Raw genomic sequence first — 56921 nt, 5'->3', positions numbered from 1 at the left:
CGGCACAGCGTACGCGGACGCGGCGGCGTTCCGCGACCGGGGTGCGCCCGTCGCGGTGGCGACGGATTTCAATCCGAACTGCCACAGCCACAGCATGGGCTTTGCGCTGTCGCTGGCCTGCGTCGAGATGGGACTGACGCCGGCCGAGGCGCTAATCGCTGGGACGAAACACGCCGCGCTCGCGCTGAACAGGACTGATGGACTGGGGACGCTCCGGGAGGGCGCGCCCGGTGACGCCGTCGTCCTTGCTGCGCCGAGTCACGTCCACATTCCCTACCAGTACGGGACCAACGTCGTCGACACCGTTCTGAAAGGCGGCTCGGTCGTCAGCACCCCAACACATGAGTCATACGACCGGGAGGTGCAACCATGACCGACGAAGTCGTCCTCGACGGCGAGTCGCTTACGCCCGCTGACGTGGTCGCCGTCGCCCGGAACGGCGCAACTGTCACCGTTGCCGAGACCGCCCGTGAGCGAATCCGCGAGTCCCGCGAGCGCGTCGAGAGCGTGCTGGACAGCGGCGAGGCGGTGTACGGCGTCACCACCGGCTTCGGCGACCTCGTCGACGAGCGCATCCCACGCGAGGACCTCGGTGCCCTCCAGCGGAACCTCCTGCGGAGCCACGCCGCCGCTGTCGGGCGGGAGTTGACGACCGAGGAGGTCCGGGCGATGATGGTTACGCGGGCGAACACGCTGGCGAAGGGGTATTCCGGCATCCGCGAGTCCGTTGTCGACCTGCTGGTGGCGATGCTCGACGCGGGTGTCCACCCGGTCGTTCCGTCGCGGGGCAGCCTCGGCGCGAGCGGTGACCTCGCCCCGCTCGCCCATATGTCGCTGGTACTCATCGGCGAAGGGGAAGCCGAGGTCGAGGGGGAGCGACTCCCCGGCGACGAGGCGCTCGACGCGGCCGGCCTCGAACCGGTGACGCTCCGGGCCAAGGAGGGGCTGGCGCTCATCAACGGGACGCAACTGACCGTCGGCATCGCCGCGCTACTCCTCAACGACGCCGAACAACTGGTCGCCGCCGCCGACATCGCTGGCGCGCTCACGACAGAGGTGACCCTCTCCTCGACAGTGCCGTCCCACGAAGCCATCACCGCCGTCCGGCCCCACGCTGGCCAGGCCGCCAGCGCGCGAAACGTCCGGCGGCTGACGGCCGACTCCGATGTGGTCGAGTCACACCGCAACTGCGACCGCGTGCAGGACGCCTATGCGATGCGCTGCCTGCCGCAGGTCCACGGCGCGGTCCGTGACGCCGTCGCCCACCTCCGGGAGGCCGTCGAGGTGGAACTCAACAGCGCGACCGACAATCCGCTGGTGTTCCCCCGCGATGACGAGCACGGCGAGTCCTCGAACCAAGCGAGCGGGAGCGACCGACGAGAGGTGGGCCGCGAGGCAGGCGCTGTGAGCGTCGACGACCGGGCCTCCGGCTCCGACAGCGCGGGCGTGCTGTCCGGCGGGAACTTCCACGGCGCGGTACTCGCCATGCGCCTCGACTATCTGACGAACGCGCTCACCGAACTCGCAGCCATCTCGGAGCGCCGGACCGACCGGATGCTCAACCCCAATCTGCAGGAGCCACACCTCCCGCCGTTTCTCACCGAGCGAAGCGGCGTCCGCTCGGGCTACATGATCGCACAGTACACCGCCGCAGCGCTGTTGAACGAATGTCGGTCCTTCGGCCGGCCCTCGATGGACAACACCCCCGTCAGTGGCAATCAGGAGGACCATGTCAGCATGAGCGCGCAGTCGGCCTATCTGGCCCGGAAAACGGCACGAAACGCCGCCGCGATTCTCGGCGTTGAGCTGTGCTGTGGGGCGCAGGCCGCCGACTTCGTCGACGACGGCCTCGAACTGGGTGTCGGGTCCGCCGAGGCCTACGACGCCGTCCGCGCGGTGGTCCCGAAGCTGACGGCTGACCGGCCGGTCCACGAGGACATCGAGGCCGCGGGCGCGCTTGTCGAGTCACCGGCCTTCACCGAGCGGGTTGCTGCGGCGCTCGACGAAGAGCTAGAGTGACCCGGCCTCAAGACCCGAGCCCCAGATCCGCGGTGCTCTCCGCTCCCTGGTAGCGCTCCCGATCGTCCCAGTCCGCGATGCTGGAATGGGTCTCCCAGACGGCGATTTCGAGGTGTTCCTGCGTGATTTCCGAGCCGTCTCGCAGGGCGTGGCGAGCCGCGTCCTCGGCGACGAGTTCGAGGTCGCTGGCCGCGTAGCCAGCCGTCGGCTCGACGATGGTGTCCCAGTCGATGTCGCCGGCGACGGGCCGGTCCTGCAGGTGGATTTCCAGTATCTGCTTTCGAGCCTCGGTATCCGGCGGGGGGACCTCCACGCGCTCATCGAACCGGCCAGAGCGCCGCAGCGCCGCGTCGATGTCCTCGACGAAGTTCGTCGCGGCGACCACAACGATGTCCTCGGCCGCCGCGCCTTCGAGTTCGGTGAGCAGCTGATTGACCAGTTGTTGCTCGCTCGTGTTCATCGAGCCGCGCCGGGAGCCGGCGATACCGTCGATTTCGTCGATGAACAGCACGCAGGGTGCGTTCGCGCGGGCCACCTCGAACACCTCGGCGACGTTGCGGGCCGGCTCGCCCATCCACTTGCTCGTCACGTCCGCGGGGCTGATTTCGACGAAGCTGTGGCCGAGTTCGCCCGCGAGCGCGCCGGCGAGGTGGGTCTTCCCACAGCCGGGCGGGCCATACAGCAACAGCCCGGAGAGCACGTCGATACCGTACTCAGCGTAGGCGTCGGCGTTCTCCAGTGGGTCGAGGACCGTGTCTTCGAGTCGGTCCTTCAGTTCGCCCATCCCGCCCACGTCAGCGAAGTCGCGTCCGGCGTCGGTTTCGACGAGCGAACTGGCCTGCAGGTCGACGCCATCGGGCTGGACGACGCCGTTTTCCGCGACCATTTCGGGGTCGACCCAGTCCGGGATGCTGGTGTCGGTCTCCGTGGCGGCCTGCAGCAGATGGTCCGTCCCGATCGGGGCATCCGCCCGCAACGCCTTTCGGGCGGCGTCCTCGGCGAGAAGTTCGATGTCGCTGGCCGCGAAGCCGGCCGTCTCCTCGACGACGGGGTCGAGGTTGATGTCGGCCGCAGTGGGTCGGCCAGCAAGGTGAATCTCCAGAATCTGCTTGCGAGCTTGGGGGTCCGGCGGGGGGACCTCCACCCGCTCGTCAAACCGACCCGAGCGGCGGATGGCGTCGTCCACGTCCTCGACGAGGTTCGTCGCGCCCAGTACCACAACATCCTCGTCTGCGATGCCTTCGAGTTCGGTGAGCAGCTGGTTCACCAGCTGTTGCTCGCTGCTGTTCATGTTGCTATCGCCGTCGCGTGCGCCAGCGATACCATCGATTTCATCGATAAAGAGGATACAGGGCGCGTTCGCGCGGGCGATCTGGAACAGCTCTTCGACCTTCTGTGCGGGTTCGCCCATGTACTTGCTCGTCACGTCGGCGGGCGTGACCTCGATGAAGGCGTGGTCGACCTCGCCCGCAAGCGCGCCAGCGACGTGGGTCTTCCCACAGCCGGGCGGGCCGTGCAACAGGACACCGTTGACGACGCCGATGCCGTACTCCTCGAAGGCGCTCGGGTCCTGCAACGGCCGGACGACCTTGTGGTTGAGCGTCTCCAGTAGCTCGGACATCCCGCCCACGTCGGCGAAGCTCCGGGACGGGTCCGGGTCGACCAGCCCGTCGGCCTGCATATCGACGCCGTCCGGCTGAACTACGGTCCCGTCATCAGAGGGGCGCTCGCGGTTTATCGAGGGCGCGCCGTCGGTGCTGTCGGAGCCAGAATCGCCGCCCATCCCGGCCGAGCCGGATTCGCCGGACTGGTCGATCCGCTCCCGGATGTTCCGTTCGAGCCGGTCTGGGTTGACCTCGTAGCCGTACTCGGCCAGCCGGCGGGGTTCGGCGCTCAAAAACTCCGCGAGCCAGCCGTGGCGTTTCAGGTCCTCGGTCGGGGCGTCTGGGTCCCGGAACGTGACGAGCTTGACGTCCGTGCTGTCGGGCGAGTGGTACTCGGCGAGCCAGAAGGGGAGATACAGGCGGTCGACATCGGTCACACCGTCGAACCCGTCAGGGTCGAAATCCCCGGGGAGCCCGTAAGACTCGCGCAGTTTCCGGAGGAACACGTTGGCCGTGCCGGAGGCGGCGTCCTGTTGCTGGTCGCGGTACTCCGCGACGCGCTGGGGCAGTAGCGACCGGGCGTCGTCGTCAGTAACCTGAAACTGTAGCAGGACAGAGCGGCCAAGTGCCGGATCGCTGCGGCCGAAATCGTAGTCGCTGGTCGCTCGGCGGACCACCGCGTCGGTGTCGTCGACGTACTGCGAGACGGCCTGGTCGTTGTCCGCCCAGAGCCCGTCGAGAAACGCCGTCTCGGACTTCGTCGTCGTCCCGAGCAGCTTCCCCTTCCCAGTCTCGTACTCGTAGTCGACCTTGAACACCGGATAGAACACCCGGTGGAGGCGTTCCAGCTGTTCAGTGTCGCCGAAGGCCGTCATCGTCCGCTGGTCGAGGGTCTCCCTGACGGTCTCCTCGTCTGGCACCCGACGGTCGGCATAGATGTACGGTGGCAGGCTCATTCGAGGTCGCCCTCCCGAATCGTCCGCTCGGCGGCGGTCAGAGCGTTGTCGGCGTCGAACGCGTCGATGGCGTCTTGCTGGGCATTCGGATCGCCACGGAGGTCCCTCGCGTGCTCGGTGATGTTCGGTATCGCGCGGATGATGTTGTCGATGATAGGCACCGTCGCCACCTCGGCCGAGCGGCTCTGTGGGTTGAGGTCGATGACCAGTTCCGTCTTCCCCATCTCACCCAGCGCCTCGGCGCGGTCGCCGTCCTCCAGCGGGACGAGCACCACGTCAGCCGCGCCGATGCCGTCGGCGTCGACCTTCGCGCGCTCGTGGTCGAGTCCGGGGATTCGCCCGTCGGCGGTCAGCCCCTTCACCTCTGTCGCGCCGTGTTCGCGGAGATACTCGGCGATAGCCTCGATGCGCTCCTCGGTCCGGTTGAACAGGTTCACTTCGAGGTCTGCGCCGGTCACCTCGGCGAGTTCAACGAGTTCGCCGGGCACGAGAGCAGCAGCGTTGCCGTTGACCGAGATGACGGCGTGGTCAGCGGACAGAAGGTGTGCCGCGGCGGCGCGCTCGGCGTCGTCGGCGCTGTCGAGAGTGTGCTCGCCCAGCAGGTAGTCGAAGGCCTCACCGCGGCCCTGGGCGATGAGTCCCTGCCGGGAGGTAATTCCGCGGTCGACGCCCGCTTCGATACGGTGGCGGGTCAAAAGCGACTCGTAGCGGGGGTGGCTCTCAGGGAGATCGACGTCCTCACTCATACGTTCCAGTGATACCTCCCTGTACTAAAGTCGTCCGTCAGGGGCGTGTCCCGGTCAGCGTCACGTATCTCATCGGAACTCGTCGTCGGGCACCACCGACGACTCCGGAAAAGATTATCTGCGGGTCAGCACAACTCCGTGCCATGGATACCCGACAGGCGTTGCTTGTCGACGCGTTCGCCGCGGAGCCGACGGCAGGCACACCGACCGGCGTCGTCCCCGAAGCCAACGGACTGACCGACGACCAGATGCAGGCCGTCGCCAGCGAACTGGGGGCCACCGAGACGGCGTTCGTCCTGCCGGCGGGCGACGCTGACCGCCGGCTTCGCTATTTTTCCCCGACCGAAGAACTGGCACAGGCGGAGACGGCCGCAGTTGCGGCTCATGCGGCACTCTCCGAGCGTGGCGAGATCGGCGACGGCGAGTGGACGGTCGCCACCGCTAGGGGCGACGTCGCTGTCGAGACAAAACAGAACGGGATGGTCTGGGTCGAGCAAGGACGGGCCGACATCACCGAAGTAGATATCCCATACAGCGATGTTGCGGACGCACTCGGACTCGACGCGGCCACGCTCAAAGACGTGGGTGCGGACCTCCCGCTTGTGACGGCCGACGCGGGCGAGTCGTGGCTCATGGTGCCGGTCAACTACTTCGAGCATCTGAGCCATCTCAGCGTTGACGTTGCCGCTATCGCCTCGCTCTGTAACCGCGTGGACGCGGCCGGCGTGTATCCGTTCACGTTCGATACCGTCGGTGCCGACGCGACGCGCCGGTCGACGTTCCACGGCCGCGCCTTCCGGACCGGGAGCCGAACCGAAGAGCCGGTAACTGCGGCGGCGTCGGGGGCCTGCGCGGCGTTCGTCCGTCGCTACGGGGCGCTCGATGACACTATTGAACAGATCATCGCCGAGGGCGGACACTTCCGCGACCGACCTGGGCTGGTGTCAGTCGATACCGACGGGACCGAGGTGTGGGTTGGCGGGCGCGGCGTGACCGCACTGGACGGCACAGTGACCGTCCCCGCTGTCGACGACGACGACATCATCGAGGCGTGACCGCACAACGGCACCGGCGGCGTGACTGCCTGATTCACTCGAAATCGAGTGAAGAGGAGTCTCTCACTGATGGCAACCGGAACATCCTTAATTGTCGTTGAAGATGATACGAATGAGTCCATGCCAACACTGTGGCTCGATGAAATCGGTGCCGACGACCTGGCGCGGGTCGGCGGCAAGGCGGCGTCTCTCGGAGAACTGACCGGAGCGGGTCTGCCCGTTCCGTCGGCGTTCGTCGTTACCGCCGACACGTATCGGTCGTTCATCGAAGCAACTGGAATCGACGAGCCGCTGTTCGAGGCCGTCGATGTCGACAGCGACGACTCGCAGGCGCTGGCCGAGGCGGCCGAACGCGCCCAGGAGTTGATCCTGGAAACGGACACCCCGCCGTCGGTCCGCGAGGACCTGCTGGCCGCCTACGACGAGATGGGCGACGAGGACGTTGCGGTGCGGTCCTCAGCGACCGCCGAGGACCTCCCGGACGCCTCTTTCGCCGGCCAACAGGACACGTACCTGAATGTCTCGCGTACGGACCTCCTACAGCGGGTCAAGGAATGCTGGGCGTCGCTGTTCACACAGCGGGCCATCTACTACCGCAACGAGAACGACTTCGCTCATGACGCGGTGGACATCGCCGTCGTCGTCCAGCAGATGGTCGACGCGGAGAAATCCGGCGTCATGTTCACCAGCCATCCCTCGACCGGTGGGCCGACGGCCATCATCGAGGCTGCGTGGGGACTGGGTGAAGCGGTCGTCTCCGGGGCAGTCTCGCCCGACAACTACATTATCGACCGCGAGACGGAGACCATCGACGAGGTGACCGTCGCCGACAAGAAGGTGATGTGCGTTCGGGGTGAGGACGGAGAGACCATCGAACGCTCCGTCCCGGAAGAGAAGCGCAACGAGCGTGTCCTCTCTGACGAGGAGATTCACCGACTCTTAGAGGTCGGCGAACGCGTTGAGGATCACTACGATACTCCACAGGACGTCGAGTGGGCAGTCTACGAGGGCGAGGTGTACCTGCTGCAGTCCCGCCCGATCACTACTATCGACGACCCCGAAGAGAGCGCCGGGTCGGCCAACGAAGCCGAGAGTCAGCCGCCGGGGGCAAAGTCGGGTGTCGCCGACGGCGGGGCGATGGAGAGCCAGTCCGAGGCGGTTCGGCTCTCCGGAATCGGCTCCGCACCGGGCCGGGTCACCGGCGTCGTCCGCATCGTCGACAAACTCGACAACCTCGACAAGGTCGAGGACGGCGACATCATCGTCGCTGAGATGACCACCCCGGATATGGTGCCGGCGATGAAACGCGCAAACGGCATCATCACCGACGAGGGTGGAATGACCAGTCACGCCGCCATCGTCTCCCGGGAACTCGGCGTCCCGGCTGTTGTCGGTGCCGAGGACGCGACACAGAAGCTCCGGGACGGCGAGACGATAACCCTGGACGGCGACAAGGGCACAGTCGAGAAAGGGGCCAATGTCCCCAAGACGACTGAAGAGGAGGAAGACGCCGGGCCGGTCGAGACACATTCGGCGGTGAAGCCGATGACCGGAACGGAGGTCAAGGTCAACGTCTCTATTCCGGAGGCCGCCGAGCGGGCCGCCGCGACGGGGGCCGACGGCGTCGGCTTGCTGCGCATCGAGCACATGATTCTCTCGACGGACAAGACGCCCTCGCGTTACGTCGAGGACCACGGCGAGCGCGCGTACGTCGACGAAATCGTCGAGGGCGTCCGCTCGGTGGCCGAGGCGTTCTACCCACGCCCGGTCCGCGTCCGCACGCTCGATGCGCCCTCCGACGAGTTCCGCCAGCTGCAGGGCGGCGAAGACGAGCCCAGCGAACACAACCCGATGCTGGGCTATCGGGGCATCCGACGGTCGCTCGACCGCCCCGGCGAGTTCAAGCTCGAACTCCGCGCGTTCGAGCGCCTGTACGACCTGGGCTATGACAACGTCGAGCTGATGCTCCCGCTTGTCACCGACGCCGAGGACATCCTGCGGGCGAAGGCGCTGATGCAGGAGGTCGGCATCGACCCCGAGAAGCGCGACTGGGGTGTCATGGTCGAGACGCCGGCGAGCGCGCTGTCCATCGAGGGCATCTGCGAGGCTGGCATCGACTTCGTCTCCTTCGGGACGAACGACCTCACCCAGTACACGCTGGCCGTCGACCGCAACAACGGCAACGTTGCCGATCGCTTCGATGAACTCCACCCGGCCGTCCTCGAACTCATGCGCCAGGTCATCGGGACCTGCCGCGAGCACGACGTCGCCACGAGTATCTGCGGGCAGGCCGCCTCGAAGCCCCGGATGGTTGACTTCCTCGTCGACGAGGGGGTCACCTCCATCTCGCCGAACATCGACGCCGTGCGTGACGTGCAACACGAGGTCAAACGCGTCGAACAGCGACTCCTGCTGGAATCGGTCCGCTGAGACCGCAGCCGATTGACGTAGCCAGCAGGCTTTTTTGCGCTGTTCGCCTCATTGCGGTATGGCACCCGAATCGACACCGGAAGCCAAGAGTATCAGCTCCGGTGTGTCGTACATCCCCTTCGGCATCCCCGGGCTGGACGGACAGGTTCGGGGGATTCCGACCGGGAGCACAGTCCTGCTGGCCGGGGCCTCCGACGCGGGGGGCGACGCCTTCACCTACACCAGTCTTGCGACGCTAATGCTTGCGAAGCATCGCCCCGAGATGGTCCCAAACAGCATCGCCAGGCGTAGCGAGGCAATTCCGGAGTCGGTGACCTACATCACGCTCTCGCACGACCGCGAGCATGTCTACAGCGAACTCGACGCCGTCCTCGACGGCTACCAGTTCGAGACGCTCACGGAGCATATGACCGTCGCGGATTTCTCCCAGCGGTTCATGGAGTTGTTGCCGGTCCCAGAGCCGCTGTTCGATGCTCGACGGAGCGACGCCGAAATCGAACAGCCCGATGCGGAGCCGCCGGAGCGAGAGGCCACGGAAGAGACGTTCGAAAAGTTGCTTACCGACATCAGTGACCGGGTGAGCGACGCCGCAGAGACGCTCATCGTCATTGACTCGCTGACCGATCTCGAACGGGCGACGGAGTTCGGTCTGCCACAGAACCACGAGGTCGCGTTCCTCATGGGGCTCCGAGAGGCAGTCGTCAACTGGGGGAACGTGGCCTTCGTCAAGCTCGACCGACCAGCGGGCGACGTGCGGTCGGACGAACTCATCCACGGCCTGTTGCACGGCAGCGTCTACTTCTACTCCAACGACAAAGGGTTCGAGACGTATCGGACGATGCGGGTCGGCTCCTTCGGCGGCGCACTCGACACCGAGCGCCAGACCGTCTTCGAGTCGCTGATCGGTCCCACGGGCTTTCGCGCGAAGGCGACGAAGAAAATCGGACCGTCGAACTGGTAATTCGGACGGTGAGCACGCGAACGGACTGCGTACGGATAGCTAGCCCGTCCTGGCCAGTCTTCTGCCACTGGAGCGAATAAACAGCAGACAACGACACGCACGAGCACAACGGCTAAATCACTCCCCCGCTATACACCCGATAGATGCTCCAGCGGGCAGAGCCACAGGATTTCGAGCGCGTCCTCTCGTCGATGTGTACCGTGCCGCATCCATCGGCACGCGAAGCGGCAGAACGCTTCCTCGCGACGAACCCCGGAGACCCGGGCACGTACGAGACCATCGCCGATCTGGAGCGTGAGGCCGTCGAGTATCTCGGCGACATCACCGGACTCTCCGACCCCGCGGGCTACGTCGCCTCGGGCGGGACGGAGGCTAATTTACAGGCGATACGCATCGCCCGGAACCGCGCCGACACGGACGACCCGAACGTGGTTGCGCCCGTCCACGCGCATTTCTCCTTTACCAAGGCCGCCGACGTGCTTGGCGTGGAACTCCGGACCGCGCCGGCGGCGGATTACCGCGTCAACATGGCGGCGATGGCGGAGCTCGTCGACGAGGACACGGTGTGTGTCGTCGGCGTCGCTGGTTCGACCGAGTACGGCTACGTCGACCCGATTCCGGCTATCGCCGACCTCGCCGAGACGGTCGATGCCCTCTGTCACGTCGACGCCGCCTGGGGCGGCTTCTACCTTCCGTTCACCGACCACGATTGGCACTTCGGCCACGCGGACATCGACACGATGACCATTGACCCCCACAAGGTCGGGCAAGCGGCGGTCCCCGCCGGCGGACTGTTAGCCCGCGACCGATCGCTGCTCGACGAACTTGCCGTCGAAACGCCGTATCTGGAATCGACGGACCAGCTTACGCTGACGGGCACCCGGTCGGGCGCTGGCGTGGCCTCCGCCGTCGCGGCGATGGAGTCGCTGTGGCCGGCGGGCTACGAGCAGCAGTACGAAACCTCGATGGCCAATGCCGACTGGCTGGCCGACCAGCTGTCGGCGCGGGGCCACGACGTGGTCGGCCCGGAGCTCCCCCTCGTCGCGGCCGACCTCTCGATGCCGATGACAGACGAACTCCGGGACCGGGGCTGGCGAGTGTCGAAGACCGGGGCCGGCGAGATGCGCGTCGTGTGTATGCCCCACGTCACGCGGTCGATGCTGCGGTCGTTCGTCGCGGATCTCGACTGGTACTGAGTCGGCTGTAGCGGGAGGCATGAGCCACGCCGCCACAAACGAAGCGAGGGGTGTCCACCGATTGCGAGGCCTACGGCCGAGCGGTCGGCTTTTTCGCCCACGTTTTTTACGGAGTGGTGCCCGAAGGCCGCCCTGCGGCCGAGGACACCCGACGTAAAAAAGGTGGTGCCGCAGGTCACGCGGTCGATGCTGCGGTCGTTCGTGGCAGATCTCGACTGGTACTAAGTTGCTGTCTGAGTGTGTGACAGACTGTCGAACATACTGGTATTGAATGCTCCCGAGTAGACATACGAAGGTTTAGAAGTGCCTGTTTGCTACAGAGAGGCGTGGACCTGGTAGTACCGACCACAGCGTTCATTGCCTTCATCGGAGACTGTACGACCGCCGGCACCCCACTGTCGCCGCTGGAAGAGGCCGTCTGTACGGCCACCGGTCCAACCGGACTGGGTATCATCGCGGTGTATTCGTTTCTGATCGCGTTCATTCTCCCGCTCCCGAGCGAAGTCGTGCTGGTTCCGGCTGAAACGCTTCGGCTTGGACTCTCTACGAACGGGAATATAGTGGCGATTATCCTCGTCAGTGGTCTCGGGAAGGCGTTCGGCAGTCTCGTTGCCTTCCACATCGGCCAGGAGGCAAAGGAGTACGGCCCACTCGTGCGCTGGATCAAGCGCTCACGGTTCAACATCATCGAGTGGTCGGAGAAGAAGACGGTACAGCTCGCACAGAAGTACGGCTACGTTGGTCTGGCGCTTGCGCTCTGTGTGCCCTTCTTCCCCGACACCATCTCTATCTACGCGTTTACCGTCCTCGAACGCGACTACTATCGGTTCGGCGCAGCGACGTTCTTCGGCAGTGCCGGGCGGCTTGTCGTGACACTCGGGCTTGCCGGTGGCACGCTCGTGCTGCTGTGACCCGGCGCGCGGCCACCACACCGAAACCAACCCCCTTTTGACCCGTCGGTGGCACACGAACAGGTATGAGCAACGACGAGTTTCCGACGGACCAGCCGGCGGTCGTGACCTGCGGGTTGCCCTATGCGAACGGTGACTTGCACGTCGGCCACCTCCGGACGTACGTCGACGGGGACGCGCTGTCGCGCGCCCTCCGGCGGATCGGCCAGCAGACGGCGTTCGTTTCGGGGTCAGATATGCACGGCACGCCAGTCGCGGTCAACGCCGCCGAAGAAGGCGTCGCACCGCGGGAGTTTGCGCTTGACTTCCACGAAACCTACGCCGAGACGTTCCCGCAGTTCAACATCGAGTTCGACAACTACGGACACACCGACGACGAGACCAACGTCGAACTCACCCAGGAGTTCGTCCGCTCGTGGGTCGAAAACGACCACGTCCACGAGAAGGAAATCGAGGTCGCCTGGGACACCGAGGAGGACCAGCCCCTCCCCGACCGATACGTCGAGGGGACCTGCCCCTACTGCGGTGAGCAGGCCCGCGGCGACGAGTGCGACGAGGGATGCCAGCGCCACCTCGAACCTGGCGAAATCGAGGACCCAGTGTCGACCCTAACCGGGAACCCCGCCGAGTACCGCACCCGCGAGCACAAGTTCCTCCGCCTCGCTGACTTCCAGGAGTACCTCCAGGGCTTTCTCGACCGTCTGGAGGGGACCGACAACGCCCAGAACCAGCCCCGCGAGTGGATCGAGGGTGAACTGCAGGACCTCTGTATCACGCGGGACATGGACTGGGGCGTGGACTATCCGGAGGATGTCGACGGCGGCGACGAACTGGTGCTGTACGTCTGGGTCGACGCACCAATCGAATACGTCGCCTCGACGAAACAGTACGCCGAGCGCGTCGGTGACGACGAGTACGACTGGGAAGCGGTCTGGAAGATCGACGGCGAGGAGCGCCACGGCACCGAGTGGGACGACGAGTGGGCCGACGACAGCGGCGAGATCATCCACGTCATCGGCCGCGATATCATCCAGCACCACGCGGTGTTCTGGCCCGCGATGCTTCGCGGCGCGGGGTACAACGAGCCCCGGTCGATTCTGGCGACCGGGTTCGTTGGCATCGACGGCAACGCGCTGTCGACCTCACGAAACCGTGCCGTCTGGGCCGACGAGTACCTTGACGCCGGCTTCCATCCCGACCTGTTCCGGTACTACATCGCGACCGGCGCACAGATCGACACCGACGTGGACTTCTCGTGGGACCGTTTCCAGGAGCGGGTCAACGGCGAACTCGTGGGCAACGTCGGCAACTTCATCTACCGCTCGCTGCTGTTCGCCGAGCGCAACTACGACGGGACGCCCGACGCCGCCGTCAGCGACGACGTACGCGAGCGAATTGAGGGGGCCATCGAGGACTTCGAGACCGCCGTTCAGAAGTACGATGTGCGCGAACTGGCCGAAATCGCCATCGAACTCTCGAACTACGGCAACGAGTATATCCAGCGCAACGAGCCGTGGAACCTCGTCAACGACGACCCCGACCGCGCCGAACAGGTCATCCGCGACTGCGTTCAGTTGACCAAGGCTGTCGCGGTGCTCATGCAGCCCGTGCTGCCGGGCAAGGCCGAGCGCCTCTGGGGCCAGCTCGACGAACAAGGCTCCGTCGCCGACGTGACCCTCGACAGCGCGCTCGAAGCGCCGCCGGCCGAGTTCGGCGAGCCCGCGGAGCTATTCGAGCAGGTTGAGGACGACCACATCGAGGCGCTCAACGAGGAGCTACAGGACCGGGTTGCGGAGGCCAATGACGACACGGAAGACGACAGCGATGGCGGTGACGCAGACGAAGGGGACGACGATGTAGACACCGCCGACCTTCAGCCTCTTGTCGAAGACCGCATCAGCTTCGAGGACTTCGAGGGCGTCGACATGCGCGTCGGCGAGATCCGCAGCGCCGAGCCGGTCGAGGGCGCGGACAAGCTCCTGCGTCTGGAAGTCGACATCGGCCACGAGGTCCGACAGGTCGTCGCCGGCCTCCGACAGCTCCACGACGCCGAGGCGCTTCCCGGGACGCGCGTCATCCTTCTTGCGAACATGGAGAAAGCCGAGCTGTTCGGCATCGAATCCAACGGGATGGTGCTTGCCGCCGGCGATGAGGCGGACCTGCTGACGACCCACGAGGACGCCCCGCTGGGGACGCGAATCAAGTAACCGCAGTCGCCAGCGCTTTTGTAGTCACAGCACGTACCGCGGAACATGGATGACGACGGGGCCGCACGAGACGATGCGGCCGCTACGGGTGACACGTTCACCGAAGAGTACGAACTGGCGACGGAAGCCGACGTAATTCAGGTCGATGGTGACGCGGCCGATACGGACGCGGCCGACGAGGAGGGCGCGGTCGCGGGCTCGTTCGCCCCGGACCTGAAAGTGACACCCGACGCGCCGAAGCCCGAGAACGTTGTCTTCGTTGCGCTGGGAGTCTGCATCGCGATTCTCTCGCTCGGGCGGATGTTCCTTGGGGCGGAGATGTACACGCCGTCCACACTCGGCGGCGTGGTCCTGTCCGTTGCGCTCGGCACCGCAGTACTGTACGGGTTCTTCGTCCGGACGAGCGACGCGTGAGGCTGTACCAATGGCGGAGGCGGTGCGCTCCCCACCCCGACACTTAATCCTGCTCCGACACTAAGTCCGTGCATGGTGAACCCGCTGGCGACAGTTGCCCCGCTGCAGGCCGAACCACTGTTAGGTATGTCGCTTTCCATCCTGCTGTTTCTGGCCGGTGCGGGCCTCATCGTGGGCGAAGCGCTCGCTCCCGGGACCCACTTTTTCGTGCTCGGCGTGGCCCTGCTGACGGCGGGGCTAGTCGGGCTGTTCATCCCAGCGAGCCTGGGTATCCTCGCGCCACTCATCCTTACTGTCGTCGTGCTTGCAACGACAGCGGTCACGCTCTGGGGATATCGAAAGCTCGATTTCGCTGCGCCGGGCCGCGGCCAGACGCTCAGTTCTGACTCGCTCACGGGACAGTTCGGGACTGTGACCGAGCGCGTTACCCGGAGTGACGGCGAGGTCAAACTGGAAGACGGCGGTTTCAATCCGTACTATCAGGCTCGCAGTTCCGGCGACCCCATCGAAGAGGGAGCGGAGGTCATCGTCATCGACCCCGGCGGCGGGAACGTACTCGAAGTCGAAGCGGTGGAGTCGGCGAGCGACGAGATCGACCGCGCGCTCGAACGTGACCGAAACCGGAGTGACGGGGACGCCGAACCAGAACGAGAGTCCGAGCGGGCGTAGGTGTGTGATTCGGTAGTTTGTGACAGGGACACCGAAGCCTTTTCCTTGAGCGCTCCGGAGGTCTGACTGTCATGTTCCCCGCGACAGCACCGCTACAACCCGGAGGACTCATCGGTTTCGTTACCGTAATCTTCCTCCTGATCGCCATCGCGCTGGTGTATTCCAGCGTCGTGATCATCCGCCCGTACCAGAAAGGTGCCTACACGGTCCTCGGTACCTATCGCGGCGTCCTCGACCAGGGGATTCACTTCATCTACCCCTTCGTCTCCGACGTGACGCGGTTCGATATGCGTACCCAGACGCTCGATGTGCCACGGCAAGAGGCTATCACCCGCGACAACTCGCCGGTGACCGCCGACGCCGTCGTCTACATCAAGGTGATGGACCCGAAGAAGGCGTTCCTCGAAGTCGACAACTACGAGCGTGCGGTCTCCAACCTCGCCCAGACGACCCTCCGTGCCGTGCTGGGTGACATGGAACTGGACGACACGCTGAACAAGCGGGGCGAAATCAACGCCCGCATCCGAAAGGAACTGGACGAGCCCACCGACGAGTGGGGTGTCCGCGTCGAGAGCGTGGAGGTCCGCGAGGTCAACCCGTCCAAGGACGTCCAGCAGGCCATGGAGCAACAGACCTCCGCCGAGCGGAAACGCCGTGCCATGATTCTGGAAGCCCAGGGTGAACGGCGCTCCGCCATCGAGACGGCGGAAGGTGACAAGCAGTCTAACATCATCCGCGCACAGGGTGAGAAGCAGAGCCAGATTCTGGAAGCCCAGGGTGACGCAATCTCGACCGTCCTGCGTGCGAAATCCGCCGAATCGATGGGCGAACGCGCCGTCATCGACAAGGGGATGGAGACGCTGGCCGAAATCGGCCAGGGCGAGTCGACGAAGTTCATCCTCCCGCAGGAACTCACCTCGTTGGTGGGCCGCTACGGCAAGCACCTCCAGGGTTCGGACGTGAAGGAGAACGGGCACTCGCTGGAAGCGCTTGACTTCGACGACGAGACCCGCGAGATGCTCGGTCTGGACGACATCGAGGAGATCCTCGGTCAGATCGACGAGGAAGCCGAAGTCGATGTCGAGGCGATGGAAGAAGAGGCACAGAAAATCAAGCAGGGTCAGGACAGTGGCCTCGACAGCGCCGATGAGATGATTCAGGAGATGGACGCTGAAATCGACGACGACTCGTCGACGACTGACGTGGCCGGCGGTCCGGACGACACGACGCGAACGTCGGAAGTCGACAAAGACAATTAACTGAGAATCAGGCGAAGACGTTTTATTACCGACCCACCTTTTCGGTAGCAATGACGCGTGAGGGCGACGTAGACGAGGACAAGCGAGCGACGCTCCGTCGCTTTGCCGCCCTCGGTGCAGCGAGCCCGTTTGCCCGCTTCGGCGACAGCGGGAGCGAGAGCGATGCACCCGATGCCATCGCCGGGTACGTCTCGGCACACCCCGGAACGCACTTCTCGAAGCTTCGCGACGACCTCAAACTCGGGACCGGTGAGGCCCAGCACCACCTCCACCGACTGGAAAACGAGGCCGTCGTCACGTCACAGAAGGACGGCGACTACCGACGGTACTTCCCGGCCGGCCAGTTCTCCGAGTTCGAACAGGTGGCGCTTGGCTACCTGCGGCGTTCGACCGCTCGCGGGATGCTCGTCACCCTGCTGCGTCGTCCAGACGTGACGGCGTCGGAGCTGGCCAGCGAACTCGACGTTTCGCGACCGACAGTGAGCAACTACGCCGCCGATCTGGAGTCTGCCGGGCTCCTGTCCCGTGAGGACGGGTACGCGGTGACGGAACCCGAAACCGTGCTGACCCTGCTGATCCGGTATGCCGACTCGTTCGGCGACGATGTCGCCGCGCTGGCCGGCGAGGCCGATTCGCTGCTGCGATACGACCCGTGACACTTGCGTCGGTACTCTGCTCGCTGTTGGTCCGCTGACGTCTATGTCGCCGTTACGTCTCTTTGTCGACACCGGTAATTTCGAACCTGGCACCACCTGATTCGCTGTCGGTCACACTGATATCCCAGCCATGGACGGCGGCGATATCGGCCACGATTGCGAGGCCGAAGCCGGTGCCTTCGGAGGCGGTCGAGTAGCCGGCCCCGAACACCGTGTCTCGTTCGTCTTCGGGGATGCCCGGGCCGTCATCAGCAACATAGAAGCCGTTAGCACCGTCGATATCACCGATAGTGACTGTCACCCCGTCGTCATTCTCGACGGTCTCGCCGGACTGTCCCGACCCCCCCATCGAGCCGTGCTCCATGCTGTCTTGCTGCATCTGAGAGGGCGAGGATTCTGACCCGTGTGCCACGCAGTTCCGAAACAGGTTCGAAAGCAGGCGCTGCAACCGGCCGGGGTCTGCAAGGACGACGCTGTCGGTATCAGTCTCCAGAGCCGCACTCTCCGTCTCGACAGTCTCCCAGCACGCAGTTGCGGCGGTTCGGAGGGTGACAGGCTCAGTGGTCGTTGCCTCGCGACCCTCTCGTGCCAGCGTCAGGATATCGTCAATGAGCGTCTGCATCCGTTCGTGAGCGGCACCGATACTGTCGAGGTGGTCGTTTGTCACTTCCTGCTGGGCCAGTTCCAGATGCCCCTGTGCGACTGTCAGTGGCCCCTGCAGGTCGTGGCTGACGACGCTGGCGAAAGACTCCAGTCGCTCGTTTTGCACGCGGAGCCTGCGTTCACGCTCCTTCTGTTCGGTGATGTCCTGAATGAACCCCCGAACAGTCCGCTTCTCTGTACCCTCAACGCGTTTGCCGCGGGTCCGGACCCACCGATGGTTTCCTTCGGCAGTGATGAGTCTGACCTCAAGGTCGTACGGATCGCCGTCATTGAGGGCCGCCTCAACGGCATCTGCAACCATCTCTTTGTCCTCGGGATGGTAGAACGACAGCCCGTCCTCGACTGTTGGGTCAAAGTCGTCGTCGACCTCGTGGATGCGACGGGTGCCCGCTGTCCAGGTAGACATCCCGCTTTCGTCGTACTCCCAGGCGCCAAGGGTACCGAGTTCTTCCGCCTCGGCGAAGAAGTCCCGTAACTGGGCGAGGTTCTGTTCGTGCTCGATGCGCTCCGTAACGTCCTGACAGTGTGAGAAGACGGTGACAACATCGCCCGAATCGTCAGTAACGAGGCGATTGTGCCACTCAACCACGATGCGGTCGCCGTTCTTCTTGATGTTCTCGTTGACGCTGTGGTAGCCACCACTGGCCTCGCTGAGAGCGGACGTAACCGCATCGACATCGTCGTAGCTCTCCGAACTCACGAACGTCTCCCACGTTTCCCCGAGCAGTTCCGTTTCGGTGTAGCCGAATATCTCTGTGAGGGTGTCGTTGACGCGGACGATCTCGAAGTCCTGATTATACTCGACGAACCCGAGCGGCGACTGGTCGATAAACAGCGAGAGCCGGTCTTTACTCGCTTCGAGGGCGCGCTGTGACCGGTACTGTTCGACGGCGTTGACGATTCGGTTCGCCAGAAGGGCGTAGTGGCTGGTGTCTGAGGTTTTCTGTAGATAGTCAGTGACGCCTGCGGAGATAGCATCACTGGCGACGGCTTCGCTACCACGGCCCGTGTACAGAATAAACGGAAGGTCGGGATAGTCTTCGCGGACAGATTCGAGGAAGTCGATACCGTTCTGGCCGGGCATCTCGTAGTCAGAAACGATACAGTCGACTGCTGTCGTTTCGAGCAGCTGCAGGCCCTTTCGGGCACTCGTTGCGATCTCGATGTCGAATGCAGTCCGCTCTCGTGTGAGGAATGCCGCTGTCGTCTCTGCGTACTGCCGGTCGTCGTCGACGTGAAGCACCCGGATGGCGGAGCCAGCCTCGCCCATTGATGCGTGCAACTATGGCCTCAATGGTTATCAATATAGACATTCGGGTTTGCTAATATATCCTGAAAAGTCAAGGTAAAGCGGCTGAAACGGAGGGTGAGCGACGACACCGGCTGCTCTCTGCGCAGGCCCACATCACGGGCCTGTGTGGACGATCAGGTGGGAGTAGCGATGTATCCGCGTCGAGTCAGCGCCGGCTCAGGCCTCAACCATCCACGTCGTCGAGGAGGAGTAGCCCCACTTCTCGACGGCCAGGTCGTGGTCGCCGTCGGCGATGGCGGTCATATTCGTGCCGACTTCCTTGGCCGAAAGGCCGAGTTCGTCGCCGATGAGCCGCGATTTGAAATACGTCTGGTCGTCAGCATTGGAACGGAGATACTCCAGAATACGTCGCTGCTTGTCCGAGAGCGGACTGTTGGGGGTTTGTGCGGTGGCGCTCATTAGTACAGTTACTAGCTGTACCGAGACACCCTTATTGGATTTGGTACAGACGGTTAACGGCTCGCCTTCTGGCGGTTTTCCCTCACTCGAAGCGGGGATACTGCCGCGAGTTGGGCCACGCGGCAGCCGGTTGGTACAGGCGGGAAACACCGTCGCTGCTCGTCGTCACCTCGCAGTTTGAACGACAGCGATCGCTCGCTCCGGCAGTTCTTTAATAATGGGCCGTTTTGTGGCCGAACGGAGGTCTATCACATTGGAAATCTCGGATCAACTGCTGTGTCTGTTCAGTGCCGATATCCGCGACGAGGGGGACCGGTACGTCGTGGAGGTCCCGCGTCGAGAGGTCGAAACGGGCGCAGTCGACTCAGGCAGTACTTATCGCGTTGCGCTCATCTCCGCAGATGAGGAGACAGAGACGGACGAAGAGACGGTGTCAGACACGCCGCCGGACCAGCCACAGCCGCCGGTCGAACCGGGTGAGACGCGCTACGTCGAGATCGAAGACATCGGGAAGCAGGGTGACGGCATCGCTCGCGTCGAGCGCGGCTACGTCATTATTGTCCCAGGAGCCGAAATCGACGAACGAGTCAAGATCGAAGTCACCGAAGTCAAGTCGAACTTCGCGGTCGGCGAAATCATCGACGACGTGTGACGCTACTCGTAGGGGCTGCCGTCGGGGCGCTTTGCCCCTTCGGAGTCGTGGACGACGACCTGTCCGGCTGACGGATCGACGGGCCGGTAGTTGTCGCGGACGCCGATTGCTTCCGTCAGTTCCCGAACGGCTCGTTCCTTGAGCGCTGCAGCCAACTCCTCGGCGTCGGCTCTGGAGAGGTCCCGGCCGAGCCCCTCGCATTCGTGGGCCCGAACGACTCCTTCCTCGTCGACGGCTTCGCCCATCGGCTGGCTTGTCCCGCCGAGTGCGACGCTGAACGGGTAGGTCTGGCAGATGAGCGGGCGGTCGCCGTGGACCGTACAGGCACCCGTACCGTCATCGCCCTCAGCGTAGAATGTGCAGTCGCCGCAGTCGTCGGTCTGGAGCGCCCACTCGAACGTCTCTCCTTCGGGGCCGTCCGGCCCGTCCGCCAGTCCGTACGGCATCGGCCGGGCAACGTCGCGGAAGTCGTACTCTCCGGCCGCCTGTAGCTGCCGAATCTCGTCCGGAAACACTGTCGCAGTGTGGGGTTCGGCATCGGTTTCGGCCGAGTCAGCGTTCTCGCCGGACCGATCAATGGGCCCGTCAACCTCGTCAGCACTCTCTCCGCCTTCGCCACACGCCGACTCGGCCTTGCAACAGGCCCCACAGCGGGTGCATTCGAACCCGATAGTCTCGATTGCGTCGGCCAGTTCCGACTCCTCAAGGGCACGGGCCCGTTCGAGTTCGGTTTCCAGAGAGTCCACAGCCCTGATAGCAGGCGGATGGGCAAAAAGGCGTCACTCCGCCGGATTCGGTGCGGCCCGCTCGCTGTCCCATGAAATAGCGCCCTCGACAGCCAGTTTTTCAAGATGGGTCAGCACTGTCCCACGGGCCAAATCGCGCACGCCGGTGAGGTCCTTCTCGTAGGCGGCCTCAAGGATTTCATCCAGCGTGGCGGCCCCGTCGTGGACAGCGTCCCGAACGCGTCGCTCGCGCACCAGTCGATGGTTGATGAGGCGCGCACAGGTCTCCCGCGGCGTCTCGATACGCGGGCCGTGGCCCGGTAACAGCACGTCGGGGTTTCTGGCGTGGAGTCGCCGCAGTGACGCGAGATAGGCCCGAACGTCGCCCTCGGGTGCGCCGACGACGACGCTACCCTCGGCAACGGCGAGGTCACCGGAGACAACGGCCCCATCTGTGGCGAAGGCGACGTGTTCCGGCGCGTGCCCCGGCGTATCGATGACAGTCACTGGGCCGGCATCGGTCGGAATCGTCGTTCCGCCGCTGAACAGTCTATCCGGGGTAACGCCGGTCGCGGCTTCGAACGCGCTCGCCCGACCGCGACGCGCCCAGACCGTTGCGCCTGTCTCTCTGGCGTAGTGTGCAACGGCACCGGCGTGGTCAGGGTGGTGGTGCGTGAGTGCAATGTGAGCGAGGGAACGGTCGCTGAGAAGCGAGTCGAGCGCATCATCGGTATCCGGGGGGTCCACAAGAAGAGCCGCTTCATCGCCGCAAACGTATGCTGCCGTGCTGCCGGTCGGTGCCCGTGTCGGGACGGACACGTCGGCCCGGTGCCAGTCCATGCCGATGGGTCAGACCGTGAGGAAATAAACCTGTTTGCGCGCGTCGGTGAAACTGTACCGCGAATCGACCAGACCAGACTCCTCCAGTCGGTTCAGTGCATATCTGACAGTGCGGTCCGGGAGCAGTGAGCTCTCGGCTAAGTCGCCCTGTGACAACGGGGCATCGTCTTCCAGTACCTTCGCGACGAGCTTCGCGCTCGGCGGGAGTTCACGCAGGGTGTCGCGGAACTCCTCGTCAGTGAAAGGTGCTGGTGCAGCGTTTTCAGTTAATGCGCTCATAGTGGCTGATATTCAAGACTTACTGGTAAAACTTGGCTATATGCATGACCAAACAATACAGATTCTATGAAGTGTTTAATGTGTCCTTATACATGGCCGTCATCGTGTGGTTCTCGTCTCTATCACGAAGTCACGCCCAGACCTATCAGGGCAGCGAGCGTGACCGGAGTCGGTCTGGTAGGGAAAACAGTCCGACCGACGAAAGGGGATTCCAGTATCGTTTTATCCCCCGCGGGGTGAGCAATACACCGTGAAAGGGCAGGAGTGGTATCAGGCCGACACCGTGGCCGAAGAGTACGAGGCCAAGCGGTTCTCCCGTGGCGGGCGGCTGATCGACCGACGTGAGAAACAGGCCGTCCTCAACGCAATCGGCCCTGTGGCCGATAAGGACGTGCTAGAAGTAGCTTGCGGGACCGGACGGTTCACTGTGATGCTGGCCGAGCGCGGCGCGAACATCACCGGGCTGGACATCTCAGGACCGATGCTCCAGCAGGGCCGTGAGAAGGCACAGGCGACTGGTGTCGACGACCGCGTCGAGTTCATGCGGGGCGACGCCGCCCGGCTCCCGTTCCCGGATGACCATTTCGACACCGTGTTTGCGATGCGGTTTTTCCATCTGGCTGACACCCCGGCGGCGTTTCTCGCGGAGATGCGCCGCGTCTCGAAGGAACAGGTCTTCTTCGATACGTTCAACCGGTTTTCGACCCGGTCGATATACAACTGGGCGCTCCCGATGGGGTCGCGGCTCTATTCGCGCTGGGAGATTGACCGGCTGTTAGACGGAGCCGGACTAGAACTGACAGGCGCAAACCACGACTGGCTGCTTCCGTACGGCTTCTACCGGAAGATTCCGAACGAACTGGCCGCCTCGTTCCGGTCGCTCGATACGGCGCTCGGCGGCACGCCACTCGGGGAAAAGCTGGCATCGGTGTCGTACTGGAACACTCACGTCTAGCGTGGCGCTGTTCGAACGACCTGTTTTCTCTGTATCGGAACGTCGCCGTCCGTCTCCCGCGACTTTTAAGCGCCTTCGCCGTCCTATCCAGAGGTATGGATATCTCGGTAGTGGTCCCGACGTTGAACGGCCGGGAGGAGCTGACCGGCTGTCTGGACGCACTCACCGAGCAAGTTCCCGATGCCGAAGTGATTGTCGTCAACGGCCCGTCAGCCGACGGCACGACTGGTATGGTCCGCGACCGGGACGACATCTCTCTTCTCGTCGAAATCGCCGACCGCTCGGTAACAGTCGCTCGCAACGCAGGGATTGACCGGGCAACAGGGGACGTTATCGCGCTCGTTCATCAATCACTCTCTGTCGAGTCCGGCTGGGCTGACGCCGTGAAAGACGGGCTCTCGGGGGCCGCCCAGGCTATCACCGGGCCGACACACCAGCAACTGTGGGCCGGGATGACGACCGAAACAGAGGAAACGCGGACAATCGCCGGCCGCGACGTGACGTACTTCAATCCCGGCAACGTCGCGTTCGATGCCGAGGTGCTGGAAGCGCTCGACGGGTTCGACGAGTACCTAAACGTCGGCAGTGCCCGGGACTTCGCACACCGGATGGCCGCCGGTGAGTACGGCGTCGACTGGAGCACCGAAATGTGCGTCAGCCGCGAGTTCGAGGCCGACGGCGGTATCGCCGAGACTGACTGGAACTGGAAGTACCGCTCGCTCGCCTACCGACTGGTGAAGAACTACAACATCCGGCCGACCGTGGTGCGGCGAATCCTCAGTCACGCGGTCGGTGACGCGAAGGACGCGCTATTTGATGTCGTGCGGGGGGAGACGACGCCGTCGCAGTGGCTCGGCACTGGGCAGGACGTGTTCGGCGGCGTCGGGTCAGGAATCATCGACGGCGTCCGGGCACGCGTGACCGACCGGACGGCTCGCCGGAATCCGAACGGTCGCTCTGCGCGAACGAACCGCGCAGTGACTGTGTACGACTGGCGATAACCGGTGGGGTGGCGATAACTGGTACTGGTCGCGACCGTTCGACTGGGGCAGGAGTGCCGGTGGTCAGGGGGCCAGCGCCTCAATGACGCGGTTGGGATTGTTCGAAAACACCTTTCGCATCGCGTCTTCGGGAACGTCCAGTGTTAGAATCTCCATCACGGCCACGTTCGGGTGGACACCGGGAACGCCGCTCCCGAAGAGAACACGGTCGGGATGTTCTAACACCGCCCGTTCCATCGGCCCCCGGTAGCGGACCGCGCTGGTGTCGAGATACAGATTATCGTGGGTCTCCAGCAAGTCGATGGCCCGTTCCATCAGGTCCTTCCGGAGCGGGTGCGCGCCGAAATGTGAGAGGATAACCGGGAAGTCATACGCCAGCAGCGACTCGGCGACAGCTTCGGGTTGGAACCCTTCGCCACCGTGGACGATGACGGGCAGCGACACCGACTCTAGTTCTGCGAGCACGTCCTCGTCTGGCAGCCCATCGGTCGGCGGATGGAGCTTGAAGCCGTAGAACCGGTCGTCGTATGCGTACTGCTCGATGTCTTCCGGGGAAGTGTGGTCGTCCGTGCGACTACTTGCGAGGTTGCGGAGGGTCGACCCGGGGCCGCTTCCCGGGTCCCGGGCGCCGTTGACCCTGGCGAAGGCGACCATCGGTCGCTCGACGGTCATCCGGGCGACGGCGTTGTTCGCTTTCAGATACGAGCCGTCTCGCTCACCGGGGAAGACGACGGAGCGGACGACGCCGGCCTGGTGCATCTCCCGCTCCAGTTGCTCCGGGTCGCCCATGCCGTCTCGGGGTCGGCGCTGCTCGTCGGGTTCCAGCCGTGCGTGCACGTCGACGACGCGAAAGCCGTGCTCCAGCTCCAGCATCTACTGTACGGTGTGTATACACCCATATTAAAAGGTGTGTAGGTCCGGCCAGGATTACAGGGACAGCACGGCGCTGTCGCCCGACGAGCGGTCTGCGCTGTTAGAAAGTTTTATATAGAACCGCTTGCCTTGTCTTAAGTGAGGTTCAACACATATGTCATCTGGCCAGCGACGCATGGGCGGCCAGCCTCTTTTCATCCTTGATGAGGACGCCCAGCGCACACACGGGAAGGACGCACAGTCATCGAACATCTCCGCCGGAAAGGCCGTAAGCGAGTCTGTACGGACCACGCTCGGTCCCCGCGGCATGGACAAGATGCTCGTCTCCGACGATGGTGATGTGGTCATCACTAACGACGGGGCGACCATCCTCTCCGAGATGGACATCGAACACCCTGCGGCCCAGATGATCGTCGAAGTCGCCCAGACCCAGGAGGACGAAGTGGGCGACGGCACGACGACGGCGTCCGTGCTGGCCGGGGAACTGCTGACGAAAGGCGAGGACCTGCTCGACGACGACGTCCACCCGACAACAATCGTCGAGGGATACTCTGCCGCGGCTGAACTCGCACAGGACGCCATCAACGAGCTCGTCCTTGATGTCGACCTCGACGACGAGACGCTCGTCGAAGTCGCCGAATCCTCGATGACCGGCAAGGGCACCGGTGACGTTGAGGCCGAGAAACTCGCCGAAGTCGTCGTCGACGCTGTCCGCCACGCCAAGAGCGGCAACGGCGTCCGCCGAGACAACATCGAAGTCCACACCCAGACGGGTGCGGCTTCCTCCGCGACCAAGCTCGTCGAGGGCGTCATCGTCGACGAGACGGCCGTCCACGACAACATGCCGACCTCGGTCGAGGACGCGTCCATCGCGGTCATCGACACCGAGCTCGACGTCCGCGAGAGCAACATCGATGCTGAGTACAATGTCTCCAGCGTCGACCAGCTCAACGCCGCGCTCGATGCCGAAGAGGGCGAACTGCAGGGCTACGCCGAGGATGTCCTCGAAAGCGGCGCTGACGTCGCGTTCGTCACCGAGGATGTCGCCGACCGCGTCGCCTCCCAGCTTGCCAAGGAAGGCGTCTTCGTCGCCGACAGCATCAGCTCCTCGACCGCCAAGGACATCGTCGAGGCCACCGGCGCAAAGCGCGTCGGCTCGCTCGAATCCCTTGACGAGGACGCGCTCGGCCACGCCGACAGCGTCAACGTCGAGAAGCAGGGCGACGACGACGTGACATTCATCACCGGCGGCGCGACCGCCGAGTCCGTCACGGTCATCGCTCGCGGCTCCACCGAACACGTCGTCGACGAACTCGAACGCGCGCTCAACGACGCGCTCGACACCGTCATCGCCGCGCTCGACGCCGGCGGTGTGGTCCCCGGCGCAGGCGCGACCGAGATCGCCATCGCCGACCACATCCGCTCCGAAGCGGCGTCCATCGAGGGCCGCAAGCAGCTCGCCGTCGAAGCGTTCGCCGACGCCGTCGACGTGCTGCCCCGCACCCTCGCGGAGAACACGGGCCTCGACGCCATCGACGCGCTCGTCGACCTCCGCGCAGAACACGAGAGCGAGGGCATCGCTGGCATCATCAGCGAAGGCCAGACTGGCGTCGTCGGTGACCCAGTCGAGTACGGCATCCTCGACCCCGCCGCGGTCAAGCGCGAAGCGGTCGACTCCGCCACCGAAGCGGCGACGATGATCGTCCGTATCGACGACGTTATCTCGTCGAGCTAAGCGAGGTCGCAACGCGACCTCGACACGAGCGGCATCGCCGCGAGTTAAGCGGTCAATTCGTTCACAACCCGTTTTCTTTCAGCTAAGCCGGATAGCGGCGCGACCGCCAACAGAGAAGACGCTGCTTACTCGCTACTTGGCTCCACAGAAAGCGTCAGCGTCGCATCGTGGCCGTCAGCGAGCGCCTCGACAAGGTCCCGGTCCACGTCGCCGGCCGCCGAATCAGCGTTCACCATCACGGTCCGGTCGTCGACGTAGTCGCTCGTCCGCAGGACGTGGCTCCGGTCGTTCTCGAAGGACAGGTCGGGGTGGCCGGTCCCGGTCACAGTAACGGTCTGTTCGCCGGCTTCGATAGTCGCTGTAATCGCCGCGTTGGCGTCCTGACAGGCCGTCACGAATTCGCTGTCGAAGTCAGCGGGAACGCGGTCGGCTTCGATAGCGAGGATACAGTCACCTGCAGGGGTTAGAAAGTCGTCGCTCGTCACTTCCAGCGTGCTGGCGTGCTCGCCGGAGACGTTTTCGTGGCCCTGTGCACGGACCACTTCTTCAAGTGTCATACCTCCCGATCACTGCCGGGCGTACTTCAGCGGGACGACTCCGACTTCACGACGGTAACCGTCACCGCACCACAGGCGCACTCGTGGGCCTCGCGGCGGCCGGCCTCGGTCTCAAACACCAGCGCTGGCTCGCCGAGCGGGCGCTCGCAGTGCTGGGCCTCGCAGGTCGGTGTCGCCGCCTCGTGCAGTTCGGTGAGCATATCTGGATAGTAGGTGGCTACCTATGTCAAAGCGAGCCATCCCCGGAGTGAAAGTGAAAGTGAAGCCGTGGGGCAAAGGATATGCCCTCGGGGAACGGGCCACAAGGTATGTCGCTGGAGTGGCGCGGCGCGGCGGTTGCGCCGGACGACGAGATGCCGTCCCCGGAGGCGTGGGAACCGGTGTCGGTGCCTGGCCGGCCCGAGCAGTTCGCCGGGGCCGAGGCCGTGGCCTACGAAACGACGTTCTCGGACCCGCGGGACGAGAGCGACGCACACGCCCTGCTCGTACTGAGTGGAACCTACGCGCACACACGTGTGTGGTGCAACGGCGATCTGCTCACCAGCCACGACGCCTACTTCGAGCCGCTCCGGGTCCGACTCCCCGAGAGCGAGGAATACCGGGTCGTCGTGGAATGTCGCGCGCCGGAGGACCGTTTCGGCGGTCTACACGCGACCGACCAGCTTCCGCCGGAACGCTGCGTTCCGGGCATCTGGTGGGACGCGACCCTCGAAACCCGACCGGACCCGTGTGTGAGCGAACTCTCGGTCCAGCCACAGCTATCGGAAGAAGACGTGACCGGTGCGACGGTGGACGTGTCGGCGACCGTCCTGACCGAAGAGCCACTCGACGACCGGATTACACTCTCGCTCCGGCCGGAAGGTGACGTTCGCGGCGGCGGGATGATGGACCGAGCCCGCGTCTCGACCGATGAGGAGACGACGTCGGTGACCTATACGATGGACGTACGCGACCCATCGCTGTGGTGGCCCCACGACCGCGGCGAACAGTCCCGCTACGTCCTCAGGGCAAAACTCGGCGACGACGAGCACTCGGTGACGACGGGACTCCGTACCGTTTCGTACGACGATGGCCTGCGGGTCAACGGCGAAAACGTGCCGGTTCGCGGCGTGACGCTGCTGGACCCGACCGCGGAGGACGTCAAGCGGGCCGTCGACGCCAATGCAAATCTGGTTCGGGTACGGGCGCAGGGGACGCCGCCAGAGGTGGCTCGCGCCTGTGACGACCACGGCGTCCTGCTCTGGCAGGACCTTCCCTTGTCAGGCCCCGGTTCGTTCGACACCGAACGAGGAACTGCCCTCGCGGCGCAGCTCGATGCGGCATACGCACAGCATCCCAGTTTCGCGGCGGTCGGTGTTCACGACGAGCCGGTGCCGTCGTACGCCAATGGGCTGGGATCGGGCTTTCTCGACCGACTTCGCTTTCGGTGGCGTGCCTGGCGGGCTAGCTACGACGACGCGGATGCCGCATCGGTGGCGTCGGCCGTCGACTCCGTCCCGACGTTCCCGGTCGTCGGCCCCCCCGGAATCGACCCCGACGCGGCCACGCTGTACCCGGGGTGGCGGTACGGCGACACGGCCGACCTCCCGTGGCTCTGTTCCCAGTTCGACGTTGGGGATGTCGTGGCAGGCTTCGGGGCCGGTGCGCTCGGTACGGCTGATCCGGCAGACTGCCCAGGGTTCGACCGCGCCCGGCACAACCGATATACCAACGACGGAGTGGCTGCGTCACAGGCGTACCAGGCCGACGTTGTCCGCGGGGTGGCCGAGGGATTGCGCCAGCGCCGCGCACCGGTCGTCGTCCTCGACAGTCTCCGAGACGTCGGCGATGCGGGTATGGGCGTACTCGCCGCTGACGGGAGCGAAAAGACGGCACACGACGTGCTCGCCGACAGCTACGAGCCCACACAGGTCGTCCTCTCCGCGCCCAGTCCCGGAGAGCGGGACGTCGTCGTCCTCCACGACAGGCCGGAGAGTGCGAATCTCACCGTCGAGTGGGACTACAACGGCGAGCGCGAGCAGGCCGAACACACCGTCGGGCCCTTCGCCCGCGTCCCCGTAGACACGCTCACGCTGTCGGCCGGCGACGAGGTGACACTCGCAGTCACCGACGGACAGCACGTCGTCAAGAACGAGTATCGTATTAGCGAGTAATACAGGTGCGTGATATGCCATGGAAACTTGATGCGATAGTGGCCGTCTCACCCCTGAAATATGGCGTGTGAGACGTTGACGCGGTATTCAATGCACCGGAATGTTTAAACAATATCCACCTCTATTTGTAGACACCAGAACGCTTCCGCGTTCAGGCAGTATCGCTTTCAGCCCAACATGAGAGGGAACCCTTGTTATTGGTGTCAGCCCCTCAGTAGTGGGCCGACTGTCTGTGCTGAAGCGGTGATGGCATAGAGGATTCAACAATGGCAGACTCGATAGACGAATCAAAGAACGTTACAGTAACCGAAGAGGATCTCGAAAACAAATCGAAAGGCGAGCTCATCAAACTCGCCGGCCAGCTCCGCGACCGACGAAACGAGCTGAACCAGATGGCGTCCGAGCGGGCCTCCGCCCGGGACGACCTGAACGCGAAGACTCGCGAGAAGGTCGACGAAGCCCAGGAACACCGCGAGAAGCGCGACGAGCTCAACGAGCAGGTCCAGGAACACAAGGACCAGCGCAACGAGCTCAATGCGGAAGCAAACGAGCTGTTCGACAAGGTCGACAACCTGAAAAACGACCTCGAACTCGATGAGGGGACGTCAGTCGAACAACTCAAAGAGGAAATCGAGGACCTCGAGTTCAAGCAACAGACCGAAGTGCTCTCCTCGGAAGACGAGAAGGAGCTCATCGAGAAGATCGAGACCAAGCGCGAGAAGCTCCAAGAGAAACAGGAGAAGCTCGATCAGGGCGGCGACCTCGAAGAGCTCAAAGAGGAAGCAGAAGAGGTCCGCTCTGAAGCCTCAAAGCACCACCAGAAGGTCACGGAACTGGCCGACGAGGCCCAGAAGCACCACAACGAGATGATCGAGGCCTACCGCGAGGCCGACGAGATCCGTGACGAGGCCGACGAGAAACACGAGGAGTTCGTGGATGCTCAGGAAGCGGCCGACCAGCACCACGAGGACTTCGTCCGCGTCCAGAAGCGCCTCCGCGAACTCGACAAGAAGGAAGAAGAGCAGGAGCGCTCCCAGCGCGAGGAGAAGCAGGAAGCCGCTCGCGAGGAAGCAGAGGAGATTTATCAGAAGTTCAAGGAAGGCGAAACCCTCGACACCGAGGACCTGATGAAGCTCCAGAAGGCCGGCAAGCTGTAAGTCTGTAGGATTTTCTCTCTGTTTTCACTGACCATAGATGCATCACCCACTCGGCCTGCTCCAGCTCGGTGCGCTCTCGCTCGTCCCGACAGCCCTCGGCGGGGTCCTGTTTGGCCTCGCACTCGCTGCGCCGCCGGGCCCGATGAACGCCGTTATCGCCGAGGAGAGCGCACTGCGGGGCTGGCGGGCTGGCTTCTTCGCCGGCCTCGGCGCGATGACCGCTGACGCCTGTTTCCTCGTGCTCGCCGTGCTCGGTGCCGCCACAGTAATCACCGAAACGCCGGGCGTTCGCCGCGTAATGGTCGGTGCCGGCGGGCTCCTGATGCTCTGGTTCGCGTACGGCGCAGTCCAGGAGGCCAATACAGCAGTGACAGAGGGAGACTCGTCAGTCACGGCTGGAGACAGTCGCGGCTTCCGCAAGGCCCTCGTTCTGGCGTTGACAAACCCCTATCAGGTCGCCTTCTGGCTCACCGTTGGCGTGGGCCTCCTCGAACCCGGTGTGGTCGACGTGTCGTCGTACGTGCCCGCAGTCGGGACTGACGCGCTAACCGTACAGACCGGGCATCCGGTTTTGTTGGGTGGGTTTTTCGGCGGTATCGGTCTCTGGATTACAGGGTTTCCGGCGGCGATTGTCGCCGCGAGAGCGCGTATCGAACGGCTCGCACCACTAATCGCGTGGGTCAGCGCCGCTGTTCTCGCCGGGACTGGCGTCCTGTTCCTGCTGCGAGCGCTATGAGTCGCCCATTCCGGTCGCCACGTCGTCAAGGTCGTCTTCGACGGCCATTTCGGCGACCTCCATCGTCAGCCACTCCTGGAACCAGCGGGTCCGCTTGAGCCGCTGGTGGACGAGAGACTCGGCGGTGTCGCTCTGAACACGCTCGCGTGCGTCTTCGCCGCGCTCAATGACACGGTCGACCATCTCGGCCGCGTCCATGTGCGTCCGGGACTCATAGCCCATCCGCAACAGCATCAGGGCAGTCCCGTTCGCACCGACCTTATCCAGGATATCCGCCTCGATGAGACACTGTACTTCGAGAGGCAGGTCGTCCAGCGACCCCTGGTATGAGTGGACCTCAACAGCGGAGCAGACCTGTTCGATAAACGATTCAGGGTAGTCACCGTGTGCCCGCAGATACTCGCGTGCGATCCGAGCGCCGGCCTCCGCATGGAGGTCTTGCTCGGCTTCCAGTTTTGCGATGTCGTGAAACAACGCTGCCACGCGAGTCACGTCCACGTTCGCCCCCTCCTTGCGGGCGATTTTTGTCGCGATGTCGACGACGTTGAGGATGTGGTTGAAGCGATACTCCGCGGAGTGCCACGGGTACCAGCGCATGCGACCGCCTTCTTCTTCGTTTTCGACGCTCGCCGCGAGGTAGTCGTGGACGAACTCCTTCATTTCCTCGAACGCGTCGGCTGAGACAGGTGACTCCCTAATCTCGACGCCCACAGCACCACCTCCGGAGACGGATTTCGATATTCATCTTACACATATAGACGTACGTTCGACTCTTTAGCGTTACGACAGGGAGAACGGCTGCCACACCCGGCGTTTCTGGATGCAAGCAGCGTCGCAAAGCTGGTCTTCAAACCAGTTGCCCGAGCGGCGGACAGCCGGCATCATTGTCCCCGATTACATGTCAGGCGAGGTCTCTGTCGGGCGACAGCCGCGGCTGGTTCTCAACGGCTGAGAACATTAGTCCGGCTTTTTACATCTAATAGAGAAATCGGTATATATGCCTCTCCAGCCACTGCACATGCCCGTCGGCGACGTGTCGATCGTTACCCACGCGATGAGCGAACACCCAGTGACTGACGTCCTCGTTGGCGTCGGTATTGCCCTGTGTCTGTTCGGACTGTACTACAAGCTGATACTACTCCCGGCGAACAGACAGGAGTCGTCACAGCGCAGGGGAGGGCAGTCGCCGCCGTAATTACAGGTAGGCGGCGTCCCAGCGCATCGGCTTGCGAACGTTCCCGCAGTTGTCACATTCGATGCGACCCATCGAGTCCATCGCGTTCGCCAGCGTCTCACAGTTACTGCAGAAGTACCCGTAGCGGTCGCTGCCCTCCTCTGTGACGTGGACCACGTGGAACGGCGCCATCGACCCGGACTCGTGGTTGTTGTGGTCGACGTAGACTGTCCGGCCGTCGTCGGTTATCCGTTCGCGGCCAAGTTCGTCGGCGTCGGTGTAGAGGTTCTCGACGTAGGTCCGTCCGGCGATGTCGACTTCACCCGTGCCGGCGCGCTCGAAGCCGCGGTCCTCGTAGAAGCTGTTGCCCTCGACGTTGTCGGCCAGCACGCGCCCCTGAAGCGTCTCGGCACCGTGGTCATGGAGTTTCCCATGAGTCTCGTCAAACAGTGCTGACCCAATCCCCTCGCCGCGGTATGCCGGGTCGACGTGCAGCCAGAGAATCGTCCCGATACTGTCGCCCGATAGGACGCTCTCGGAGAGGCCGACCACCTGCCCGTCCCGCTCGCCGACGAGAATCAACCGATTACTCTCATCGTCAAGCACTGCCTCGATACGCGCTTCGTCGTACCACTCCTCGATAGCGCTTGTAATCGCCTTCGGCCCCAGCGAATACGACGCCTCTAGTGAGCGACGCGCCACGTCACGGATAGCCGGCCGGTCCGATGGCACTGCCTCCCTGATTTGCATATGCCACTAGTTGGCACGGAACATCATAAATCTACAGTTCGATGTCAGAATTTGAGACACTCGTTGGGCTATTCATGCGAGGACGCTACGATTTGTTGCCTCGACTGGGAGGTGTCTGACCGTTATCCACTGCTATCGTTGCCACCCTGCGGAAATGCGGCCGCTGTTCGTGCCCTGTCATCGGATACTTCGGGCGGATTCGAAGCACATCACGAACGAAGCGAAGTGACGTGCTTCGAATCCGCAGCGATATCTCTCGCTCACCTACGTTCGCGAGAAGATAGTCCCGGGCGGATTCGAACCGCCGTCAAGGGCTCCAAAGGCCCTTATGATTGGCCACTACACCACGGGACTGCACTCACTCTGTTCGCTTGACCCGTGAGAGTCGCAATTCCAAAGGAATTGCTCACCACCACGGAACTGCACTCACTGTATTCGGAATAATCGACGGAACGCACTTGAACGCTTCGAGAGCAGGCGGTCAGTCGCTGGTGACTTCGGCCTCGACTTCGAGCAGGCCACAGACATCGCCCTCGGGGTCGAAACAGTCCGGACACTGCGGTTCGCGGTCGATGATCGTATCGAGGCGATCAGCGACCGTTTCATCGATGACACCCTCCAGTTGTTTTGCCTCGGCCCGGAACTCCTCGACCTCGAGCACTTCGATGAGGAACCGCTCGATAATGCAGTAGTTCTGGAGCGCCTCGCGAGCCTGTGCGATCCCGTCGTCGGTGAGGTCGACGCCCTTGTACTTCTCGTGGTTCAGCAGCCCTCGGTTTTCGAGTTTGCCGATCATCTCGTTGGCGCTAGCCGGGCTGACATCGAGCATATCGGCCACGTCGCCGGTGGATGCCGGACCGTCTTCTTGCTGTTGCGTGAGATAGATCGCTTTCAGATATTGGGCCTGCGTGTTCATTGGTAGTCCTCCATCAGGTCGGTCACGTCTTCGACACCCTCCGCCTCGTCCTCGCGGATATCCGACAGCACGGCCAGCAGCCGCTCGCGGTCGATGGTGAATGTTACGTCCGACGCCTCGATTGCGTCGATGAGGTCGTCATAGAACTTGTACGCCGTCTCCTCGTTACAGAGCTGGTCGTACAGCACGCCGTCGAAGTCCTCGTCGGCTTCGTACTGGGCCTCGACCAGCATCTCGATCTCCTCAAAGGGGACGGTGTCCGCTTCGAGGTCGTCGATGAGCGCCTCCAGTTGCCGGCGGTGCTCGGCGGACTCGGTCTCGGCGTGTTCAAGGAGGTCAAGGACCGCCTGCTCGTGCTCTCCGCTCGTTTCTTCGGCGTGCTTGGCCGACCGTGCCTCGACGACCTCTTCGAGGACGATGCCGATCTGTAGCAGCCGGGCGAGCTGATGGTCGGACGCCACCGGCTGTGTGAGACTCACGGCAACACCCCCACTCGGCGCTGTGCTGCAGTCATACACGTAGTTCGGGGAGGGCTGGACTTAAGCGGTTCCCTGTCGCCGAGCCGGCGCGTCCGCTTCAGCCGCGGCCATCCCAATTCATGTTCCGCCTGCTGCCTGTTCGTCTCAGGCGGATCGCAGCGCTAGCAGCAGCTACCGAGTTGTCAGTGATGCAGATATGCGGGCTAAAAACGGATTGTCGGACTCCGTGAGTATCCGCCTACGTACGAGAATACCGTCGGAGAATGGCTCCGACGAGCCTGCGAGAGAATCAGACGATTACTCCCGGAGACGACGGGGGAGTGGACACTCCCCGGCCGTCGTTCGTGCGTTACTCACTCACGAAGCCGCTCGTAGATCAGCTGGTCGAGGTCCTCGCGGAGTTCGTCGACCTGCACTTCTTCGAGGACGGGGACGAAGAAGCCCTCGACGAGCATGTTCTTCGCTCGCTCCGGGTCGACACCGCGGGAGGTCATGTAGAACATGTCCTCTTTGTCGACCTGCCCAACCGTCGCGGAGTGGGAGGCCTCGGTGTCGTGGTTGTTGATGATGAGCTTCGGCGACGCGTCGGCCTCGGAGTCGTCGGAGAGCATGAGCGTGTTCTCACGCTGGTACGACGACGTGTCCCAGGCCTCGCGGCCGACGTCCTGAACGCCTTCGTACACCGAACGGGCGTCGTTGTCGAGGACGCCACGGGTGACGAGGTCGGCGATGGTGTGTTCGGCCTCGTGCCAGACCCGCGACGCGATGTCGAAGTGCTGGTCCTCGTGGCCGAAGAACGCACCCAGAATCTGTGACTCGGAGGAGTCACCCAGCAGTCGGGTTTCGACGTTGGACTTGGTCAGGCGGGAGCCGATGTTGCCGTCGATCCAGTTGACCGTGGCGTAGGTGTCGGCGTGGCCGCGCTTGACCTGGAAGTTGTAGGTCTCCTCTGAGAGATTCTGGAGCGCGCCGTACTGGACGTAGGCGTTCTCCTCGGCGACGACCTCGACGATCCCGGAGTAGTACTGGTCAGCGTCAGTCGTCTCGCCGGTCCCCTGGCGTTCCAGAATCGTGACCGAGGAGGACTCCTCTGCGAGGACGAGCGTGTAGTTGAACAGCGACTGGCTGTTCATCGTCGTCCGGATCTTCACGTCCTCGGCGTCGACGCCTTCGGGGACGTAGACGACTGTCCCAGCCGAGAACAGGGCCGTCGACAACGCAGTGAGATAGTCCCGCTGCGGGTCGACGACGCTGCCGAAGTGGTCCTTGACGAGGTCTGCGTGCTCGTCGAGCGCCTCGCTCCAGGACAGCACTTCGACGCCCTCTGCGTCGACGCGGTCCTTGTCCTGTGCGTAGTCGAGCGGGTCGACCAGCGACTCGTAATCGAGCGCGTCCAGGTTCGTCCAGGTTCGACCCGGCGTCCGGATGACATCCGGCATCTCCAGGTCCTCGAGCGCTGCGAGTGCGTCCTTTCGCGTCTCAAGCAGCCACTCGGGCTCGCCGAGATCGTCTGAAATCTGTTCTACCTGGGCCTCTGTGAGATTGGCGTGTACCTGCGTACTCATGGTTATCCGAGCGACCCCTCCATCTCAAGCTCAATGAGGCGGTTCAGCTCAACGGCGTACTCAATCGGCAGTTCCTCCGTAATCGGCTCGATGAAGCCGGCAACGATCATCTGCTTGGCGTCGTCGTCATCCAGTCCGCGGGACTGGAGGTAGAAGACGTCCTCGTCGCCGATCTTGCCGACGGTCGCCTCGTGGGCAACGTCGACCTTGGACTCCTGAATCTCCATGTACGGCATCGTGTCCGATGTCGACTCGTTGTCGAACATCAGGGCGTCACACTCGACAGAAGTCGAGGAGTCCTCGGCTCCGTCAGCGATGTGGACGAGGCCACGGTAGTTCGTGCGGCCGCCGTCCTTACTGATGGACTTGGATTCGATGGTGGACTTCGTTTCGGGGGCGTTATGATAGACCTTCGCGCCCGTGTCGATGTCCTGCCCCTCGCCGGCGAAGGCGATGGTGATGTGGTTGTCCGTTGCGCCGGGGCCCTTCAGAACGGTGGAAGGGTACAGCATCGTGGCCTTCGAGCCCATGCTGCCCGAGACCCACTCCATCGTGCCGTCGGCCTCGCAGATGGCGCGCTTGGTGTTGAGGTTGTACGTGTTCTTCGACCAGTTCTGGACGGTCGAGTACTGGACGTGAGCGTTCTCCTTGACGAACACTTCGACGCCGCCGGAGTGGAGATTGAACTCGGAGTACTTCGGGGCGGAACAGCCCTCGATGTAGTGGACTTCGGAGTTCTCCTCGGCGATGATGAGCGTGTGCTCGAACTGGCCCATGCCGTCGGAGTTCATGCGGAAGTACGCCTGCACGGGCATGTCGACCGTGGTGTCCTCGGGGACGTAGACGAACGACCCGCCGGACCAGATAGCGCCGTGTAGCGCCGCGAACTTGTTGTCGCTCGGCGGCACGGCCTTGGTCATGAAGTACTCTTTGAGGATGTCTTCGTGTTCCTGGACAGCCTTGTCCATGTCACAGAAGATGACACCCTTGTCTTCCCAGCGCTCCTGCATGTTCTGGTAGACAATCTCGGACTCGTACTGCGCGCCGACGCCCGAGAGGGCGTTCTTCTCGGCTTCCGGGATGCCGAGCTTGTCGAAGGTGTCCTGAATCTCTTCAGGGAGATCATTCCAGTCGTCGACCCCGCCGCGGGTCTCGATGTCGGGACGGATGTACGGGACGATCTCGTCGACGTCGACCTCCGAGAGGTCGGGCGCGCCCGGCCAGCCGTCCGGCATCGGCATTTCGTGGAACTGCTCGAGTGCGCGAAGGCGGCGCTCGAGCATCCATTCCGGCTCGTCCTTGTCTTCGGAGATGACCCGGATGGTCTCCTCCGTGAGGCCCTTCTCGGCTTCGAAGGCGGACTTCTCCTCTTTCTTGAACTCGAAGCGCTTCTCCGTGTCGGTTTCTTTGAGGTGGTCTTGATCTGAACTCATAGTGTGTGTAGTGTTATCGCTGTGTACGGAAGGGCGTTACGCGGCCTCGTAGGCTTCCTCTCGGACCCAGTCGTACCCTTCGTCTTCGAGCTTTTCGGCGAGTTCTGCGCCACCGGAGGTGGCAATCTGGCCGTCGAGCATCACGTGGACGTGGTCGGGTTCGACGTAGTCGAGGATGCGCTGGTAGTGCGTGATCTGGAGGATGCCTGCGCCCTGCTCGTCACGGAGCGCGTTGATGCCGTTGGAGACGTCCTGTAGTCGGTCGATGTCCAGCCCGGAGTCGATCTCGTCGAGCACGGCAACGGAGGGCTCGAGGATCGCGGCCTGGAGGACTTCGTTTTGCTTCTTCTCGCCGCCCGAGAAGCCAGCGTTGAGATACCGGGACGCGAACTTCTCGTCCATGTCCAGTTGCTCCATCTTCTCTTGGAGGATTTCCTGGAACTCGGCGACGCCGATTTCGCCTTCTTCGACGTTGCCCTCCATCGGGGAGGTGTCGTAGCCGGCGGCGTCCTCGTTGGTGTCGCCACCCTCTGCGTCGGCTTCGTCTTCCTCGTCGTCGTCCTCGAAGAGCTCCTCGCGCTCTTCGAGTTTGGCGTTGAGCGCGGTGCGGAGGAAGTTCACCATCGTGACACCTTCGATCTCGGCCGGGTACTGGAAGCCGAGGAAGATGCCGAGCGCGGCGCGCTCGTTCGGTTCGAGGTCGAGCAGGTCCCATGTTCGGAGGTCCTCCGGGATTTCCTCGTCACCGAACTCGTCCTCCTCAAGGTGAATGAGTACTTCGCCGTCGGTTACCTCGTAGGCAGGGTGGCCGGCGATGATCTTCGCCGTTGTGGACTTACCCGAGCCGTTGGGACCCATCAGCGCGTGGATCTCACCAGACTCGACTTCGAGGTTGACACCGCGAAGAATCGTTTCACCGTCCTCTTCTGCGACTTCTGCGTGGAGATTGTTAATTTCGAGTTTCGCCATAGGTATCTCTTAGGTCAACCGAAAGAAGGTACGTTTCACCCATGAAGCTTTCGCATTGCTGTGAACTCAACTTCTGTATATAGAAACAATATTTCTTGCAGCAGTAACCACCTGCTTTCTGTGGGTTACATGAAACTGCCGAGTCCCGTCTGCTCCTGCCCGGATTTGACCTCCTCCCAGGAGATGTCCATGGCCTCTAGAATGCGGGCAATCGGGCCTTTCAGCGTCTTATCGAGCATCTTGTCCCAGTCGATTTCGAACTCCTCGGGAATCTGATCCGCGTACTCGAAGCAGATCACGTCGGGGTCCCGACGGAACTCGCCGTACAGCGGGTCCCGCTGGGGGTCCAGCCCTTCTTCTTCCTCGATACGCTGGAAGAAGTCCGAGTGGACCCGGTCGAGATACAGTCGCTTGGGCTTGGACCCGCTCTGGAAGTTCGTCCCCAGCAGGAGGTTGGCGTACTTCGCGCCCCGGACCTGCGCGGTGTCAGTGTCGTAGTTGTCGAGTTTCTTCCCGATGCCACCGGGAATGCCCACGTCGTCGTAGTTGACGTTGCCGTCCTGATAGTCCTCGATGACATCGCTGACGTACTGCTTGATCGACTCGGCGTCCTCGCCGCGGACAATACGGTCGATAACCTCTTTCTGGACCCGCTTCGTGATTGGGGCGATGTCGGACCGCTGGTACTCGAACCCGGTGATGTCGATGTCGTCGACGTGTTTCCCCTCCTTCCAGACGATGTTGCCCGCGTAGCGCTTCTTTTTGCCCGCCTGGAAGAATCGCCGGTAGAGCTTCTCGAACTCGATTTCGAACCGGTGGAACTGGGCGTTCAGTTCCTCCAGCGCGAACTCGTCGTACGAGTCGTTGATCGTTTCCTCCAGTTCGAATCCTTTCTGGATGGTCGCAGCGACGAGTTCGAGCTCGTCGTCGCCCATCTCTGGGTGTTTCTCGCGCATCTCGTCGGTGACCGTTGCGTCCCCCTTGACATCCTCCGGGCCGATGTCTCCCAGTTGGAGCATGACGGAGTCGGTGTCCCCGTAGACGACCTCGTACCCCTCGTCGGCAACGACTTCGTCGGTGTAGTCGATGACCTCGCGACCGGTGGCGGTGACCGCCGCGCCCATCTCCTTGTCGTAGAGCCGGAAGCGATCCCATCCCAAAACGCCGTATAGAGACTGACCGACGAACTGGAATGTCCCGTTGCGGCCGGCCATGAGCGTGTGGTTGTCCGCGACAGTGACACAGTAGACGCCGTCGTCGGCAGTGCTCCGTGCCCCGCTGCGGTGCATTCGGAGCGTGTTCTTGCTGTCTTCCGTGACGTAGATCCGCCATGAACCGCTGTCACGGTTGTAGTTCGCAGTCAGCCCGAGGTGTGCACACAGCCGGAGCACGTCGTCGCGGAGCTGGTCGCTGGATGTCGTATAGCGCCAGGAATTCTTCTGTCGGTCGCCGTCACCGGCGATGAGCGTGTCGAGGAAGTGCCGCTTCTGTCGCTGGCTCAGGTCGAAGACGAAGTCAGGAATCTGCTTCTCGAAACTGCCCCCGCCACAGACGTTCCGGAGTTTGTCACCCAGCAGCGCCGACGTGAACTGGTAGCTCCGGTCGTCGACGTAGTAGTCGAACCCCAGTCGGTCGAGCAGGTCCCCGATTGCCGCGTGGTCGGACTCGCCACCGTCCGCGATGGCCTCCTGTGCGATTTGCACCGTCGTCGATGCCCCACGGGTCTTCTCACCGAACTGTTTCGTCTCGGACGTGTAGACGTTCCCCTCGGTGATGTACCACGCGAGCAGTTCCAAGAAGTCGTCGCCGTCGAAGGTTCGCGGAATCCACTTCTGACCCGATTCAGCGTGGACATACGTCCGCTCGGCGACGGACTCGATATACTCGCGGTTGGCCTCGAACTCGTCGGGGTCGAAGACATACCCCTCCTCACCGATGTCGTTTTTCAGAACAGTATCCGGATAGCGCCCGATTTCGGCGGCGAATGTATGCCCGTGGACCGACGGCCGGACCCAGACCTCGTAGTCGTCGACGAACTCGGTCAGGTCCACCGTGTCCAATGGATCGCCGTCTGGCCCGTCCCAGTCGTGGGGGAGTTCGTAGTTCGTGGCGTCGTCGAGGTCGCCGGCTTCGACGAAACTGTACCCATCCTCGGTGATACCGTTGGTCTCGTTCTTCCGGACGAGCATCCGGTGGTTGGGCGTCACGCGGAAGTCCATCTTGGTCGTCTCAATGTCGACCAGTTCACCGCGGTAGTCCGGATACGACTGTGTCTCGACGACCGGTTTGACTTCCATCTCCTCCGTCTCGGGGTCCAGCGAGTACACCTCGTCGCCGATTTCGAGGTCCCGGATATTCCGAACGCCAGCCGGTGTCAGCACGTCGGTATCCGGCGTGAAACAGTTCATTATCACCTTAACTGCCGCTTGCTGGCGGTCAAAGCGCTCGTACTCCGGATTATCGGGGTCGAAACTGTTCCGCTGTGCCTTCTTCTCCTCGCGCTCTGAGAGGAGCTCGTCGACCATTTCCCGGATGACGCCGTCCGGCTCCTTTCGGAAGTGCGTGCCATTGGGCGCGCGGTAGGTGTCGCCGTCGTATATCTCCGGATCGACTTTCGTCTCCGGGCTGGCGTTGGTCGTCACCATGCACATCGGGTACAGCGACTTCAGGTCCAGCACGGTGACGTTCTCGCGGACGCCGGTGATGGGGTCGAAGACAGCCCCACCTTCGTAATCCTCGCTCTCCTGTTGCCCCTTCGAGGGGAGTGCGAACTCGCCGTGGAGCTTGTGGAGGACGTACATATCGACGGCGTCGCCGGGTGTCGTCGCGTCCTCCAGTTTACAGCCGACGAAGGTGCGGACCTCGTCCCAGAAGTCGATGATGTCCTGCTCGCGGTCGAGTTCGACACACAGCTCCACGTCACGGAGGTTGTACTCCAGCAACTGCTCGGGGTCCTGTTCCCAGAGGTCGCCGATGTCGCCAGTGTAGCGCTCTTTACCGACCCCGAGTTCCTGCTCGCCGACAGCGTCGAGCCGGTAGGATTCGAGTTCGGTGAACTGCGTTCGCTTGTAGGCATAGAGGAGATCGAAGACGACACGGCCTTTGATATCGGGGCCGCCCCAGCCTGAGCGCCAGACCTCGTCGACCCGCGAGAGGCGGTCTATCTGGAGGTCGAAGTCGTGGTTGTAGCTCTGGAGTTCCTCCAGTCGGTCAAGGAAGTACGGTGCGTCGAAATCATCGAAGTTCCAGCCTGTCAGTACGTCCGGGTCGGTGTCGACGATGTAGTCGACAAAGGCCTCCAGCATGGCCTCCTCCTCGTCGAAGACGCGCACGTCGGCCTCGAAGTCCTCCCGAATCGGGTCGTAGCCGGCCAGCGTCTCGGGACCGTTGACGCCGTCAGGGGACTCGTACAGCCAGACGACGTACTCGTCGCGGTAAGAGTCGTGGGAGGTGAGACAGATGATCGGTTCCTCACCGTCCTCGGGGAACCCCTGTCTGTCGTCGACCTCGATGTCGAAGGTGTTGACCCGCGGGTCGGCGTGGGCCTCGACCGGCGTTATCTCCTCGTGATGGACCTTCAGACTCCCGTCGTCAAGTTCGCGGGCAGGGACGCGAACGCCACTCGTGATGTCCTTGTCGATGAGCAGGCGGTTGGGAAAGAGGATGTCCGCCTCGTAGTGGTCGAAGTCGTCACGGATCTGTCCCACATCGCGGGGCGTCTGACCGAATATCTTCGTCAGGCGCTCACCGCGAATCGATTCGTAGGGGTCGCCAGCGTCGGCTTCTTCCCAGCCGGCGATGCTGTCGTACTGGCGGAGTCCGTCCTCGGTGACGCTGTCGGTCGGTGCGTAGAAGTAGGGTTGGAAATCGAAGACACGAGCGTGGACCGGCTCGTTGTCGTCGGTGCGTCCGAAAACGTGGACGACCGGAGACTCGTCGTCGCCCTGCCTCTCGATGGTGTAGTCGACCTGCGTGACGACGAATTCGACGGTCTCCTCGACCGGCGGGAACTGGCGCTCGTCGATGTCGACGACGCTCGTTCCGCTGGTGTCGCTCCCACCGTTGCCCGCGATGGCCGCCGCTTCGTCGGCGACCGGGCGGTCCTCCTCCGCGTCTTGCTCGAAGTCCCCCAGCGTGCCCTGGGTCCCGTCACTCATTCTTGGCCTTGTTTCGAGATGCCGCATAAAAACACCGGCGGTCGATGGGGTATTGCCACAGGCAGAAAGTATATGCCATCGAGTACCATACCCAAGTTTGACGGCCAATGTCGCACCACGCATCCCCCCACGGCGAGGCGGATAGGTCCGAAGAACTGCGGTCGGAGCCGGCGCTCCCGGACGCCATCCAGACGACCGAGACTTACGAGACCGAGGAGGGGACAGTGTTTTACGACGCAGAGAACCCCCTCGCGTGGCTACAGACTGACACGGCGCTCACCTTACAGGAGATCGCCTGACACAGAGTCCTTTTATTTGCCGGCCGACGTAATGAAGCTGTGATGGATATCCCCGGCGATGACGAGCACAACCAGAGTCCGGGGGTTCTCTCCGAGAAGAGCGAGCACGAGCCCGCGGAGTTCGACCCGGAGAGTCTCGGGCCGGACGTGCCCTCGCCGTCGGACAGCGATTACGACGGCGAGGCCACAGGGCTATTCGTCAGGCTCGTCATCGTGTTCAACGTCGCACTGCTGGCGCTCTCGCTCGGCCCGATGCTTGCTTACTTCGAGGGACAGGTCGACCTCGGGGTTCGGATATTCCTCGTCGGCGTCATCGCCTTCGGCTACGGAACGTTTCGGTACGTGAAGTTCGAACGGGAGCGCAAATCGGACGACGAAGACGAACCAACCGAGACAACAGATACCCAGCCCGACAGCGTAGAGGCAGGCGACCACAACGGCTAACCGGCCCGGTCAGCTACGAACAGCCATATGCGTACTGTGCGGGACGACGACGGCACGCGGTACTTACTGTTGAAGGAGTCCACTGAGTCGAGTCTGGTCCGAAACCCGGAAACCGGCGAACAGCAACACCTCCCGAACGCCGACCTCGAACCTGTGGATGGCGAATCACCGCTGGCCACGGCCGCTGAGGGCGTTCCTGACGCCGCCCGCCAAGTCATTACAGCGGCCCATGACGAACGTGCCCTGGGCCTGCTCGTGGAACTCGACGAGCGCGGGCCGCTCTCCGTGGCGGAGTTGCTTTCGGCCTACGACCTCTGTGAGAGCGACCTACACGGCTTGCTAGCCGAGTTCCGCGCTGCCGGCCTGCTCACGGAGGCGACAGTCCACGGCCAGCGTGGCTACGACACGACCGAAACGGCCAGCGATGGGCTGGCACATCTCCGCGACTGAGGGCTGTCCAGCGTCGCGACTGCGGTCAGGCCAGTTCCGCGACCGTCGCTTCGACCTGCTCGACCCGCGAGCGGTTGGTCGTAGCGTCTTTCTCGACGCGGACGAGGTCGTCCGCCGCACCGACCAGTTCCTCGTCGTGGCTGACCACGAGAATCTGTTCGACGCCGACCTCATCGCGCATATACTCCACGAGGTCGAGCAGTTGTGTGACGTGGCCCGAATCGAGGAACACTGTCGGCTCGTCGAGGATGAGCGGCGGCATCGGCGCGGCCCCCTCGATGCCTTCGGCGAGCAGTCGGTAGATGGCACACCGCAGGCTGAGGTTGAATAGCGCCCGTTCGCCGCCGGAGAGCTGTTCGGGCTCTAGCGGTTCGCCGTCCTTCTGGTACACCGTCAGCTGGTACTGCCCGTCGAGTTCGATGTGGGAATACGAGTCGTTCTGATACACCAGATCGAACGTCTGATTGAGCATCCGTTCGAGTGTCTCAACGTTGCGCTGGCGCAGTTCCGCCCGGAGTGTGCCGTACATCTCCTGTAGCTCCTCGGTCTCCTCGTATAGCGTTTCGAGTTTCTCCAAGGTCGCTTCGAGGTCTTCGCGCCGGTCCCGCAGCGACTCCAGTTCCTCGATTTCGTTCGTGACGCCACCGATAGCGTTCTGGAGTTCGTCGCGTTTCTCGCGTTTCTCCGTCAGTGCCTCCGTTGCCTGGTTGATGTACTCTTTCGCCCGCTGCTTCTCGCTTCGAGCCTCTTCGATGCGGTCCTCATCGAACGACTCAGCCAGGTCCTGCTTGCGCTCGCGCTTCTCCGCGAGCTGGTCGCGGCGCTGGTCGTTCAGTTCGGCCTGCTGACTGCGCTTCTCTCGCAGGCGTTCGATGTCATCGTCGCAGTCGTCAATATTCGCAAGCAGGTCTTCGACCCGCTCTAGGTTCTCTATCGATTGTTTGACCTGCTGGCGCTCCTGATTGTACTCGGCGACGACCGAGCGACAGTCCTCGGCCTGCTTGCGGGCTTTGGCGGCTTTCTCGCGCTTCGTCTCGGCCTCGGACTCATGTGCTGTTGCTTCTTTGCGGAGCGTCTCGATACGCTCCTGGTCCGCGTCCAGCCCCGCTTCTTTCTCCTCGACCAGTTGCACGATGTTCGAACGGTTGTTCTCAAGCGTCGATAGCTCGTCCGCTGTCTCGACCAGTTCTGTCGCGGTCTCGTGTTTCGATTGCAGCTCTGAAACGTCTTCGCGGGCGTCCGCGAGCAACTCCTCTAGCTCCGCAATCCCCTCGCGGTCGTCCTCGATAGAGTCGACGTGCGGTGACTCGGCCACGTCCTGCCCGCACTCGGGGCACTTGCCGGCCTCCAGCAGCGCCTCCGCCTCGGCCAGCGCCTCGCGCTCGCTCTCCAGTTTCGTCTCCAGTTCGGTCACCCGCTGTCGGGCGTCTTCAAGGTCACTGGCGACGGACTCTTTATGCGACTGCACCCCATCGCGGTCAGTCGGCGCGTCCTCGAACTCGGCTTCGAGGTCGGCGATCTGGTCGTCGATGTCGCTGATCTGCTCCCGGCGCTCGGCGATGGTCTCCCGCGCTGCTTCGATGTCTGCTTCCAGTTCGTCGGCTTCCTCGCGCTTGTCCTCGGCCCGGGATTCGAGGTCGGCAGCGCTCTCAGCGAGCGCATCGGCGGTGCTGCTGTGTTCCTTCGCGTCGACCCGCTGGTCCTCAATGCGGCTCTGCAGTTCGTCGTCGCGGGACTGGAGTTCGTCGAGTCGCACATCGACGGTTTCGGGGTCCGGCTCCGAACTTTCGAGGTCTGTTTCGGCCACTGTTTCCGAGAGGTCCTCGCGCAACGACTCTCGCTGGTCCTGCAGGTCGCTGACCTGCTCTTTGAGCTCAGTTCGTTCCGTCTCCGTCTCTGTGATGGTCGTCTCCAGTTCCTCAATGTCGGCTTCGAGGGTCGACAGTTCGTCGCGTTTCTCTTCGTACTCTTCAAGAACCGACTCGGCCTGCGTGAGCGTTTCCTCGGCGGTGGCCTTCTGGTCCTCGATGTGTTCGATCTCGTCCTGCAGCTCCGATTCCTTCGTTTCGAGGCCGTTCAGGCGCTCGTGGAGGTCCTTCTCTTCTTTCTCCTGAATCTGCTCGTCGAGTTGTGAGAGGGCTCCCTGTTTGTCATCGCGGACCCGACCGACCCCGACCCGGGCGTCGCTGGCCCGCTCGCGGTACGCCTCAAGTTTCCCCAGTTGCAGGAGGTCGTCGAGCATATCCTGGCGGTCGCCGGGGGAGGCGTTGATGAGTTTGTTCACCTCGCCCTGACGGACATAAGCGCAGTTGACGAACGCCTCGCTGTCCATCCGCAGGAGTTCCGTAATTCGTCGGCGTACGTCGCGTGCCCCCTCGTAGTTCCCTTCGGGCGTCTCCAAGACGCATTTCGCCGTCGTCGGTTGCGCTCCGGTCGCACGGACCCGGCGCGTGAGGTGGTAGTCGCCGCCGGCGTGGGAGAACCACAGTTCCACGGTACAGTCGTCGGCCCCGATGGTAACCACGTCTCCGAGGTTCTCATCTAGTGCCTTCGAGCCGTACAGCGCGAAGAAGCAGGCCTCAAGCAAGGATGATTTCCCGCTCCCGTTGAGTCCGTGGATGACGGTCACGCCGTTGTCAAGTCGCAGGTCGGCATCGTCGTAGCACTTGAAATTGGATAGCTTGACACGCTGGAATTTCATTGTTGCCCCTCCATTACAGGAACTCCTCGACGCTCGCCTGACCGTCGTCATCGGCCCCGTCTACCGGTGCCTTGTCGTCGGCCTCGTTCACTGCCGCTCCGTCGTCGGTGTCATCCTCAACTGTGCTTGCGTTCGCTTCCGTGTCGGACGTGCCATCGCTCACAACCGTTTCCGTGTCGGCTGCGAGGGCATCCGACTCCTCGGAGAGCAGTTCACGCACGTGCCGTTCGACCTCGTCTTTGACGTTCGCGTCAGCGACCTTCGAGGCGCGGATCGTCTCGTCGATATCGTGGGCGGCCTCGCTCAGTCCGAGGTCGCGGACACGTTCGGTGACGGCGTCGTCGGGGTCGGCGAAGCTGATATCGGTTTCTCGCTCCTCGGCCGTGATTTCCCGGTGGTCAGTGACGCGAGCCACGAGCGCCCCCCGATCGAGCGCGAACGATTCGACGCTAGCTGGGGTAACCGGGTCGCCGTCGCCGCTGATAGAGACGATGACCACGGCGTCCTCCAAGTCGTGCTGGCCGACGCGGCTCCGGACCCGTTCGACGCCTTCCTCTGGCCCGAGGTCCACGTCGACGAAGACAAACTCGCGGGTGTCGAGACCGCGGCGGGTGATCCGGACCTCGTCGTCGAAGGTGACGATGTTGTAGCCGCGATCCTCGCGCTCGCTCGCACTCGCGCGCTCGGTCGATCCGCAGTAGGTGACCCAAGCGTCCTTGACTTGCTGTTTACCGGGGTCGTGGTTGTCGCCCAGCAATATCGCGTCGAATTCGACCGACGACCCGGTCAGAATTTCTTCGGCATCCCAGTCGCCGTAGTCGAAGGGCTGGAACAGGCCGTGAGTGACCAGCGCGGCGCTGTCCGCGCCATGTGGGGCGAAGTCGTAGTCGAGGTCGTCGCGTTGCGAGCGCGGGACGAAATCGAGACCGTAGAAGGCGGTGTCGCCGATGACGGTCGGCTCGTCGTCGAGCCGCGTCGCCAGGCCCAGCGATTCGTACAGATCGAGCCACTGGGCGTCCCGCTTGGCTTCGTGGTTGCCCACGACGGCAAGAAACGGAATACCGGCTTCAGAGAGTTCTTCCAGAACGGTCAACGTGCCCATGATGTCCGCGAGGGCCGGGCGGCGGTCGTGGAACAGGTCACCAGCGTGGACGACGGCGTCAGCGTCGTCCGCGATAGCGTCCCGGACCACCTGCCGGAACGCATCGAGGAAGTCGTCCCGTCGGTCGGGGACGTTGTACTGCTGATACCCGACGTGAGTATCGCCGGTGTGTATCACCCGAGTCATTTGCCCATCCGTAAGCCAGCGCCACCTAAAGGGGTATCGTGAGCGGAGTGAAAGTGGTCGGCGGCACTGTGGTCAGCCCGCTGGCTACGACCCATCACCGGGTCCCGCCGCGGCGTCCCGGTACCGCCGGAACGCTCGCAAAGCCGCCCGGCCCTCGTCTGCCAGCCCGCTCACCTCGTGTTCGGCCTGTGCGACGGCTGCTTCGAGTTGTCCGACGCCGAACGTCTCGACGAAGGCGACCGCTTCGTCTAAATCGTCGGTTGCCCGGATTGCTCGTTCGATGACCGTCCGGTAGTCAGCGTCACTGCCCGTCTCGTGGGCCCCTATCCGGCCTGCGCTACTATCGCCCTCTCGGTCAGCCGCTCGGGTCAATTCGCTCCCGTCGTCACCGTCGCCATTTCCATCAGCGAGCGCCGAGAGTGCCGCTTTCACCTGGTCGCTATCGGCCATAGGACGGCGTGGGCACGGCATCCAAGATAAACGTTCGCTGGCTCTGGGTCAGGTACTGGCGCGTTCGAGACCACAACTCAGTCGAACCGATCAAAAACGCATACAGTTTAGTAATCTGACTGGTTTGATACAGCTACCGACCCAGCGCCGGTGCTAGTCAACGAAAAGCCACTATCGGATTTCACCACCATGCCACTGCGCAAATTCCGCTCCGACGAGGAAGCGCTCTCATCAATCACAGTCGTCGCGTTGCTTATTCTTGCAACCCTGCTCATCTCCGTCATCCTCGCGCTGTTCATCCTCGGCGTAGGCGGGTGAGGCGGGAGAGTATCGTCAGGCAGTGGCCGACGCGCTTCCCGAAGTACCCCGTCCAAGCGTTCAAATACGAGCACGGGCCCAGCGCCGGGCATGACAGATATCGAAACGCTGGCCGACCGGCTCCGTACGGTCGAACGCGCGGTCACGGACGGAACGACAGAGTTCCCGGAGGTAACGGAACTTGCCGAGTTGGAGAGTCGTGTGGACACCGTCGAAGAACGTATCGATGACATCGACGAACGGACGGCGGCGCTCGAAGCCGCCACACAGGCCCTCCGCGGGTACGTGGGGAACATCCGCGCGGTCAACGAAGACGTCGAACAGCGCGCCGACGCGGCGCTGGCGGCAACTGACAGACTGGAGGACCGGCTCGACGAGGAACTGTCGTCGTCGACATCTGACCCACCAGCGGCGGGGACCGATCAGTTACGGGCGGAGACGGCACAGGGCCATCCAGGTCTGTCGGGTAGCGGCGACCACACAGAAACGAACGCCACGACCGAGGAACCGACCGATTTCTCCGCCATCACCGACGGCGGTGACCCCGACGACGAGACTCCTGACGCGGGCATCGTCGGGCGCATCCGCGCGCTGCTGTGATATACCGGCTGGTCCTCGCCGTCGCGGTCATGACCGCACTTGTCGGTGCAACAGCGCCGGCACTGTCGACGGCCCGAGCAGACGCGGCCAGTGGTGCCATGGAGCGTCAACTGGACGAACTGGGGGCCGAATTGACCACTTTAGTCGAGACTGACGACGCGACGGTGAACGGCGACGCGCGGCGCGCAGTGGAGATACGACTCCCACAGCGGACCTACACGAACGCCGGCGTCAGTCACCTGCAGTTCGCCGAGCGGGCCGGTGTCGGCGTCGCGACCTGGACAGTCGAGTCCCGGAAGCAGACCGAGCGGCTGGTGGGCATCCCGATCCGACCGACAGCGGGGACCGACCGACTCGACGAACCCGGCACACATCGGCTCGTGTTCGTGCTGACGCGGTCAGATGGTCAGCGGATACTGCGGGTCCATCGGTTTAAGTCAGAAGCCGCGGCGAGGAGTAGCCATGCGTGAGTGGCTCTTTGGCTCATCGACAGCGCCCGAGTGTCGCTGTGAAACGGCCATTGAGGGCGGTCGACTGGTGGTGACAGCGGGTGAGTGTCCGGGCGGCGGCGACCTGGCCGCGTCGGCTGACTGCCGGGCGACAGTTATCGATTCGCTCTCCTCGGCCAGTGTCGATACTGTCGTCACGGAGCAAGCAGGTCAGGAGCGAGTGTACAGCGATCGGGCGGCAGCGGTGCTCACCGCGGCTGGCCGGTTCGCGACCAGAGTCGCCTCGCTGGACGACCGCCTCGCAGACCGCGCTCGCCGTGATCCAGTCGCTGCCGCCGCGGAGGCAGTCGGGAGAGCGGGGCCGGTCGCTGACTTGGCGGCGGAGACCGGGTTGGCGGTCGCCACAGAAGGCTTCGATACCAGCGAACAGGCACTCACTGCCTACACCGGGCCAACGATTAGCGACGCCCGTGTCGGCGCAGCGCCGCCAGCGGATGCAGCTCTCCGAGACCAGCAAACGCTCCCGACAGAGGCCGTCGTTCGGAGATACAACACGGGCAGTGACCAACTCCCAATGTATCATATCGAGCCCCGCGAACAGCGGTTCGACGCGGACACGATGGAGACGCTTGTCAGGGCGTACGAGCGAGTCGCGACCGCTGCCGCCGACGGCGGCTGTCACCCGTACAGTGCAGCGAACGCGGTTGCCGACGATGGCTCGACGGCAACCGTTGTCGGGGCAGTACTGGAGAAACACACGGGCGGGCTCGGGATTCTCGAAGATATTTTCGCCGATCAGCGGGTGTCAGACGTGTTCGCGACAGCCCCGGTGAGCGACACCCGGCTCCGAGTGCGCTGTGACGGTGAAACCATGCGAACGAATATCCGCCTGACGCCGTCGGGCGCGAACACACTGGCGTCGACGTTCAGACGGTCGAGCGGCCGGGCGTTCTCGCGAGCGAATCCGACGCTCGATGCGACAGCAACGGTGGCTGACCGGCAGATTCGCGTCGCCGGTGTGAGCGAACCGGTCAGTGACGGCCTTGCCTTCGCCTTTCGCGCCCACGACAGCGACGTATGGCGGCTGGCCGACTTCGTCGACAACGGGACGATGCCAGCCGCCGTCGCTGGATTGCTCTCTGTCGTCGTGGAGCGCGGCGGGGCCTGCCTCGTCGCCGGCCCCCGCGGCGCGGGCAAGACGACGACCCTCGGGGCGTTGCTCTGGGAACTTCCCCACGAGGTCCGGACCATCCTGATCGAGGACACGCCCGAGCTTCCGGCGTCGTCCCTGCAATCCGACGGACGGGACGTGCAGGCACTTCGGACCGCGAGAGGAGAGGGGCCGTCAGTCGATGCCACAGAGGCCCTGCGGACCGCGCTCCGACTCGGCGAAGGCGCGCTCGCCGTTGGGGAGGTCCGCGGCGAGGAAGCCAGCGTTCTCTACGAGGCGATGCGTGTCGGTGGCGGCGACGGGGCCGTCCTCGGAACGATTCACGGGAACGGCCCCGAAGCGGTTCGGGAACGGCTGGTGTCGGACCTCGGTGTCCCCGTCCAGTCGTTCGCCGCGACAGACGTCGTAGTAACGCTGGCTCCGCCCGCGTCGGAGCACGGCCGCGGTATCGCATCTGTCGCGGAAATCGTCTCCCACGGCGACGACGTTTCTTTCGAGTTGCTCTACGAGCGCGACGGGGCGACAGCGACGGCCACCGGTCGCTTAGAGCGGGGTAGCAGCCGTCTGGTGGAGTCACTCGCCGCACCTGGCGAGTCATACGCCGAGGTACTCGACGCTATCGAGACACGAACCGAGCGATTCGAGGGGTCGGTGGCTGTCGAGACGCACGGGACCGAGCCGCCCACAGACGAGGTCCAGCCGTGAGCCACGCCAGCGGTTCAGACGACTCTGGCGACGACACGAACACGACACCAGACACATCGCTCACAACCGCAGTCGTTGCGGCCTGCTCTGACACTGTGGAGGTACCAGATGACTACCGGCGGGCGTGTCGACTGCTCTCGATTTCGGCTCCGCCTGAGACACTGCTGACGGCGAGCTACGTCGTTGCGGTGTGTGGCTCCCTGTTCGCACTGCTCGTCACTGTGGCGGTGACCGGACCGCTGGCGACGACTGTCAGTCTCGGGTTCCTCGCCCTGTCCCTGGGTGTCGCAGCGCTGGGACGGTACGGTGTCCCCTTTGCCGCGGAGGCGAAGCGCATCCGAACGCTGGGGGCCGCACCGTCGCTCGTCACGACCTTAGTGCTCGGCGCGACGCTGTGGCCCAGCGCTGAGCGGGCGGCGGCGTTCGCTGGACGGACCGGAGACAGCCTGCTTGCCAGACGGCTGCACTACCACCGACAGCGAGCCGCAGGTACGCCACAGAGTGGTCTGGGAACGTTCGCGGCGTCATGGAGCGACCGGTTCCCGGCGCTGGAACGCTCGGTCGGGCTGGTCGAAAACGCGACAGCGGCTCCAGCCAAGGAGCGGCCCGAAGTGCTCGAACGCGCACGACGATGCATCCTTGATGGGACGCGCGATGAGATGGTGGCCTTTGCGGCCTCACTCCGTGGTCCGGCGACCGGCCTGTACGCGTTCGGTGTTCTCCTGCCGCTGGCGATGGCGTCACTGTTGCCCGCCGCCGCTGCCGCGGGTGTGCCTGTGACCGCCCCCGTGCTGGTCGGGACCTACGGCGTTATTTTGCCCGCCGCGCTGCTGGTCGCCTGTTGCTGGCTCCTGGGACGGCGACCGGTCGCGTTCCCGCCGGCGACAATCCCGCGGAGCCATCCGGACGTGCCGGCGTCGGCGCTCCCGTCGATCGCGGGCGGCATCATCGCCGGAATCGGTGCGTGGTTCCTTGCCGGCGCACTCGTCGCTACGTGGGCGTCTCCCATCGGCGCACTCGGGGCCGGCGTCGGGAGCGCGCTCGTCAGCTACTACCGACCGGTCGCCGAGGTGCGCGACCGAATCACCGACATCGAAGCGGGCCTCCCGGACGCGCTATCGGCCGTCGGTCGACGGCTGGACCGCGGCCAGTCGGTCGAAGCCGCGCTCGTCGAGACTGTCGACGAGACTCCGAAACCGACCAGCGCCGTCATCGAAGCCGCCGTCGCGCGTCAGGAGCGTCTCGGCACCAGCGTCAAGGGGGCGTTTCTGGGTCCCGGCGGCGCGCTCGCCGACGTTCCGAGCCGCCGTACCCGTCGGGCGGCGACCCTGCTGGATACGGCCGCGACAATTGGACCACCGGCGGGCGAGTCGGTGACCACGATGGGTGAGCATCTGGACGCGCTCCGGGCCATCGAGCGTGAGACGCGCCGCGACCTTTCGAAGATTACCGAAACGCTATCGAACACCGCCGCGTTGTTCGGGCCACTGGTCGGCGGCGCGACCGTCGCGCTGGCTGGGTCGATGGGCGGCGGCGAGCAGTTCGCTACCGTTCCGAGTGCGTTGCTGGGCCCGGTTATCGGCTGGTACGTGCTCGTTCTGGCTGTTTTGTTGACGGCGCTATCGACGGGCCTGCATCGGGGTCTCGACCGCGCGCTCGTTGGCTACCGAACCGGCCTGGCGCTCCTGTCGGCCACGGCCACTTTCTTTGTCGCCGTCGTCGCCACCGGGCTGCTGGTCTGAGTGTTTAAATCGGAGAACGCGGCCAGGCCGTTCCATGTTCGAGACGCACGTCGATACGCTGTATCTCTGGGTCGGTCTGGGAACAGTGAGCGTGGCCGTTCTTGGGGTCGTCACCGGCCTCCCGACGACCGCACCGCCGGACGCGACGGCGACAGCCGCAACTATCGATGAAGTCACGACTAGCCCGCCCGGGTCCGTCACACATCGACGACTCATCGCTACGGAGTGGGCGTTCGACGGCCGTGAAGTCCGTCTTCGTAACGACGGTGGGACAGCCGCCGCACGACTGATTCGAACGGCTGTCCCAGCGCGAACCGACCAGTTACGGGCTGTGGTGAACGGGGAGCAGCCGCAGGCGGTGTACGATTCGCCCGACGCGTTCCGTCGGGACACCCGCCGGGCTCGGACCGCAGACGACGGGTGGCGACCGGCTCCAGACCGGCTGACCGTCAGGCACGTCGCCTGGGGAGGGACCGATGTCACCATCGTCGGATAGAGGGACGACCGAACCCGTCGCCGCGCTCGTTGCCGTTTTCGCCGTCACGCTTGGCGTATCGCTGTATGCCGGCGTGCTGGACGATGCGTTCGGAACGGTGGACGACGACCGCAATATCGCCACGCCGACCGCCGATGCTGTGGAACAACGACTCTCGTCGACCGGTGTCGTTCAGCCCGACGGACTCGACAACGCGCTCAATGCAGTGCCGGCGAACTACCACGGGAACGCGACCATCACGGCGACGACCGGCGAGCGATGGAGCGGTGGCCGGGAGCCACCGAGCAACGCCAACACCGAAACCAGAACGGTGAGCGTGCAGGTCGGCCCGGGGGCAGTCCGTCGCGGAACGCTCACCGTGCGGGTGTGGCGATGAACAGGGCGATGAGTGCCGTCGCCGACGTAACGGTGTTTCTCCTGCTCGTCGGTGCGGCCGCGGGGACTCTCGTGAGCGGTGTCGGGGTCGAGAAGCCGGCGGCGACCACAAACCCTGCGGCCGAGCAAGCGTCGACGCTGGCGACGAGCACCGCGAGCGTCGAGTACGATTTGCTCGTCCCACCGTCAGAGCATCGCAGGCCACCCGACCACGCCACGCGACGGCAGCGGACGAGTCACGGGACCGTTGCGGAACTGCTCGGTGAGGCAGCGATGAGCGGCGTCACCGTGGACGGCGAGCGGGTATCGAGCGCCGGCACAGACTTCGAGTCCCGAGTCGCTGCAGCGACGCGTGACAGACTCCACAGCCGCGGGCATCGAACGTCCGTCCGGGTCTCCTGGACACCGTATCCCAGTGCGCCAGTCAGCGGCGAGTACCGCGTCGGCGACCGGCCCCCTGACAGCATGGACGTTCGAGCGGCCACGGTGACGGTCCCGAGCGGGATGGAGAACGTCTCGGAACCGGCCCGGGAAGCGGCGAAGACTGGTGGTTACGACGGTGTGGCGACGGTCGTGGCCCGGAGTGTTGTCGACGGCCTGTTCCCGCCGACACAGTCGCGGTACGCCCTCCGCGGCGATTACCCCGCAGACGTGCTGATGGCCACGCGGTACGAGCGCATGGCCAATCTGACAGGGACGAACGTTGCCGTTAAGCGACAGACGACGGTCAAGATGAACCGCGACCTGACCGCGGCGCTCGCCACGCGGCTTCGGACCGATATGCAGTCGCGGTACGATTCGCCAGCGGACGCCGCCCGCGCCGTTCGAGTGAGCCGTGTCCGCGTGACTGTCAGGACGTGGTCACCGTGAGAGACGATACTCGCGGCCGCGTCCCCTTCGCGTTGCTCGGCGTCCTCCTGCTGGTGAGCAGTCTCACGCTGGCCCCGACGTTCGTCACCGAACCGGCTCCGAGCGAGACGGCGGTCGAACGGGCGCTGAATCAGGCCACGGCAGAGGCGCAGGTCGCCGTTCGGGACGGCGTCTCGACGGCTAGCCAGCAGGCAGCGGCGAACCCAGTCGTTACGCCAGCCGACACACCCGCTGGTCGGGTCCTGAACGACTCGACGGCGTTTCGGGACGCGCTCAGAATCCGCACCTATCTCCGGGTCGCGGACCGACTGGAGCGCGTCTCCGGCCGAAGCGGTGACGTGACTGTGACCGCCAGCCTGCCAGCGGTTTCTAACGCGAGCGACCTCCGGACGGCGAAACACCGTGTCTCGGTCGAACGCGCCGGGCCGAACAAAACCGCGATGCGGGCGACGGTTGAGGATGTCGTCCTGACGGTTCGGCGCAACGGCGCAGTGGTTTCGACGCGGCACGTTTCGCCGACCGTCGTCGTCTCAACGCAGGCGCTCATGCTCCACGATCAGGTGTCGACCTACCAGACGCGTCTGAACAACGGCCTGGGCAGGCCGGGGCTGAGCCGGCGGATGACTGCCCGGCTGTACCCGATGGCGTGGGCGAGAGGGTATGCGCAGTATGGCGGCGCTGGCATCGAAAACGTCGTCGCAAACCGGCACGTCTCGCTGGCGGCGAACGGCGCACTACTCGGCGTCCAGCGGTCGACCTTCGGCCGGAGCGACCCGGCCGGTCGCCGTGCGCTGAAAGAGGCAACAGCGGTAACCGGGGTCGAGGACATCATTCGGGGCAGCAGGGGAACCGCTGTCTCTAGCGACGTGCTCGACCAAGCCCAGTACAAGCCAATCAGTGAGACGCCGCCGCGTCCGAAGTCCACAACGGGTCCAAGCTCGACCGATTCGATGACCATTGGCGTCAACGAGACGGCCGACACCGCGTTCCGGTCCGTCACCAAGCCGTCAGCGCTCAACGAGACGCTCGAAGACGCATACACGGTCGAGGTAGCGCTGGAAACCGACAAGCATCGACTGGGCGGAGGGCCGCCGGGGACGCCGCCGTCGCCGGGCACCGGCTGGACACTGGTCGCCGACCGGACGACCACCGCTACGGAGGCGGTTGGGAACGCCAGCGGTCGCGTCGCAACGCCGGACGGCTGGCATACCCTGGAGACGTTCAGCCGGACTGTCGAGCGCCAGTACACGCGGACCGCCGTCTGGCAGAACGGGTCGGTGCGTCGGCACACAACGACGTCAAGCACCGTGCGCTATCGCGTGACTGTCGCCGTCGTCGGCCGCCATCACGGCCGTTCACCGGCACCGAACCGATCGATTCGGACCGCACACGACGCCAGCGCAAGCCCGTTGAACGGGTCGAACTTCGCCGATGTGGAGCCGAAAGCGATGGACACGCTCGTCGGCCACGCCGGGGGTCGGGACGGAGTGGCCGAGCGAGTCGTCGACGACAGCCTGGGTCGGACGGAGGCGACGGTGACGGCCGACCGACCGCCAGCACTGCACGACTGGGTGTATCGGGACCTGATGGACCTACGGGCGTCAGTCCGCAACACGACCGTCACCGTCGAGCGCGGACGTGTCGGGACCTTCGAGACGAATCCCCCACAGGAACTCCGGGAACGGGTCGCACAACGTCGTGCCACCCTTGCGGCCGTGCCGGACACCTACGACAGCGCGGCACAGAAGGCACGCGTCGCGGCCCGGCTGACCTATCTGAATGGGGTGTCGGCGGAGTTAGATAGGCAGGCCTCGGCTCGGGACAGTAACCGGAAGCAAGTCGACGCACAGCTAGCGGAACGCACCGACGGGTCGTTGCGTGACCTCCGGAAAGGACTAACCGCTCGCGAGACGACCGTTCCGCGGTCACGCCCGGTGCCAGTCGGTCCGGCCGGCCCCGTCAGAACGCGGGTCGATACACAGACGCCGTATCTGACGCTG

The 56921-nt window shown here is 63.9% G+C and carries 53 protein-coding genes and 1 tRNA gene (2 of these 54 only partly in view); 32 read left to right on the top strand and 22 right to left on the bottom strand.

What is annotated here, in order from left to right; translation table 11 throughout:
- Both hutI and hutH read left to right on the top strand, forming a co-directional pair.
- On the top strand, positions 1–373 hold the final stretch of the coding sequence (hutI, locus tag AV059_RS11635) for an imidazolonepropionase (protein WP_058994562.1). Its footprint begins 890 nt before the window's first position; only the last 373 of its 1263 coding nucleotides appear in the window; the start codon falls outside the window, past its left edge; the stop codon is at positions 371–373.
- Positions 370–2019: a histidine ammonia-lyase gene (gene hutH / locus AV059_RS11630; RefSeq protein WP_058994560.1), complete on the top strand. Its 1650-nt coding sequence runs from the start codon at positions 370–372 to the stop codon at positions 2017–2019. The genes hutI and hutH overlap by 4 nt, the downstream gene beginning before the upstream one ends.
- A gap of 7 nt (positions 2020–2026) precedes the next feature.
- Here hutH and AV059_RS11625 read toward each other — a convergent pair whose 3' ends face one another.
- Complete coding sequence (locus AV059_RS11625) at positions 2027–4579, bottom strand: AAA family ATPase (protein WP_058994558.1); 2553 nt, start codon at positions 4577–4579, stop codon at positions 2027–2029.
- Positions 4576–5325, bottom strand: a complete 750-nt coding sequence (locus tag AV059_RS11620) for a 4-phosphopantoate--beta-alanine ligase (protein ID WP_058994556.1) — start codon at positions 5323–5325, stop codon at positions 4576–4578. The genes AV059_RS11625 and AV059_RS11620 overlap by 4 nt, the downstream gene beginning before the upstream one ends.
- Before the next feature lie 143 nt (positions 5326–5468).
- Between AV059_RS11620 and AV059_RS11615 the strand changes: the two genes are divergently transcribed.
- The 10 genes from AV059_RS11615 (at position 5469) to AV059_RS11570 (ending at position 17083) form a co-directional block, all read left to right on the top strand.
- On the top strand, positions 5469–6380 hold the full coding sequence (locus AV059_RS11615) for a PhzF family phenazine biosynthesis protein (RefSeq protein ID WP_058994554.1): 912 nt from the start codon (positions 5469–5471) through the stop codon (positions 6378–6380).
- A gap of 120 nt (positions 6381–6500) precedes the next feature.
- Complete coding sequence (ppsA, locus tag AV059_RS11610) at positions 6501–8810, top strand: phosphoenolpyruvate synthase (RefSeq protein WP_058997585.1); 2310 nt, start codon at positions 6501–6503, stop codon at positions 8808–8810.
- A 58-nt stretch (positions 8811–8868) separates the two neighbouring features.
- Positions 8869–9771: a hypothetical protein gene (locus tag AV059_RS11605; RefSeq protein ID WP_058994551.1), complete on the top strand. Its 903-nt coding sequence runs from the start codon at positions 8869–8871 to the stop codon at positions 9769–9771.
- Positions 9772–9914: 143 nt separating this feature from the next.
- On the top strand, positions 9915–10967 hold the full coding sequence (gene mfnA / locus AV059_RS11600) for a tyrosine decarboxylase MfnA (protein ID WP_058994549.1): 1053 nt from the start codon (positions 9915–9917) through the stop codon (positions 10965–10967).
- Between the two features lie 326 nt (positions 10968–11293).
- The gene (locus tag AV059_RS11595; RefSeq protein ID WP_058994548.1) at positions 11294–11878 is read left to right on the top strand and encodes a YqaA family protein; all 585 of its coding nucleotides are present in this window, start codon (positions 11294–11296) and stop codon (positions 11876–11878) included.
- Between the two features lie 65 nt (positions 11879–11943).
- Positions 11944–14085 carry a methionine--tRNA ligase gene (metG, locus tag AV059_RS11590; protein ID WP_058994547.1) on the top strand — a complete coding sequence of 714 codons (2142 nt, stop codon included), beginning with the start codon at positions 11944–11946 and terminating at the stop codon, positions 14083–14085.
- Between the two features lie 45 nt (positions 14086–14130).
- Complete coding sequence (locus AV059_RS11585; RefSeq protein WP_058994546.1) at positions 14131–14499, top strand: hypothetical protein; 369 nt, start codon at positions 14131–14133, stop codon at positions 14497–14499.
- A 72-nt stretch (positions 14500–14571) separates the two neighbouring features.
- Positions 14572–15168: an NfeD family protein gene (locus tag AV059_RS11580; RefSeq protein WP_058994545.1), complete on the top strand. Its 597-nt coding sequence runs from the start codon at positions 14572–14574 to the stop codon at positions 15166–15168.
- A gap of 71 nt (positions 15169–15239) precedes the next feature.
- A complete protein-coding gene (locus AV059_RS11575) occupies positions 15240–16427 on the top strand; it encodes an SPFH domain-containing protein (protein WP_058994544.1) in 1188 nt (395 codons plus the stop codon).
- Between the two features lie 50 nt (positions 16428–16477).
- Complete coding sequence (locus AV059_RS11570) at positions 16478–17083, top strand: MarR family transcriptional regulator (protein ID WP_004517143.1); 606 nt, start codon at positions 16478–16480, stop codon at positions 17081–17083.
- A 52-nt stretch (positions 17084–17135) separates the two neighbouring features.
- Here AV059_RS11570 and AV059_RS11565 read toward each other — a convergent pair whose 3' ends face one another.
- Together AV059_RS11565 and AV059_RS11560 are read right to left on the bottom strand one after the other, a co-directional pair.
- Positions 17136–19016: a hybrid sensor histidine kinase/response regulator gene (locus tag AV059_RS11565; protein ID WP_058994543.1), complete on the bottom strand. Its 1881-nt coding sequence runs from the start codon at positions 19014–19016 to the stop codon at positions 17136–17138.
- A 198-nt stretch (positions 19017–19214) separates the two neighbouring features.
- Positions 19215–19457, bottom strand: a complete 243-nt coding sequence (locus tag AV059_RS11560; RefSeq protein WP_004957888.1) for a hypothetical protein — start codon at positions 19455–19457, stop codon at positions 19215–19217.
- Between the two features lie 253 nt (positions 19458–19710).
- On the opposite strand from AV059_RS11560, the gene AV059_RS11555 reads away from it, so the two are divergent.
- Positions 19711–20109, top strand: a complete 399-nt coding sequence (locus AV059_RS11555; RefSeq protein WP_007188818.1) for a TRAM domain-containing protein — start codon at positions 19711–19713, stop codon at positions 20107–20109.
- A 2-nt stretch (positions 20110–20111) separates the two neighbouring features.
- Here the strand turns inward: AV059_RS11555 and AV059_RS11550 are convergent, their stop codons facing one another.
- The 3 genes from AV059_RS11550 to AV059_RS11540 are packed head-to-tail and all read right to left on the bottom strand — an operon-like array spanning position 20112 to position 21953.
- Positions 20112–20855 carry a YkgJ family cysteine cluster protein gene (locus tag AV059_RS11550; protein ID WP_058994542.1) on the bottom strand — a complete coding sequence of 248 codons (744 nt, stop codon included), beginning with the start codon at positions 20853–20855 and terminating at the stop codon, positions 20112–20114.
- 33 nt (positions 20856–20888) lie between these two features.
- The gene (locus AV059_RS11545) at positions 20889–21674 is read right to left on the bottom strand and encodes an MBL fold metallo-hydrolase (RefSeq protein ID WP_058994541.1); all 786 of its coding nucleotides are present in this window, start codon (positions 21672–21674) and stop codon (positions 20889–20891) included.
- Positions 21675–21683: 9 nt separating this feature from the next.
- A complete protein-coding gene (locus AV059_RS11540) occupies positions 21684–21953 on the bottom strand; it encodes a helix-turn-helix domain-containing protein (RefSeq protein ID WP_007188815.1) in 270 nt (89 codons plus the stop codon).
- Positions 21954–22203: 250 nt separating this feature from the next.
- On the opposite strand from AV059_RS11540, the gene AV059_RS11535 reads away from it, so the two are divergent.
- Together AV059_RS11535 and AV059_RS11530 are read left to right on the top strand one after the other, a co-directional pair.
- Positions 22204–22908, top strand: coding sequence for a class I SAM-dependent methyltransferase (locus AV059_RS11535; RefSeq protein WP_058994540.1), 705 nt, complete (start codon positions 22204–22206; stop codon positions 22906–22908).
- Between the two features lie 95 nt (positions 22909–23003).
- Positions 23004–23909: a glycosyltransferase family 2 protein gene (locus AV059_RS11530; protein ID WP_058994539.1), complete on the top strand. Its 906-nt coding sequence runs from the start codon at positions 23004–23006 to the stop codon at positions 23907–23909.
- A gap of 63 nt (positions 23910–23972) precedes the next feature.
- Here AV059_RS11530 and AV059_RS11525 read toward each other — a convergent pair whose 3' ends face one another.
- A complete protein-coding gene (locus AV059_RS11525) occupies positions 23973–24782 on the bottom strand; it encodes an amidohydrolase family protein (RefSeq protein WP_058994538.1) in 810 nt (269 codons plus the stop codon).
- 175 nt (positions 24783–24957) lie between these two features.
- Between AV059_RS11525 and thsA the strand changes: the two genes are divergently transcribed.
- A complete protein-coding gene (thsA, locus tag AV059_RS11520) occupies positions 24958–26517 on the top strand; it encodes a thermosome subunit alpha (protein ID WP_058994537.1) in 1560 nt (519 codons plus the stop codon).
- 125 nt (positions 26518–26642) lie between these two features.
- Here thsA and AV059_RS11515 read toward each other — a convergent pair whose 3' ends face one another.
- Together AV059_RS11515 and AV059_RS22410 are read right to left on the bottom strand one after the other, a co-directional pair.
- Positions 26643–27074, bottom strand: a complete 432-nt coding sequence (locus tag AV059_RS11515) for a DUF371 domain-containing protein (RefSeq protein WP_058994536.1) — start codon at positions 27072–27074, stop codon at positions 26643–26645.
- Positions 27075–27100: 26 nt separating this feature from the next.
- The gene (locus AV059_RS22410; RefSeq protein WP_195156652.1) at positions 27101–27274 is read right to left on the bottom strand and encodes a hypothetical protein; all 174 of its coding nucleotides are present in this window, start codon (positions 27272–27274) and stop codon (positions 27101–27103) included.
- 108 nt (positions 27275–27382) lie between these two features.
- Here AV059_RS22410 and AV059_RS11510 point away from each other — a divergent pair, with 108 nt between their 5' ends.
- From AV059_RS11510 to AV059_RS11500, 3 genes are all read left to right on the top strand, one after another.
- Entirely contained in the window at positions 27383–29227 is a 1845-nt protein-coding gene (locus AV059_RS11510) for a hydrolase (protein ID WP_058994535.1), read from the top strand.
- 266 nt (positions 29228–29493) lie between these two features.
- A complete protein-coding gene (locus AV059_RS11505) occupies positions 29494–30384 on the top strand; it encodes a coiled-coil protein (protein ID WP_004957913.1) in 891 nt (296 codons plus the stop codon).
- Positions 30385–30421: 37 nt separating this feature from the next.
- Positions 30422–31120 (top strand): LysE family translocator, encoded by a 699-nt coding sequence (locus tag AV059_RS11500; RefSeq protein ID WP_058994534.1) that lies wholly within the window; start codon positions 30422–30424, stop codon positions 31118–31120.
- Here the strand turns inward: AV059_RS11500 and AV059_RS11495 are convergent.
- On the bottom strand, positions 31115–31831 hold the full coding sequence (locus AV059_RS11495) for an HD domain-containing protein (protein WP_004957917.1): 717 nt from the start codon (positions 31829–31831) through the stop codon (positions 31115–31117). The two genes, AV059_RS11500 and AV059_RS11495, sit on opposite strands and share 6 nt — an antisense overlap.
- A gap of 286 nt (positions 31832–32117) precedes the next feature.
- Here AV059_RS11495 and AV059_RS11490 point away from each other — a divergent pair, with 286 nt between their 5' ends.
- Positions 32118–32315: a hypothetical protein gene (locus AV059_RS11490; RefSeq protein WP_058994533.1), complete on the top strand. Its 198-nt coding sequence runs from the start codon at positions 32118–32120 to the stop codon at positions 32313–32315.
- Here AV059_RS11490 and AV059_RS11485 read toward each other — a convergent pair whose 3' ends face one another.
- The 8 genes from AV059_RS11485 to AV059_RS11450 all read right to left on the bottom strand — a co-directional run bounded on the left by AV059_RS11485 (position 32316) and on the right by AV059_RS11450 (position 42563).
- Entirely contained in the window at positions 32316–33044 is a 729-nt protein-coding gene (locus tag AV059_RS11485; RefSeq protein WP_058994532.1) for a GNAT family N-acetyltransferase, read from the bottom strand.
- Between the two features lie 281 nt (positions 33045–33325).
- Positions 33326–33398, bottom strand: a tRNA-Gln gene (locus tag AV059_RS11480).
- 127 nt (positions 33399–33525) lie between these two features.
- Positions 33526–33960 (bottom strand): metal-dependent transcriptional regulator, encoded by a 435-nt coding sequence (locus AV059_RS11475; protein ID WP_004591305.1) that lies wholly within the window; start codon positions 33958–33960, stop codon positions 33526–33528.
- Entirely contained in the window at positions 33957–34439 is a 483-nt protein-coding gene (locus AV059_RS11470) for a hypothetical protein (RefSeq protein WP_058994531.1), read from the bottom strand. Before AV059_RS11470 ends, AV059_RS11475 begins: the two co-directional genes overlap by 4 nt.
- Positions 34440–34792: 353 nt before the next feature.
- Positions 34793–36004 (bottom strand): Fe-S cluster assembly protein SufD, encoded by a 1212-nt coding sequence (gene sufD / locus AV059_RS11465; RefSeq protein ID WP_058994530.1) that lies wholly within the window; start codon positions 36002–36004, stop codon positions 34793–34795.
- Positions 36005–36006: 2 nt separating this feature from the next.
- A complete protein-coding gene (gene sufB, locus AV059_RS11460; RefSeq protein ID WP_005537802.1) occupies positions 36007–37437 on the bottom strand; it encodes a Fe-S cluster assembly protein SufB in 1431 nt (476 codons plus the stop codon).
- Between the two features lie 36 nt (positions 37438–37473).
- Positions 37474–38406, bottom strand: coding sequence for an ABC transporter ATP-binding protein (locus AV059_RS11455; protein ID WP_058994529.1), 933 nt, complete (start codon positions 38404–38406; stop codon positions 37474–37476).
- A gap of 125 nt (positions 38407–38531) precedes the next feature.
- Positions 38532–42563 (bottom strand): DNA polymerase domain-containing protein, encoded by a 4032-nt coding sequence (locus AV059_RS11450; protein WP_058994528.1) that lies wholly within the window; start codon positions 42561–42563, stop codon positions 38532–38534.
- A gap of 107 nt (positions 42564–42670) precedes the next feature.
- Between AV059_RS11450 and AV059_RS11445 the strand changes: the two genes are divergently transcribed.
- The 3 genes from AV059_RS11445 to AV059_RS11435 are packed head-to-tail and all read left to right on the top strand — an operon-like array spanning position 42671 to position 43756.
- Positions 42671–42862 (top strand): hypothetical protein, encoded by a 192-nt coding sequence (locus AV059_RS11445; RefSeq protein ID WP_004517169.1) that lies wholly within the window; start codon positions 42671–42673, stop codon positions 42860–42862.
- A gap of 42 nt (positions 42863–42904) precedes the next feature.
- Positions 42905–43306 carry a hypothetical protein gene (locus AV059_RS11440; protein WP_058994527.1) on the top strand — a complete coding sequence of 134 codons (402 nt, stop codon included), beginning with the start codon at positions 42905–42907 and terminating at the stop codon, positions 43304–43306.
- Between the two features lie 27 nt (positions 43307–43333).
- Positions 43334–43756 (top strand): hypothetical protein, encoded by a 423-nt coding sequence (locus tag AV059_RS11435; protein ID WP_058994526.1) that lies wholly within the window; start codon positions 43334–43336, stop codon positions 43754–43756.
- 25 nt (positions 43757–43781) lie between these two features.
- On the opposite strand, the gene rad50 is transcribed toward AV059_RS11435, so the two are convergent.
- From rad50 to AV059_RS11420, 3 genes are all read right to left on the bottom strand, one after another.
- Positions 43782–46457, bottom strand: a complete 2676-nt coding sequence (gene rad50 / locus AV059_RS11430) for a DNA double-strand break repair ATPase Rad50 (protein WP_058994525.1) — start codon at positions 46455–46457, stop codon at positions 43782–43784.
- A 13-nt stretch (positions 46458–46470) separates the two neighbouring features.
- On the bottom strand, positions 46471–47745 hold the full coding sequence (gene mre11 / locus AV059_RS11425) for a DNA double-strand break repair protein Mre11 (protein WP_058994524.1): 1275 nt from the start codon (positions 47743–47745) through the stop codon (positions 46471–46473).
- A gap of 84 nt (positions 47746–47829) precedes the next feature.
- Positions 47830–48195: a hypothetical protein gene (locus AV059_RS11420; protein ID WP_058994523.1), complete on the bottom strand. Its 366-nt coding sequence runs from the start codon at positions 48193–48195 to the stop codon at positions 47830–47832.
- A gap of 189 nt (positions 48196–48384) precedes the next feature.
- On the opposite strand from AV059_RS11420, the gene AV059_RS22965 reads away from it, so the two are divergent.
- The 9 genes from AV059_RS22965 to AV059_RS11380 form a co-directional block, all read left to right on the top strand.
- Entirely contained in the window at positions 48385–48513 is a 129-nt protein-coding gene (locus AV059_RS22965) for a hypothetical protein (RefSeq protein WP_255356126.1), read from the top strand.
- Positions 48514–48603: 90 nt separating this feature from the next.
- Positions 48604–49113 (top strand): hypothetical protein, encoded by a 510-nt coding sequence (locus AV059_RS11415; protein WP_058994522.1) that lies wholly within the window; start codon positions 48604–48606, stop codon positions 49111–49113.
- On the top strand, positions 49110–49583 hold the full coding sequence (locus AV059_RS11410; protein ID WP_058994521.1) for a hypothetical protein: 474 nt from the start codon (positions 49110–49112) through the stop codon (positions 49581–49583). The genes AV059_RS11415 and AV059_RS11410 overlap by 4 nt, the downstream gene beginning before the upstream one ends.
- On the top strand, positions 49576–51438 hold the full coding sequence (locus tag AV059_RS11405; protein ID WP_058994520.1) for an ATPase, T2SS/T4P/T4SS family: 1863 nt from the start codon (positions 49576–49578) through the stop codon (positions 51436–51438). Before AV059_RS11410 ends, AV059_RS11405 begins: the two co-directional genes overlap by 8 nt.
- Positions 51435–53180, top strand: coding sequence for a type II secretion system F family protein (locus AV059_RS11400; RefSeq protein WP_058994519.1), 1746 nt, complete (start codon positions 51435–51437; stop codon positions 53178–53180). The genes AV059_RS11405 and AV059_RS11400 overlap by 4 nt, the downstream gene beginning before the upstream one ends.
- Before the next feature lie 34 nt (positions 53181–53214).
- A complete protein-coding gene (locus tag AV059_RS11395; RefSeq protein WP_058994518.1) occupies positions 53215–53676 on the top strand; it encodes a hypothetical protein in 462 nt (153 codons plus the stop codon).
- Positions 53657–54052, top strand: coding sequence for a hypothetical protein (locus tag AV059_RS11390; protein WP_058994517.1), 396 nt, complete (start codon positions 53657–53659; stop codon positions 54050–54052). Before AV059_RS11395 ends, AV059_RS11390 begins: the two co-directional genes overlap by 20 nt.
- Positions 54053–54060: 8 nt before the next feature.
- Positions 54061–54921, top strand: a complete 861-nt coding sequence (locus AV059_RS11385; RefSeq protein WP_058994516.1) for a hypothetical protein — start codon at positions 54061–54063, stop codon at positions 54919–54921.
- Positions 54909–56921, top strand: partial view of a hypothetical protein gene (locus AV059_RS11380; RefSeq protein ID WP_058994515.1) — the 5' portion only. Its footprint extends 990 nt past the window's final position; the window shows 2013 of its 3003 coding nt (coding positions 1–2013); its start codon is at positions 54909–54911; its stop codon lies beyond the right edge, outside the window. Before AV059_RS11385 ends, AV059_RS11380 begins: the two co-directional genes overlap by 13 nt.

The sequence above is a fragment of the Haloarcula sp. CBA1127 genome, from assembly GCF_001485575.1.
Taxonomy (GTDB): Archaea; Halobacteriota; Halobacteria; order Halobacteriales; family Haloarculaceae; genus Haloarcula.
Note: the sequence above shows the minus strand (reverse complement) of the source record. Positions and strands in the feature narration are given on the sequence as shown.

Excerpts from the sequence above, each read along its gene's own strand:
- hutH (WP_058994560.1), top strand. The coding sequence starts at position 370 with ATGACCGACGAAGTCGTCCTCGACGGCGAGTCGCTTACGCCCGCTGAC.
- AV059_RS11625 (WP_058994558.1), bottom strand. The coding sequence starts at position 4,579 with ATGAGCCTGCCACCGTACATCTATGCCGACCGTCGGGTGCCAGACGAG.
- AV059_RS11620 (WP_058994556.1), bottom strand. The coding sequence starts at position 5,325 with ATGAGTGAGGACGTCGATCTCCCTGAGAGCCACCCCCGCTACGAGTCG.
- AV059_RS11615 (WP_058994554.1), top strand. The coding sequence starts at position 5,469 with ATGGATACCCGACAGGCGTTGCTTGTCGACGCGTTCGCCGCGGAGCCG.
- ppsA (WP_058997585.1), top strand. The coding sequence starts at position 6,501 with ATGCCAACACTGTGGCTCGATGAAATCGGTGCCGACGACCTGGCGCGG.
- AV059_RS11605 (WP_058994551.1), top strand. The coding sequence starts at position 8,869 with ATGGCACCCGAATCGACACCGGAAGCCAAGAGTATCAGCTCCGGTGTG.
- mfnA (WP_058994549.1), top strand. The coding sequence starts at position 9,915 with ATGCTCCAGCGGGCAGAGCCACAGGATTTCGAGCGCGTCCTCTCGTCG.
- metG (WP_058994547.1), top strand. The coding sequence starts at position 11,944 with ATGAGCAACGACGAGTTTCCGACGGACCAGCCGGCGGTCGTGACCTGC.
- AV059_RS11585 (WP_058994546.1), top strand. The coding sequence starts at position 14,131 with ATGGATGACGACGGGGCCGCACGAGACGATGCGGCCGCTACGGGTGAC.
- AV059_RS11580 (WP_058994545.1), top strand. The coding sequence starts at position 14,572 with ATGGTGAACCCGCTGGCGACAGTTGCCCCGCTGCAGGCCGAACCACTG.
- AV059_RS11575 (WP_058994544.1), top strand. The coding sequence starts at position 15,240 with ATGTTCCCCGCGACAGCACCGCTACAACCCGGAGGACTCATCGGTTTC.
- AV059_RS11570 (WP_004517143.1), top strand. The coding sequence starts at position 16,478 with ATGACGCGTGAGGGCGACGTAGACGAGGACAAGCGAGCGACGCTCCGT.
- AV059_RS11565 (WP_058994543.1), bottom strand. The coding sequence starts at position 19,016 with ATGGGCGAGGCTGGCTCCGCCATCCGGGTGCTTCACGTCGACGACGAC.
- AV059_RS11560 (WP_004957888.1), bottom strand. The coding sequence starts at position 19,457 with ATGAGCGCCACCGCACAAACCCCCAACAGTCCGCTCTCGGACAAGCAG.
- AV059_RS11545 (WP_058994541.1), bottom strand. The coding sequence starts at position 21,674 with ATGGACTGGCACCGGGCCGACGTGTCCGTCCCGACACGGGCACCGACC.
- AV059_RS11540 (WP_007188815.1), bottom strand. The coding sequence starts at position 21,953 with ATGAGCGCATTAACTGAAAACGCTGCACCAGCACCTTTCACTGACGAG.
- AV059_RS11530 (WP_058994539.1), top strand. The coding sequence starts at position 23,004 with ATGGATATCTCGGTAGTGGTCCCGACGTTGAACGGCCGGGAGGAGCTG.
- AV059_RS11525 (WP_058994538.1), bottom strand. The coding sequence starts at position 24,782 with ATGCTGGAGCTGGAGCACGGCTTTCGCGTCGTCGACGTGCACGCACGG.
- thsA (WP_058994537.1), top strand. The coding sequence starts at position 24,958 with ATGGGCGGCCAGCCTCTTTTCATCCTTGATGAGGACGCCCAGCGCACA.
- AV059_RS11515 (WP_058994536.1), bottom strand. The coding sequence starts at position 27,074 with ATGACACTTGAAGAAGTGGTCCGTGCACAGGGCCACGAAAACGTCTCC.
- AV059_RS22410 (WP_195156652.1), bottom strand. The coding sequence starts at position 27,274 with ATGCTCACCGAACTGCACGAGGCGGCGACACCGACCTGCGAGGCCCAG.
- AV059_RS11510 (WP_058994535.1), top strand. The coding sequence starts at position 27,383 with ATGTCGCTGGAGTGGCGCGGCGCGGCGGTTGCGCCGGACGACGAGATG.
- AV059_RS11505 (WP_004957913.1), top strand. The coding sequence starts at position 29,494 with ATGGCAGACTCGATAGACGAATCAAAGAACGTTACAGTAACCGAAGAG.
- AV059_RS11500 (WP_058994534.1), top strand. The coding sequence starts at position 30,422 with ATGCATCACCCACTCGGCCTGCTCCAGCTCGGTGCGCTCTCGCTCGTC.
- AV059_RS11490 (WP_058994533.1), top strand. The coding sequence starts at position 32,118 with ATGCCTCTCCAGCCACTGCACATGCCCGTCGGCGACGTGTCGATCGTT.
- AV059_RS11485 (WP_058994532.1), bottom strand. The coding sequence starts at position 33,044 with ATGCAAATCAGGGAGGCAGTGCCATCGGACCGGCCGGCTATCCGTGAC.
- AV059_RS11475 (WP_004591305.1), bottom strand. The coding sequence starts at position 33,960 with ATGAACACGCAGGCCCAATATCTGAAAGCGATCTATCTCACGCAACAG.
- sufD (WP_058994530.1), bottom strand. The coding sequence starts at position 36,004 with ATGAGTACGCAGGTACACGCCAATCTCACAGAGGCCCAGGTAGAACAG.
- sufB (WP_005537802.1), bottom strand. The coding sequence starts at position 37,437 with ATGAGTTCAGATCAAGACCACCTCAAAGAAACCGACACGGAGAAGCGC.
- AV059_RS11455 (WP_058994529.1), bottom strand. The coding sequence starts at position 38,406 with ATGGCGAAACTCGAAATTAACAATCTCCACGCAGAAGTCGCAGAAGAG.
- AV059_RS11450 (WP_058994528.1), bottom strand. The coding sequence starts at position 42,563 with ATGAGTGACGGGACCCAGGGCACGCTGGGGGACTTCGAGCAAGACGCG.
- AV059_RS11445 (WP_004517169.1), top strand. The coding sequence starts at position 42,671 with ATGTCGCACCACGCATCCCCCCACGGCGAGGCGGATAGGTCCGAAGAA.
- AV059_RS11440 (WP_058994527.1), top strand. The coding sequence starts at position 42,905 with ATGGATATCCCCGGCGATGACGAGCACAACCAGAGTCCGGGGGTTCTC.
- AV059_RS11435 (WP_058994526.1), top strand. The coding sequence starts at position 43,334 with ATGCGTACTGTGCGGGACGACGACGGCACGCGGTACTTACTGTTGAAG.
- rad50 (WP_058994525.1), bottom strand. The coding sequence starts at position 46,457 with ATGAAATTCCAGCGTGTCAAGCTATCCAATTTCAAGTGCTACGACGAT.
- mre11 (WP_058994524.1), bottom strand. The coding sequence starts at position 47,745 with ATGACTCGGGTGATACACACCGGCGATACTCACGTCGGGTATCAGCAG.
- AV059_RS11420 (WP_058994523.1), bottom strand. The coding sequence starts at position 48,195 with ATGGCCGATAGCGACCAGGTGAAAGCGGCACTCTCGGCGCTCGCTGAT.
- AV059_RS22965 (WP_255356126.1), top strand. The coding sequence starts at position 48,385 with ATGCCACTGCGCAAATTCCGCTCCGACGAGGAAGCGCTCTCATCAATC.
- AV059_RS11415 (WP_058994522.1), top strand. The coding sequence starts at position 48,604 with ATGACAGATATCGAAACGCTGGCCGACCGGCTCCGTACGGTCGAACGC.
- AV059_RS11405 (WP_058994520.1), top strand. The coding sequence starts at position 49,576 with ATGCGTGAGTGGCTCTTTGGCTCATCGACAGCGCCCGAGTGTCGCTGT.
- AV059_RS11395 (WP_058994518.1), top strand. The coding sequence starts at position 53,215 with ATGTTCGAGACGCACGTCGATACGCTGTATCTCTGGGTCGGTCTGGGA.
- AV059_RS11390 (WP_058994517.1), top strand. The coding sequence starts at position 53,657 with ATGTCACCATCGTCGGATAGAGGGACGACCGAACCCGTCGCCGCGCTC.
- AV059_RS11385 (WP_058994516.1), top strand. The coding sequence starts at position 54,061 with ATGAGTGCCGTCGCCGACGTAACGGTGTTTCTCCTGCTCGTCGGTGCG.